The sequence below is a fragment of the Paenibacillus sp. CB74 genome, assembly GCF_055687625.1.
Map to the genome: position 1 here is coordinate 6,688,631 of NZ_CM146009.1, position 57,671 is coordinate 6,746,301.

Genomic DNA, 57,671 nt, shown 5'->3' on the forward strand with positions numbered 1-57,671 from the left:
GAGCATATTGCTGAACAGGTGGTCACATCACATCACTTGGCACCTGGATCTGTCGTAACAGACCATCTGGCCCCTTTATCCATTACAGCGGCTCATCTTCAGCCAGGTTTGATCAGTGGTTTGCATCTCCAGGCAGAGTCGACAAGTGCTCTTCATCTGCAGCAAGGAGCTGTACATTCCCGTCATATTCAGGATGGTGAAATTCTTCCTCATCATATCCATGAACGCAGCATCGGAACGTCTCATCTGGAAGAAGAAGCGGTAAGTACGATTATTTTGCAGGATGAATCCGTAACACGCTCCAAACTAGCAAGCGGTAGTGTTGATGGCAGCAAATTAGCTGCAGGGGCAGTATCAGCTACTCACATTGCCAACGAAAGTGTGCAAACGCGTCATATCCAGGAAGGAGCAATCCTGGCTGATCATATTCAAGAATGCAGTATTGGCTCAATTCATCTGGATGAGGAGTCTGTGAGTGAGTTTCATCTGCAAAATGGATCTGTCACGAGTGCCAAACTGGCGGACGGCAGTATAAATGGCAGCAAGTTACTCGAAGGTACGGTATCGGGGATGCATATTGCATCCGAAAGCGTGCAATCCGAGCATATTCAGGCAGACGCCATTCATGCTGGACACATTCAGGAACGAAGCATCGGTACAATCCATCTGGAAGAAGAAGCAGTAAGTGCCGTTCATCTGCAAAATGGGTCCGTCGTCAGTGCCAAACTGGCCGACAGCAGTGTAACCGGCAGCAAATTGCTCGAAGATGCGGTGTCGGGAATCCATATCGCATCCGAAAGTGTGCAATCCCGCCATATCCAGGAAGGAGCAATCCTGGCTGACCATATTCAGGAGCACAGCATCGGCATGTATCACTTGGAAGAGGAAGCGGTAAGTGCTATTCATCTGCAAAATGGGTCTGTCACAAGTACCAAGTTGGCCGACGGCAGTGTAACGGGCAGCAAGCTGCTTGAAGGATCAGTATCGGATATCCACATGGCAGATGATAGTGTGCAATCCCGTCAGATTCAAGCAGGAGCCATTCATGCTGATCATATTCAAGAGCGGAGCATCGGCACGGCACATTTGGAAGAGGAAGCGGTAAGTGCTATTCATTTGCAAAATGGATCTGTCACAAGTGCCAAACTGGCGGATAACAGTATAACGGGCAGCAAGTTACTCGAAGGCACGGTATCGGGGATTCATATCGCATCGGACAGTGTACAATCCGGGCATATTCAGGCAGGAGCCATTCATGCTGATCATATTCAGGAGCGAAGCATCGGCACAACCCATCTGGAAGAGGAAGCGGTAAGTGCCGTTCATCTGCAAAATGGATCGGTCACAAGTGCCAAATTGGCTGACGGTAGCATAAACGGCAGCAAATTGCTCGATGATGCTGTATGCGGGAGCCATATCGCATCCGAAAGTGTGCAAACTCGCCATATCCAGGCAGGAGCAATCCTTGCCGATCATATTCAGGAGCATAGCATCGGTACGTCCCATATAGAGGAAGAGGCAATAAGTGCGGTTCATCTGCAAGATGGGTCAATAACGGGTGCCAAACTGACCGATGGCAGTGTAACGGGCAGCAAATTGCTTGAAGATGCGGTGTCGGATGTCCACATTGCAAATGGAAGTATACAATCCCGTCATATCCAGGAGAGAGCCATACATGCTGACCATATTCAGGAGCGCAGCATTGGGATCTCTCACCTCAAAGCGGAATCGGTAAGTGCGATTCACCTGCACAATGGTTCCATAACAAGTGCCAAAATGGCGGACGGCAGTGTTAACGGTAATAAATTGCTTGAAGGTGCGGTATCGGCTATCCACTTGGCAGACAACAGTGTGCAATCTAGGCATATTCAGGATGGATCGATCCTTGCTGAACATATTCAAGAACACAGTATTCGCACAACCCATCTGGAAGAAGAAGCGGTAAGCGGTGTTCATCTGCAAAATGGGTCCGTCACTAGTGCCAAATTGGCCGATGGCAGCGTGAACGGCAGCAAACTGAGTGATCAGAGTATTACTTCCAATCACTTAAATGCAGGGATTGTAGGTCCGGCGCATTTGAGCGAAGAGATATGGAATGCGATTCGTCAGTTCAGTGGAGAAACGCTGGAGCAACTGGCAGCGATCCGAAGACAAGAGGGATTAATTCAAACGGAGAGCGAAGCAGCAGAGCCTTTACAGCAGACCCTGGTCGAAGGAATACCCGGTCCTGTTCTGGAAGTAACACAAATTCACGAGACATCGAATCAGGAGCCGGAGCAACAACAAGAGTTGCTATCTCCAAGTGATCAGCTTGGCGAACCAGAGGCGGCCTTGTTCACCACAGAACAGGCAGATCAGGCTCAGCAACCGCAGCTTGAACAGTCACAGGAGAACGCTGGAACGACGGAGTTTGTGTTAAGTGAACAATCGGTTACACAGGAGCATCTGTGTAATGGTGCCGTAGGCAGCAGCCAGTTGCAATCGGGGGCAGTTCAGGCCAAACATCTGGCCTTCCAACCCGTTCGCAGCGTAAGCAAGCAACCGGTTGTACAACAATTCGGAATGGAAGCTTTTGTCCTGCCAGAGAGTGAAGGAAGCACAGAGGTAACCGTTGTTTTTGAAGAGTCATTTGCTTCAGAACATTATGTGATTGTGGGTATGAGCAATGATCGGGGATTCCAGATTTCCCTGCTCTCGCAAAGTGAGGATGAAGCAGTGCTTGAGGTGTCGCGTACGGCAGATTGCAAGCATACGTACGGGTTATTGTCATGGATTGCTGCGGGACCTTCGCAAGGATAGTGCAGGTTGTTGTATCCTTATTACACGAATGACAAAAGCGGTGTCCAGAGTTGTCCGGGACACCGCTTTTGGTTTGAACTAAGCTTAATCCGTTCGGACGGTGGGGGGTGTCTGAACGTTTGGATACCATTAGGATGAGTACATTATAAGTTCAATCACGATAAAGTAAGATTTTACAGGCCCACAGCTTGATACGCTTTGGTAATGGCAGTAGCTTCAGCAGAATTCGCTCCGTACAGATCTTTGGCTGCTTGAATGGTAGCTGTCTTGGCAGCGGCAAATTTGGACGTTGGTGTCAGGTAGTTCACCAGTGTGCTGTAGAAAATCTGGATCGCTTTATCCCGGCCGATTCCGGTAACAGTCACACCATTATGTGTTCCGCCCTGAGCAGCAAGGTAATAGGCTTTGTTGATGATACCACTGTTGATATGGACACCGCCGTTGTCCTGTGTGCCTGTGTAGCGATCGCTGTATTTGTCAGGTTGACCATATAATGTAGGATTGGAGAGGGAGCGCAGTGCATCTCCTGGAATGTTAGGTGTGTAGATATCATCACCGAGCAACCAGTTTTTGCTTTGAATCGTATTACCGAAAATATCGGCAAAGGCTTCGTTGAGTGCACCTGGTTCATTACGATACTCCAGATTGGCCGTATATTCAATGACACCATGCGTCAATTCATGACCTACAACATCGAGATCACCAGACAGGGATCGGAACGTCGTTCCATCTCCGTCACCAAAGACAATCTGTGCTCCGTTCCAGAAGGCATTATTGTAGTTGGAGCCGTAGTGTACGGTGGATCTAATCAGCAATCCGTTACCATTAATCCCGTTACGGTTGAATTTGCTTTTGTAGAAATCATACGTGGCAGCTGCATGGGCGTGAGCATCCACACCTGCACGGTCGGTCCATACATTATCCGAATCCGTGAGCAAGGTACCAGGAAGCGATGAGCCATTGTTCGCTGTGTACGTTTGGATGCCATTGCCCCGAGTGGTGTCTTTCAGTTGGTAGGTGCTGCCGGATTGGGTGGTTGTCAGTGTTTTGGTATCACCGAGTACGCCTGTACCTGTTCCAGTGGCAAAGTTAATGAGGTCAAACTGGGATACGATACTGCCATCTACTGCATTGATGAAATATTTGGTCCGTAAAGGGGCAGGTTCCAGTACGTTTACTTCCGTAATGTAAACCAGATACGTCTGTCCATCTTCTTCATGATGATAGATGTTCAATTCAGCCTGAGGTGTGATCTCCGGGGCACCAAGCTCTCCAATCCGAGAGGTTGCTTCTTCGGTTGCAATCTGGATTGCGTCTTCCCCGCTGATCTCGGCTACACCATCGTTCGGAATGGCCTGCTCTTCAATCGGTGGAAGATCGCCAAGTGCAGAGCTCACGGCTCCGGTCTTGTCCAGGTGAACCGTCTGTTCTGCACCATATACCGGGATACCTTTAATATACTGTTTCAGGCGGAAGTGCCTCACACCAGATGTATCTGTGTTTCTTTTGATAATTTTGAGCTGGGATTTCACATCGGAATTCAGGAATTGTTCCTGCTGTCCAAGGTAATTGTAGATGGTGTCATCTGTTCCACTGTTCAATGGAATACCCTCCTCGGAGGCATAAGGGGCCTGAAGTGGAATGGATTGATCAGACAATGGAGCTGCAGTAGCAGAGGATACGGAAGCGAGCAAAAGAGCTCCTCCAAGAATTGTTGGCATAACTTTGGCGAATTTCATAGTAAACTCTCCCATTCTTTAGCTTATTTTTTGGTTGGAAAATGATCATGCCAATCTCGGTTGGAATTCCGTCTGCAACTTAGGCAGCGCGGAGTGTGGGGCTGAACCTGAAGCGTGGAATCAGACAAGAAACGATTGGAACAAAATTGGCTTGGGCCTTAGCTCGGGAGGTGTTAAGTACGACACCAAACGAAAGGGTGACCGTTTTATTCAGTTCAGTCCGAAGGTCTAATCGTCTATTGTGCTCCACTTTCAGAAAGCCGGGGGTTGTCCAATTGCGCGGGCAGAAGATTCGTTTACGAAAAACTGGGGTGTTCAATCCGGGTTTGCATAAATGACGAAGGCAGTGTGTTCTGAACGGCATCACTCCTCTCAAGAGTAGAATGAATCGGTTTAACAGGTTCTGAGAATGAGATCATCATCTAATCAACCTAAGGTCAATAAATAGATTCAGAAAGACAAATGGGAACTTATGTTCACCATAAGGTTATTTTTGTAAATAAAACTGCTTGGAACGTATATTATCACAGTGTAAAACTTTGGAAAAGATGCAAATTTAGATTTTTTTTAAAATTGTGTCTGAAGTAGGGGAGAGGTAGCGTTTTTCACATATTTTGACGTATTTTGTCTAAAATCAAGGCCTGTACCCTCGTGTTCACAGAGAGAACCTGCTTCGTGCAAGGACATACGCCGTTTCCACTGCTCCACGAATACATAGAATAACGTGTACTCCCTTGGCATGCCGATGATTGAATGCGGGAGGTGAAACTGTTGCGCAAAACCCGTACCACAGCACGTTATGCAGCCCGCTCAAATGAGACACGCAGAAAAACAGTGCTGAAGAAACGAAGAGGGAAGTCTGGACACAAAAAGGGTACAAAGGCCTATACGTTCGTTATTCCATCCAGACAGCTGATGTCAAAGGCTAGGGATGGAGTAGAGAATGGAGCGGAAAATGGCATGAGTGATGCACCTGCCCATGGGGATGGTTCTCAGCGTCCGCTGCTGTCGGTGATTATCCCTGCTATGAATGAGGAGAAAACGATTGGTGCAGTTGTACGTGAAGCGCTGCGGATATGCCGTGATGCTGAGGTGCTTGTCATTGTGAATGGCTCAACAGACGGCACGGCTAACGCAGCCAAACGAGCTGGAGCACGAGTGCTTACGTATGCAGAAGCACTGGGGCATGATGGAGGACGAAAAGTAGGCGCAGAGGCGGCCTGTGGTCAGGTTTTGCTTTTTACTGATGCAGATATCGCCATTCCCGCAGAGCACCTTGCACCTTATGTGAAAGCTGTGCTGAAGGGAACGGATGTGGCACTTAACGACTACCATGGGCCAGTTACTCGTCATCCTGTTCATCCGGTCGTGGAGGCCAAACACATGTTGAACAGCATACTCGCAAGATCCGATCTCCGGGGGGCATCCATGACAGCTATCCCACATGCAATAAGCCGAAAAGCACTTGAGGTCATGGGAATATCCTCACTGGAAGTTCCGCCACTCGCACAAGCCAAGGCTGTGATCGGTGGACTTCGGGTACGCGCTGTTCACCACGTACCTGTGGGTAGAATGAATGCAGTACGAATCAAAAAGCGAAGCGGACCTGATCCGCTAAGTCAAGTGGTGCTGAATGATCATATGGCAGCGATCAAGTGGATTACGGATACGCTCGGCCCCCGCGGAGGGTATACCGATCTGAAACGTGTTCGCAACCTGGCGAGGTAAGCATGTCGCATCGGATGATGCAACATGCTGGAGGTGAGGAAATGAAGGGACGATCAGGGATTGCCCGCCGCAGGCGGACAACAAATAGACGAACGAGAGCAGCAAGAATAGGAATTAACAGGCGTCGTGGGAACAAGAAGCATGTGGAGCTTCAAAAAACAAGAAAAAGCCGATCAACGTCTGGCCAAGTGGATCTGCACTTGATGTGGGAAGCGGGGCAAGTTGCAGGAAACGAGGCGAAGGCGAACAATACAGCATCAGACAAACACGCACGTCTCGTATGGAATGCACACGCGGCGAACGTTACGGAACTAAGCAACTTCGATCCAGCCCTGAAGGCAGGTAAGGCATTTATGCAGGGTTATGCTCATGCCTCGGGACATTCATTGCAGATCGTGCCAGTTCCCCTTCGTCATTCTGCTGCTGCCGTTGTCTGTGCCTGTAATGAGGAACACACACTGGGGCAGGTGTTATTGCAATTAAAGCGATTGCCTCTGACGGATATCATTGTCGTACTGAATGGAACGACAGATGACAGTTTGAAACAGGTACTAAATCAGCCTGGACTTACAGTAGTCTATGAACCGGATCGGGCAGGACATGATGTCGGGCGGGCTCTTGGAGCCAAGATGACGGATGCGGAGTCGGTACTCTTTGTGGATGGAGATATGGTCGTCCCGGCTGAACAGCTTGCACCCTTTCTGTTCGCCGTTGATCGGGGACAGGATGTGGCGTTGAATAATCTGACGTCTTTGCTTCCTGCGTTTGCCGGGCAGGATGAGGTAAGCAGGATCAAAGCATATCTGAACCGAATATTAGGCCGGGCAGATCTCGGTTCCAACTCCATGACAGCCGTGCCTCATGCATTATCTCGTCGTATGATTCAGACGGTGAAGCCAGCATCACTGGCCGTTCCACCTAAAGCACAAAGTCTAGCTATTCAGCATGGAATGAACGTCTCCGCACCAAGTCAGGTGGATGTTATTCGTTCCAATCGGTTGCGTCCTGGTAACACGGGAAGTGGGAATGATGTCGCCAGATTGATCATCGGAGATCATCTGGAGGCACTGGCTACATTACTGGGTACAGGTTGGAATTCAGCTCAGGCTCACACACTCTCCCGTGCAGAAGTGGCTTACAGGAGGAACGCCAGATGACACTGACGAGTATCATTATCCCAACGTACAACGGTCTGGATCTGATCAGGCCCTGCATCGATGCCATACGTCAATACTCAGGCGATCCTGCGTCGTATGAAATTATCGTTGTTGATAACGGCTCGACGGATGGAACGGCTGAATATTGCGCGCTGGAGCGAATTCGATTTGTAAGGTTTCCGGACAATCGGGGATTTCCGGCCGCGTGTAACGCTGGACTTCGAGCAGCTTGCGGTGATGAGCTGCTGCTGTTGAACAATGATGTTACGGTTACGCCCCGTTGGCTGGAGAATCTGCGAATGGCTCTGTACAGTGACGCAAGTATTGGGATCACGGGTCCTGTTACGAACTATGCAAGCGGCATCCAGCAGATTGAACTGACGTTCCGTGACATGGAACATTTTCAGGAGTTGGCTAATTCCAATAATATTGCGGATTCTTCAAGGTGGAGGGAAGTTCGCCGAATCGTCGGTCTGTGCATGCTGATGAAACGAAATGTCGTGGAATCGGTTGGACTGCTTGACGAGGCCTATTCTCCGGGACACTATGAAGATGATGATTATTGTTATAGAGCAAGATTGCAGGGTTATCGCTTGCTGGTATGTGGAGATGTTCTCGTGCATCATCAGGGAAGTGCCAGCTTCCAGAAGACAGATCCGATAGCATGGAAACAACTGCTTGAGCGTAATCGTTCGATTTTTATGAACAAATGGCATGTCGATCCGCTTGAATATATGGACATATCCGATGAAGGAGGGAACGTGGAATGAAAGGTGTAATTCTTGCCGGCGGAACAGGAACTAGACTGTATCCGCTGACCCGGCTCATTAACAAACATCTGCTTCCAGTCGGAAAACATCCGATGATTATGTACGGCATTGACAGGCTCCGCCAGGCAGGTGTTGATGAAATATTGATTGTGATTAACAAACATTCCGCCGGGCTATATACAGAGTATCTTGGTGGCGGAGCGGATCATGGGGTCAAGTTGACTTATCGTATTCAGGAAAAGGCAGGCGGGATCGCGGAAGCATTGGATCTGGCGACATCCTTTATTCTTCCTGGCGAAAAATTCGTTGTGCTTCTCGGCGATAATCTCTTCAGTGATGATCTGAAGCCTTATGTGGACCGCTACATGCAGCAACCTGTGGGTACAGCACGAGTCCTGCTCAAAGAGGTGGATGATGCACGACGTTACGGGGTGCCTGTCTTTGATCCACAGCATCCGCAGCGAATCTCGTATATTGAGGAGAAGCCAAGCCAGCCGAAAACCTCTTATTGTGTGACAGGAATATACATGTATGATGATCATGTTTTTAACCTGATTCGTAATATCTCGCCGTCTGCGCGCGGAGAACTCGAAATTACGGATGTGAATAATCACTACGCGTCTGCTGGCGGACTGGAATACGACATTTTGCAGAAATACTGGAGTGATGCAGGTACATTTGATTCGCTCCAGGAAGCAGCCGTTCGCATGAAAGGACAATTGCCCTAAAATGAATGCGCCTGATGCTGCCGCTGTGCGGTGCCCCATGGGAGCAGAACACCCTGCGCCGGAGCTGGAAGGATGCTCCGGCGCTTTGCGCAGCGACCATCCTCGTGCATGCCAAAGGAGGGAATGGCGTGAGAGTAGTAACACGCACCGGGTCTGCTGAGGTCACTGTGTCAGGTAAGCCCCGGGGCATCCACCCGGCTGTATTAATGGGCAGTGGCACTCCGATAGCAGCAGGTACCGGGCCTGCTGGAGTCAAAGGTGTGAAGTCAGGGAAACGCAGTACCCTGACGAAAGCGGGGACATCTGCCGGCGCAGCGCATAAGGTTCGTGCAGGCAAAGCGAGCAGCCCAGGCACTGTTGTTGGCAGAGCAGGCAAAGCTGGCCCTGCGAGCGCGAGCAAAGCGGCGAGAGCCAGCCGCACCCGCAAAGGCAAAGCCGGCCCGCGCCAGGCCACTGCTGGGCGCAAGCCTGCACCCGCGCGGGGCGGGCGTGCCGCTGCCCGCGCCAAGCAGCGCACGGCGATGCGCCGTGCGCCCATGCCAGCACCGCAAGCCAGCACGCCACAGGCGATGCCTGCCAGCGGTGCTGGCCCCGCCCCGCGCCAAGCGACACACCCGAAGGGTGTCGCTCCCGCGGGGCGGGATGGCGCTGCCGCCGCGCATGCGGGCAGCGCCAAGGGCTTGCCTGCGCCTGCACAGCTCGCGGAGCACGCAGTGCAGGCGCAGGCCGTGCCCGGCGGCTATGCCGAGGGCTACCGCGACGGCGTATTCGCCGGCGGGGAGGCGCTGGTGGCGCAGCATATCCCGCCGGATCACATTCTGCCTGTCGCGGCGGCGGCAGATTTGATCGCGGCGGGATTTCGCCAATACGCGCCCAGCCTGACCCGGCTGTCCAGCCCGCATGAGATGGCTGGATACATCGTGGCGGCGCTGGATGCGCAGCGCCCCTTGTCTGTCGTTCGCCTCGGAGATGGCGAACTGCTGACGCTGGCAGCCGATACGGTGCTGCCCGGCCAGGAAGTGCAGGAGCTGGCACCGTTTCTGCCCTATGCAGGGGTGCCATGCTCAACCCCCGACATCCGCGCGATGCTTGCGGAAGCCATTCAGGCCGCCGACTGGGTTGGCGTCCCGATCTCGCGGGCGCCCACATTCCAGGGGCTGCTCTTCCCCGTATTGCGTCACTTCGGAATCGACTGGTCCCGGCTAAAGTTGACCAGCTCTACCATCAATTACAGTCTGCACCAGTCCGGCTTGCTGCTGCCATTGCTGCAAGGGCGGCGGGTTTTGCTTATAGGCAGCCAGGCCGCAGAGCTTGGAGCACTGCTGCATAACCGGGGGATTCATGTCACAGGCATCATTGGTTCTGTGACGGGAGTGATGGACATTCCGAGGGTGATGCAGCTAACCGCAGAACATGCCTTCGATATTGCATTGGTGGCAGCGGGTATTCCGGCGGTCATTCTGTGTCGGCGAATCGCGGGTGAACTCGGCAAAGTCGCTTTTGATTTTGGACATTTGGCTGACAAACTGGTAAAAGGAGAGCTTCAACTCTAGTGGACCGTCCGGAGGCTGGTCATATGCGCATTGGCCTCACGGACGAGTGGAAATGGAGGGAGCAATATGAGCACACCCGATCAACAGCGCGGGGAAGAACGTCATGGCCGCAGCAACAAGGTTAATGTTCGAAACGACATCCGTCGAAAGGGTCACAGTCATCACAACATCACGTCAAATAACAGCACTCGCAGTGAAAACAGCCGGAATGGGAGTATAAGCAGCGGCAAAAAAACGGCCCGCCCTGCCTCACAGCGCGATGTCTCGCGACCTGCCAGGGTCGTCCTGCATGCAGCAGTTCGTCGCTCAACGCGGAAATCCAGACGCAACGGTAAAAGCAGCCGTGCAACCAGAGCCAGGCTCTACAAACAGGGTTATCATAGAGGATACGACGAAGGTGTCCGCCAGGGACAGAGTTCCTTTGGTCTGGTTTTTGAAGGAGTTAGCATCATTATTCCCACGTACAATCAGCGGGAGTATGTGCTGCAATGTGTGTCCAGTATTGAAAAGCATACACCTGCCCCCTACGAAATCATTGTCGTGGATAATGCCTCCAAGGATGGAACTGCCAAGGCTATGCTCCGCAAAGGCGGCATGGTGAGGGTAGCAGCACTGGATCAAAACCGGGGGTTTGCCGGAGGTGTTAATCACGGGCTGATGATGGCGAGAGGACGACATATCATTGTACTGAACAACGATACGCTGGTTACTCCGGGTTGGCTGGATAATATGATGACATGTCTTGCCAGTGATCCGAAGATTGGTGTGGTGGGTCCGGTGACCAACTATATTGGCGGGGATCAGCAGATCGAGGTTCCATATCGTGAGGTCGATGAGATGTGGTCCTTTGCCGCCACACAGAATCGTCCCGATGCAGACAAACATCGAATCACGGATCGTCTGGTCGGATTCTGCTGGCTATTCTCGCGGGAACTGCTGGAACGGGTAGGTTATCTGGACGAAGGGTACGCGGTGGGCAATTATGAAGATGACGACTGGATCATTCGGGTGAAGCTGGCAGGATACCAGCTTGCGGTAGCCGGGGATGCCTTTATCCATCACTTTGGAAGTGTCAGCATGAAAGCATTGGGTGAGCAGGATTTTGCAGTAGTGAACAAGGATAACGAGCAGTTTTATAACCAAAAGTGGGGAGATCCTCATGGCCTGGTTGCCGAGACGTCCCGGTTGGCCAGCCAACACACCTCTGGTACCTCATCCGGCCAACAGGAGGATAGAGACATGAGCACAATCGATTCGCGTCAGCGAATCTCAACACAGGGTAGCCAAGATCCAGCATTACAGTTTAGACGCAGTTGTGAGTTCTACCCGGAAGGTGCGTTCCTGTCGGATGCGAAAGGTGATGTCTATACGTTAACTGGCGGTCGGCGGCGTAAGCTGAACATTCCTGTACCTCGTGGAATATCCCCTGTTCAGGTGGCCAAACCGGATCTGCTCGCCATTCCTGCCGGAGATGCACTGATATCAGCAGGTGACGTGCAAGGTTGGACGATGGAGTCACATCAGGTGCAGAATAAAGCGGTCCAGGATTCTCCACATCTCTGGGCAGAAGGAAGTATTGTTGCCGCAGTGGATGCACCCGAGATTCGATATCAGATCAGCGGAGGCAAGCGGAGACGATTTGTATCGGTCTATGCCGCAGAACGTTGGGGTATACATTCCGGGCATATTATCAGCGTGTCTGCGGAACAGCTGAATTCGTTGGAAGAAGGATGGCCGATTATCGCCCCACCTCAGCTCTTGAACCCGGATCTGTAATGTCAGGCAATCTGTATATCCGGATCAGCAGCATGATGCGGAATGGAAGATGCAGCGATATCCTGTGTAATCGCTGTGATTCATTCCGCATCCGAATATTACATATGAGATGGTAACTATATAATTTGAACTGAAGATTATTTATACTGACACTACGTTGACAGAATAACCTTCCAATCGCTGTTATCCCCAGATGCTTTCGATTCCCTTTCTCAAGGGGAAATCCAGGGATAGCGTATGCTTCCGATGCAGCTTTCTTTCAGAAAGCTTTTAGGCGAAGTGTATGCTTTCGAAGTAGCTTTCTTGCAGAAAGCTTGTAGCTTCGCTTTTTCAGGTTTTTTCTTTCCTCTCCGTTATCGTATAAATGATTAGTTCAACTTATATAGACCACTTAAAGTAAAGCGATTGAGGGAGGATACGGGATGAAGAATTCTGTAGTCAGACAAGCTGAACAGATTGCCAGTGATTTTCTGCTTGAAAAAGTAAAATGCTCACATCATATCATCGGCAAAGGTTTTGTTAATCAGGTCTGCCTGGTGGAGACGGCAAGTCGTAAAGTGGTTGTACGCATGAACGATCCAGATACATATTCCACCTTTGTGAAAGAAAAATGGTGTATCGAACGGGCAGCAAGTGCCGGTATTCCTGGGCCAAAGACATTGTCCGTTGGAGTCAACGCCGAACATGCCTATATGATTCAAACGGTTGTGGAAGGGGATAACGGTTTAGACACGACAGTGTCTCCAACCGTGATTTGGAGAAAACTCGGAGAGTACACAAAACAGTTTCAATCCATCTCAGTGAATGGCTTTGGAAGGGAAATGCACGATGAGGTACAAAATCAATTTTATTCTCCCCCGCATCCAGGATCAGATGGCAGTTGGCAAGGTTATGTTCAGTACAATATCAATAGTCTGACGGAGCAGGACCCGCTGATTGAGCTTGGTGTCATTACGATGAAGGAATCACAGGTCGTAAGGCAATGGTTTGAACAATTAAAAATGCAAAAGTTCCGCTTTGGTTTGTGCCATGGCGACCTCTCCTTGAAGAATACAATTGTGAGTTCTACGGGTGAGATAACCCTTTTGGATTGGGGAAATGCAGAGGTTACTGTCGTGCCGTATGGGGATATCATTCAACTCATGCAATGCCAGCTACAAGGGAATGGGCCTGATAACGAACAATTGAGAGCGTTTTTAGAAGGCTATGGGACAAGTATACAAGAGCAGGAACATGAACTGAATCAAGCGAGACATGTGTTGCTGTTGAAAGCTTTCGATACATTAAGGTGGGCTATAGATCGAAGTCCGGATCAGATCAAGTTTTACACTGTATTAGCGAAACAAGCTTTTGAACAGGTTTGGCGAAATAATAGGCAATCTTTCCTGTAAAATCGTTCATCTTTCAAATATAAAATTTAATCTTTCTATTTAACTATAGGATTATTCTATTAGCAGATCCATTGACGCATGAAGGGCGCAGGAGTACATTTATAGCCATAATTCTTATTTAACAGATGGGAATTGAAGGTCTAGAGCATTCGGAGGAATTCCCCGGACCTTAATTTTAAAACCTAGCAGGAGGTATGTCGATGTCATCATCAACCAAAAAAGTCGTGCTGTGGAGCAAAACAGGCTGTCATTTCTGCGGGGAAGTGAAAGCATTTCTGACAGAGCGAAACCAGCCTTTCGAGAACATTGAAGTACAGGGTAATGACGTACTGCGTGATGTGCTTGAAGCTAAATATGGCATTCGGCATGTACCCGTTATTGAAGTGGGAGGGGACGGCAAGTTCGAAGCCTTGCTGGAACCTGATCTGGAAAAGCTGGCTGAACTTCTGGCACGAGCGGACGAAGCAGCAGCAGTCTGACGAGGATCCATGTACACTTTGAATCTGGCAGTTCCAGCTGTTGCATGATGCAATAGGCATGATGCAATAGGCATGATGCAGCAGTTGGAATGTTTATGAACCGGAGGCCTTTAGGAGATGTAAATGCTCTGCATCTAACTCCATGATACGTGCATTCACATCTTCAATACACATATAGAAAAAATCTATTAGTCGCGCTGTTGACCCTTTTACGGGGCAGTGATAAGATTTGTGAAATTAAAACAAACCAAACTCATAGGAATAGTTAACTTTTAGTTGATTCGCATATGTTAACCCTTCAGAACGACCCTTGAACATTCTTTTGAAGATTTTAATCCAAGGAAGGCGGAATGCACATGACAGCGAAACGCAGTTTGAAATTCGGAGCAATTGTACACGGCGTCGGAGGCAGCAATACGACATGGAGACACCCGGAAGTTCAGGCAGATGCCAGCGTTAACTTTGAGTTCTACAAACGTCAGACGCTGAAAGCGGAAGAAGGCAAGTTCGATCTTGTATTTATCGCAGACGGTCTGTATATTACCGAGAAATCCATTCCCCATTTCCTGAATCGTTTCGAACCGATCAGTATCCTGTCCGCTTTGGCTGCCGTTACTTCACGGATTGGACTGGTGGGTACCCTATCGACATCCTATAGTGATCCGTTCACCGTAGCCAGACAGTTCGGTTCCCTGGATCAGATCAGTGATGGCCGTGCAGGCTGGAACGTTGTGACCTCCCCGCTAGAAGGGACAGCGAAGAACTATAGCAAGAGTAATCATCCAACGCATCCGGAACGGTACCGCATCGCTACGGAATATCTGCAGGTAACCAAAGGATTGTGGGACTCGTGGGAAGATGATGCCTTTGTAAGAGACAAAGAGAGCGGTGTATTCTTCGACCCATCCAAGCTGCACACCCTTAATCATGAAGGAGAATTCTTCTCCGTACAGGGTCCGCTCAACATTGCCCGTTCACGGCAAGGGCAGCCGGTAATTTTCCAGGCAGGTTCTTCGGAAGATGGCAAAAACCTGGCTGCGCAAGAAGCGGATGCTGTCTTTACCGGACACGATACGATTGAAGATGCTCAGGCATTCTATAAGGATGTCAAAACACGGGCCGCTTCCTATGGACGTTCTTCACAGGATATTGTCATTCTTCCAGGTATCAATCCTATTGTTGGACGGACAGAAGAGGAAGCTGAACAGAAATATCAGGAAATCGCAAGCTTGGTCACGATTGACAAAGCGCTGGATTACCTGGGACGTTTCTTCGAACATCATGATTTCTCCCAATATCCATTGGATGAGCCTTTCCCGGAGTTGAACGGAATTGGAAGCAACAGTTTCCGCAGTGGCACGGACAAGATCAAGAAGGATGCCAAGGAGCAAGGATTGACGTTGCGTGAAGTGGCTCTGCGGGCAGCAACACCACGCAGCAAATTCCTGGGCACACCAGAGCAGGTCGCTGACAAAATTGAGGAATGGTTTGAGACGGAAGCTGCAGATGGCTTCATTATTGCTTCCGAATTGCCAAGTGGATTGTCTGATTTCGTAGAACTGGTTGTTCCAATTCTACAAGAGCGCGGCCTGTATCGTACGGAGTATGAGCACGATACATTGCGGGGTAACCTTGGGGTGAAAATTCCGGTTAACCGTTATACAGCTGCCAGAAAGCAGGTAGTATCTGATTTGGCATAACGGAGTTAAACCTATTGAATTAGCGCAGAACGCATTACGAAGACAGTACCATTTCCGATCCTGAGAACGTGTTGCTTCTTCAGCAAACATTAAAAACAATTAACACTATTTTAAAACCGACTTAACTCATAGGATATATCAAGTATTAGGTATACGCATCATTATAATGACACCTGTATACACAGAGGGGGAAGCGATATGAACAGGTCTATCTCATGGATGAAATATATGGCATTGGCAGCAGTATTGGTGATGGTATTATCGGGTTGCGGAGCAGCGGTGGGGGGCAGTGCGAACGGTGCTGCTCAGTCTTCGGGCGGAGAACAGGGCGAGCAAGCCGAAGGAGGCAACCTGACTTTTGCACTCGCGACTTCACCGGATACGTTGGACCCTCATCGCAGTGGGCTTGCCGTAACGGTACGCGCCATCCGGACGATCTACGACAATCTGGTTGTGCAGCTGCCTGATGGCTCCATCAAACCTTGGCTTGCCACAGAATGGAGCGTATCCGAGGACGGCAAGAGTTATACGTTCAAGCTGCGTGAAGGCGTGAAGTTCCATGATGGTACGCCGTTTAATGCGGAAGCCGTGAAATACAATCTGGACCGAGTGATTGATCCGGCCACCAAAGCTGCCAATTCTCTAGCCCTGATTAGACCCTATAGCTCCTCCGAGGTCATTGATGAATATACCATCAAGGTAAATCTGGATTCACCATCGCAAGCTTTTCTCGGCAATTTGAGTCAGGCACTGCTGGGAATCGTATCTCCTGCGGCTGCCCAAAAATATGGCGACCAGTTAGGTAAAAATCCGGTGGGCACAGGTCCGTATACCTTTGTGAAATGGGATGAAAATGCGGATATCGTCGTTGCCAAAAACAAGGATTATAACTGGGGACCTGAGACGGTTGAAAATAAAGCCGCACCTCATGTGGATACGATCACATTCAAGATCGTACCGGAAGAAGCGACACGCATTGGAAGTGTACAAAGTGGTCAGGTACTCGCTGCCGAGACCGTTCCGCCGCAAAATATCGCTGCATTAAAGAACGATCCGAACCAACAATTGTTGCAGGCTAATACAGTTGGATTGCCGTACACACTCTTTTTCAATCTGCGCAAAGCGCCTTGGGATGATGTGAAAGTAAGGCAGGCAGTGCAATCCGCTGTAGATGTGGAATCGATTGTCAAAACATTGTATCTCGGCAACTACGAACGAGCGTGGTCTGCACTGTCTCCTGGAATCCTGGGATATGATGCATCGCTGGAAGGAAGCATCAACCCGGACATCAACAAAGCCAATCAGCTACTGGACGAACAAGGCTGGGTGAAAGGTGCAGACGGTATTCGTGCCAAAGACGGCCAGAAGCTGATCCTTCGTTATGTCGATGGTTCACCCAATCGGGAGAAACGCAATGACATTGCTGCGATTATCCAGCAACAGCTGAAACAGGTAGGCATTGCCGTTGAAGTGGAGATTACGAAAGACGTAGCAACGGTCATCTATCAAAACTGGGATTATGATCTCTATGGCAATAGCCAGGTCAACTCCGACCCAAATGCCTTGTACGCCTTCTATCATACGAGTGCAGAGGGGCAGCGTCCAACCTTATCCGGTTTGTCTGATCCAAAGATCGATGAACTGCTGGAGCAGGGAGCTGTTGAGAGTGACGCGGATAAACGTGTCGAGATCTACAATCAGATTCAACAATACCTGATTGAGCAAGCGGTGATTCTGCCGATCTATGTATTCCCGTATACCGTTGCAGCATCCAAAAAGGTGGAAGGTATCAAGTTTGATTCCCTGGGTTATCCGCTCTTCAATGATGTTCGTATTCAGCCCTAGCATGAAGGGTCAATCCAGATACAGGAAGGAGATATCCCGGTATGGTTCAAACGATACTGTCACGACTCGCAACATCGCTTCTGGTTATATTTGGAGCTTCGGTGCTGGTGTACTGCATCATGTATCTTCTGCCGGGTGATCCGGTTCTGCTCATGCTGGACCCATCCTCGGCTACACCGGAGATGATCGAGAATCTGCGGGTGCAGCTTGGATTGGATCAGCCGTTTTACATCCAGTTTGCGAACTATTTCGGTGATATGTTGCGTGGGGATTTTGGCAAATCCATGATCAATTCTGATCCGGTTTTGCCAAAAATACTGGAACATTTTCCAGCCACCCTGGCTTTGACCGCACTCAGCTCAATCATTGCGATCACAATCGGAATTACACTTGGTGTATTGTCTGCCATTCATCGCAATGGCGTAATTGATTTTGTCGCCCGGCTCGTTGGGCTGTTCGGCATCTCCATGCCAACCTTCTGGACGGGAATCCTGCTCATCCTGTTATTCTCGGTACAGCTTGGATGGTTCCCGGCGATGGGGTCGGATGGATTTAGCTCACTGGTTCTTCCCGCGGCCACACTGGGTCTCGTGGGTGCAGGGTTTATCGTACGGATGGTGCGGAACAGCATGCTGGAAGTGATCAATGAACCATTTATTGTGGCGTTACGGGCCAAAGGGCTTTCCGAGCGCGCCATCATGTATGGCCATGCGCTGCGTAATGCGCTGATCCCTGCCGTAACAGTAATCGGCATGTTGATCGGTGATCTGCTTGCGGGAACCGTTGTGGTGGAAACCGTATTCTCCAGACAAGGAATCGGCCGTATTATTGCAGATGCGCTAATGGCCAAGGATCTGCCAGTGGTGCAAGGTGTTGTTTTCTTTACATCCATTATCTATGTGGTCCTGAACCTGCTGGTGGATATCTCGTATTCGTATATTGATCCCCGGGTTCGGCGTGCAGTCCGAACATGATATTGGATGGGAATAGTCAGCAGTGTCTTGACAAGGAGTATGGAAGGAGGCGTTGTTGCTCATGAGCATGAAACCTTTGGTTAGTGACAAAAAAGCATGGGCAGGCGGTGCAGGACGTATCCGTCTATGGAATCGCCGCCCTTGGCGTTATCGCGTCTCATTCGCGGTATCCCGATTATTCTTTTATGCAGCATTGCTGGTGGTGGTCTTTACCGTGGCATGTGCGATTGTGCCAGGCTGGATTGCGCCCTATGATCCAACGCAGATGATGACGGATGCCATTCTGCAGGCTCCCTCTGCTGCGCACCTGTTCGGGACGGACTATTTTGGCAGGGATATCTTCAGTGTGATTGTGCATGGAAGCAGGGATTCGTTGCTCATTGGATTCGCTTCGGTTCTTGTGGGTGGTATTGTCGGTAGTGCGCTTGGTATTATCTCCGGCTATGCCGGAGGCATTGTCGACACGATCACCATGCGGACTGTTGATATTCTGATGGCGGTACCCGGCGTGCTTCTTGCATTGTCTGTTGCAGCTGCCCTCGGCCCAGGACTGATGAATATTGCACTGGCTGTTGCCGTTTCCTCCATTCCGGGGTACGCACGGGTCATGCGCGGGCAGGTCATATCGGTTAAAGGTCTGCCTTTCATTACAGCGACACGTTCACTGGGCGGTTCCAATGCCCGTATTTTCTGGAAACATGTACTGCCGCATTCGTTGTCACCGTTGCTGGTCATGGCCACGCTGGGCGTAGGAACATCGATCCTGACGGGCTCCGGACTGAGTTTTCTTGGACTTGGGGTGTTGAAAGAAATTCCGGATTGGGGTGCATTGCTCTCCCAAGGGAGAGGTTATCTGACGGTTGCCTGGTGGATCTGTACGTTCCCGGGGCTTGCGATCACGTTGTTTGTACTGGCGGTTAATCTGATTGGAGACGATATTCGCGATCGGTTGGACCCCAAAGTAAAAGGAGCGGCCTGACCGCTATACCAAAATATAAGAAGTTATAATTTTCACCCTATCCATTTTTATATTTCACTGCGAAACGGTAGCTGTGCCACCAGAGGACGGCGACAGCCGTTTACGCTTGAGGAGGAATACGTTATGCCACATGTCGTCATTATTGCCGGATCACCTTCCAAACGTTCGCGTTTGATAGGTCTGACGGATTACAGCAGCCAAAAATTAACGGAGGCAGGCATCACCGTTGAAGTCATTCATGTTGCGGATCTACCCGCTGAGGATCTGGTGCAAGCCCGGTTCGACAGCTCATTCATTCGGGATGCACTGGCTGTCGTTGAAGCTGCGGATGCAGTCATTGTAGCTACACCGGTATACAAGGCATCGTACTCGGGAGTGCTTAAACTGTTCCTGGATCTGATTCCGCAAGAAGGTCTACGGGGCAAGTTGACACTTCCACTCGTTATCGGTGGCTCTATTGCTCATCTGCTCGCCATTGATTATGCATTGAAGCCTGTACTGGCGGCCCTTGGTGGAAGACATATCCTGGGTGGTGTGTATGCTGTGGATCAGGGAATTGAACGACTGGATGATGGACAATTCGTACTCTCGGCAGATATTACTACACGTCTGGATCGCTCGCTGGATGAATTGAGATTGACACTGGAAAAGGATGGGATTACGATATCATAAAACCAAGTAAGTGTATTGGATAAATCAATATAAGATCAAACGTCTGCGGACGTGGATACGGAGGCACTCATGAATATCGAGAATATTGAAGCATTTGTATATATCAATCATTATGGAAGCTTCAATAAGGCTGCCGAAGTACTCTTCTTATCCCAACCTTCGGTCACAGCTCGCATTCAGTCACTGGAAAGGGAGCTGGGCTGCAAGTTGTTTGATCGGCTTGGCAAGCAAATTGTCCTGACAGAAGAAGGTCGGAAATTCCTGCCGTATGCGCAGCAAGTGCTGCAAGTCATTCAGAAGGGCAAGCAGAAGATTCAACAACGCAAGACAACACCGGATGCACTTCGACTGGGGAGTACAGTATCGGTCTCGAATTATGTCATTCCCGATTTTCTACCTAAGATCAAGGAAGCTTACCCCGAAATTAATATCAAACTGACGACGGCAACGACGGATCAGCTGATTGCCAAATTGCTTGGTCAGGAGATCGATCTTGCTTTTGTACGCAAGGTTATGCATCCTGCGATCCGTACGGTTGCTTTTTATGAAGATCCAATTCAGCTCTATGTGTACAAAGGACATCCATTCATGGAGAGCGGGCATGTCAGCATGGAAGCGATCCGGCATGAGCAACTGGTCTTTTTCGAATGTGGTTCACTGGACTGGCTTCGCATTCACCGGGCTTTCGACTCGCTGGAACATCCGCCGAATATTACATATCATGTCGACAATTCGGAGACAGCGAAGAAACTGGTTATGCAAGGGGCAGGCATTGCTTTTCTCCCGGGACTCACGGTGAAGAAGGAAGTGCAGAATCAGGAGTTGTTCCCCATTCAGGTACATGAGGTGGCAGGTGTATCATTACAGATCAGCGTTGTCACGTTAAAGGAAGAATATTCGCCATTGGCAGAGCCTTTCGGGGAACTGCTGCGACAGTTATAGAGCGTCTATGTTGAATCCGACTTTTACACCAAAACGGAGAGTGCAGAACCAATCTGAAGAAGCGAAGCGTGCGCATTTATCAACGGATTTTTCCCTTGCACCAAGGGAGTACAGAAAATCTGGGGATAAGAGCGATCGGAAGCTGGTACTGCAATCGGAGTGATAACGTGTAACATCTCTAGTTCAACTTAATAGTGATTCAATATCAGCGGTTTAGCACAATCAAGGAGGAGAAGGATATGGGTATTCGTGTGGGCATTTTGGATCAGACTCCCATCTATGAAGGGGAAACGGCGGTGGATGCTTTTCGGCATACGATTGAGCTGGCACAGCGGGCAGAGCAGCTTGGATTCCATCGGTTCTGGGTATCGGAGCACCATGATTCAGGGCATGTTGCAGGTTCCTCCCCGGAGGTACTCATCTCCCACTTGCTTGCGCATACGAAGCGGATTCGGCTGGGGTCTGGCGGAGTGATGCTCCAGCATTACAGTCCATACAAAGTCGCCGAAAATTTCAATATCCTCGCAGCGCTCGGACCAGGAAGAGTTGACCTGGGAATTGGTCGTGCACCAGGTGGATTACCGCGTTCAACACAGGCGTTACAGGAAGGGATTCAGGGTGCGGCATCACTTCAAGAGAAAATTGTTCAGGTGAAACGATACATCCACAATGAGCCGTTTGAAGATCCATCCCATCCACTTGCAGGTCTCAGCGCTTCGCCTGTGTCCGACATTCCAGCGGAACTGTACGTACTTGGAGCCAGTGTTGATAGTGCAGGCATGGCTGCGGAACTGGGACTCCCATATGTTTTTTCACTGTTCATTAACAGTAATATTGAGGTAGCGCTTGAGGCCATCCGTGTATATCGCGAGCAATTCGATCGTTCTCAGGGAAGGGTGCCTTACGCTGCACTGGCTTTATCCCTGATTGTGGCGGAGAGTGAGGAAGAAGCGGAAGGACTTGCGAGCGAGCATATGCTGGTGAAGATCCATCTGGAGAGTGGAAAGGTGCTGACGGTGGGTTCTGTGGAACAGGCGGAAGAATTCGGACGTCAATCAAACGAGAGCTATCGGATCGAGATTCTGGAGCCAAGTGTGACCCGGGGTACGAAGGAAATCGTAGGTCAGGCACTGCTGAAGTTTCAGCAGGATTTTGCGGTGGAAGAGTTCATTGTGACTACAGCTACACGGGACTTTACCAAGCGAATTCGTTCATTTGAATTGTTGCGTGAAATTCTGGCAGAGCAGGGACTAAGCGAATTTGCACTGGAATCCAAGACACAGGAAGCCGCAATCGGATAGAAGTAGGCAGTTAATATAGCAGAGAATATATACGAATGGGAGGCCATGTGATGAAAAGTGATCTGGAACAGCCCAAGCAGCAGGCTGTAGAGCAAATACAGGGCCCCGAGCATGAGCTTCACGGTGAACGGGAGGAAGCATTCGCGGAACATTTAATCACCATTCGGCGACACCTGCATCGCAACCCGGAATTGTCTGGCGAGGAAAAGGAAACGACGGCAGCCATTCGCAGCTGGCTGGAAGAGGAAGGTGTCCGTATTGCAGACGAATATGTGCTGCGGACAGGGCTTGTCGCTGAAGTAGGCCAAGGAGACGGCCCGGTGATCGCCCTAAGAGCGGATATTGATGCGCTGCCCATTCAGGAAGAGACGAAGCTGGAATTTGCCTCGCAGGTGGCTGGAAAGATGCATGCCTGCGGACATGACGCACACACGGCGATTCTGATTGGTGCTGCACGATTACTGAAACAGCGCGAGTCCACGCTCCCGGGGAAAGTACGCTTGTTGTTCCAGCCATCGGAGGAAAAAGCAACGGGTGCACGGCAAGTGATCCAGAGCGGCGCATTATCCGATGTTCGGGCCGTATTCGGGTTGCATAACAAACCTGATCTTCAGGTGGGTACGGTAGGCATTCGGGAAGGCGCATTGATGGCGGCCGCAGACGGTTTTGTTGTCAAAGTGGAAGGTGTAGGCACCCATGCAGCCGTGCCTGAAGCAGGCATTGATCCGATCGTGGTTGCCGCACATATCGTTACGGCTCTACAGGCGATTGTGAGTCGTAATGTAGGAGCACAGGAGAGCGCCGTCATCAGCGTTACCAAGCTCCACAGCGGTACAGCCTGGAACGTCATTCCAGATGAAGCGATACTCGATGGCACAGTGCGCACCTTTGATGAGAAAGTGCGTGCACGGATTCGCGAGCGTTTCAATCAGGTGGTGACCGGTGTGGCGGCAGCTTATGGCACACGGGCTACGGTTCGCTGGATTCAAGGACCACCTGCCGTGGTCAACGATGAAGCTCTCGCGTTTGCAGCGGAACAAATTGCAAGTGAGATTGGATTAAATCGCGTTAGACCGCTGCCTTCTCCAGCAGGGGAGGACTTCTCTTTTTATCAAAAAGAAGTTCCGGGCCTGTTCCTCTTCTTGGGCACCTCTGGCCCGCATGAGTGGCATCACCCTGGCTTTGATGTGGATGAACGGGCATTGCCGCTGGGAGCACATCTTCTGGCTGCATTAGCTGAGCAAGCACTGCACAATGTGCAAGCACATCAAGAGTGATAGGGACAATGAATCTCTGGATCCTATCCAGATCGAAACGGTTCCGTTCTGCGGCAACCGTTTTTTGTATTTCTTTTTATAGCAAGAGCGAGGTGGAACATCAATGCGTTTAATCTTATCAGACGGTGTATTTATGCAGGGGTGGCGCAGAAGTGTCAGCTCTGTTCGGTTTTTGCAGGAGGGGAAATGAAGGAACGAATGAGTTGCAGTCTTTTTAAAATGGAAATATTTGTTGACGCTTTCCGAAAGGATGTGCTATATTTTTCTCGACCTTTTAATCGTAATAATTACTATTAGACAAAAAAAAGAACAGGAGTAGTCGCTGCGATGAAACAGGAGATCGATTTTATCAAGTTCAGTCCCACCCAGAACATGACGATTCTAGTTAAAACGGATCATGCAGCCGAGCAATACAGTCATATTGCTACCCGTCTAATGTCGTATGATAACGTTTACGCCGAGCAAGTGGGATTCATTGAACCAACAAGGAGACCGGAAGCTGTGGCCCGTCTGGAAATGTCCGGCGGCGAGTTCTGTGGCAATGCTTGCATGGCACTTGCAGCACACCACGCATCTGAAGCAGGGCTGGCACAAGAGAAATCTATGGACATCGTGCTGGAAGTTTCCGGAATCGATCAATTGATCATGTGCCATGTGAAGAAGCAGCAGAATGAATATGACTGCCGGGTAACCATGCCGGTTCCAAAGCAGATTGAACAGCGAACCATCCGGTACGAAGGCATCGAGCTGGATATGGTAATCATCCGGTACGCCGAGTTCATCCATATCGTGATTGAAGTGGATGACTTCGACGATCCGATGAAGAAGAGGGTACAGACCCTTGCAAGGTTACTGGGAGTAACCCTGGGAGATAAGCTGATCGGTATCTTGTTATATCGATCGTACTCGGAAGAAATGGCTCCTCTCATCTATGTTCCAGAGCTGGATAGTCTGATCTGGGAGAGAGGGTGTGGTTCGGGTACGGCCTCCGTGGGTGCCTATCTCGCATGGAGCCAGCAGAGGCAGATTACGCAGTACATCAAGCAGCCTGGTGGTGAGATCAAAGTGATGGCCCAGTGGAATGGCGCTGAACTTGAGAGTATTACGATTGAGGGATCGGTTGGCATTGTCGCACAAGGCAAAGCCTTCATAGATGCTCCAGCAGAATGGAGCGTTGTAAACGCATGAGGTACATGATAGATGATCGAGACAACATATAGGGGGAAAAGAAATGATCACATTGGTCCATTTTCAGACATGTTTGAGTGAGTTTGCAGAGAAATTCGATAAGCTCGCGAGCAAGTACGATCATACGATTCAGCATAGTGCAGAGCTGGAGGCTGTGATCAATGACTACTCCCTCTTTGTGACCGATTCGGAGCATAAGGCAGCTTGGGAACAGTTGGGGCATTCGGAGTTGGAAGAACTGGATTCGCTTATATGGCAGTTAAGAAATAAATCCGCCCAGTGTGTGGCGATCATGGAGAAATATCGTGCATTGAAGTTAGAGAAGGGGGATGTACAGATTGCCGATTATTTCAGAAACATCGAAGAGTGTATCGATAAAGAATTCGGCAGCTTCCAGGTTACCTCCGATTCCAAAGTATTGCTGGTAGGCTCCGGTTCCTTCCCCATGACACCATTACTCATCGCCAAGCGAACAGGTGCACAGGTTGTCGGGATCGATATTGATGAAGAATCCATTACACTCGGGCAGAAGGTGGTAAAGACGCTCGGCGCAGGTTTGAAGATTCATCTGGAGTCAACCTTGCTGGAAAATCTGGAGTATACCAAGGAAGCAACACATATCATTTTCAGCTCTACCGTGGCCCCTAAATATGATCTGCTTGATCAACTGCATGCCCTGACAAATGCACAGGTGGTTGTAGCCATGAGATATGGTGACCAGTTAAAGTCCTTATTTAATTATCCGATGAGAGCGACGGACAGTACCAAGTGGAAGCTGGTAGACCAGATCCTGCGCCCGGATGATGTGTTCGATATTGCGTTGTACCAGAAAGCATAGGATGCAAGTGCGTCTCAAGTACGTCTCAAGCACGTCTCAAGCACGTCTCAAGCACGTCCAAATGTATTCCAGGTTGAACTTTGAATATAGGAGGTTATTATGAGCAATCTTCAGCGAATTCTGATACTTGGAACCGGCCCTGCATCCATTCAGCTTGCGGTAACATTCAAAAATTATCTCAACTGCTGCATTGGTATTGCGGGGAGACCATCGGTTCGTTCAGCGTCCGTATTCGCAGCCCTTGAACAGAGCAATGGGCGTGTTGAGGTCAGCATTCAAAATGAGAAACATCAACCGCTTGCAGGTGAATGTTTCGTTGATCATGTGTTCAAGGGATATGACACCATTCAGGGTGAGTGGGACACACTCATTTTGGCTGTAACTACGGATGCTTATATTGATGTATTGGAACAAATGAGTGAACAATTCATCAAACAACTGAAATGTATCGTTTTGGTCTCTCCGACGTTTGGGTCGAATCGATTGGTGACCCATTATATGAGAGAGCGTAATAGAGCGCCTGAAGTAATCAGTTTTTCGACCTACCTCGGAGATACCCGTTGGATGCATGAACATCCGTCTAATCATGTCATGACAACGGGGGTCAAGAAAAAGGTCTATATCGGTTCCAATCAATACCCGTCTGAACAGGTTAACAAGCTATGCCAAGCTTATAAGCGTTTGGGTGTTTCGTTGGAAGTCATGCCCTCCCCACTGGAGGCCGAAACGAGAAATATATCGTTGTATGTACATCCGCCCTTGTTCATGAACGACTTCTCATTAAAGGCTATCTTTGAAGCATCGGATATTCAGAAATATGTATACAAGATGTATCCCGAAGGTCCTATAACACAAGTGTTGATACGGCAAATGCGGGCACAGTGGCAGGAGATTATGAATATTACGGACCGACTCCATATCCAGGGAGTGAACCTGCTTCAATTCATGACGGATGACAACTATCCGGTTCGATTAGAGAGTATATCACGCCAGGATATCGAGAATTTCAATCAGCTGCAAGTCATTCATCAAGAGTATTTATTATACATACGGTACACCTCGCTGTTGATTGATCCATTCTCGGAACCCGATTCGGCAGGGAAATATTTCGACTTTTCAGCAGTGCCATTTCGAAAAATATTCATGAACCGCGAAGGAGAACTGGACATCCCGCGGATGCCCAAGGAAGATTACTACCGCATCAAAATCATTCAGGGCATTGCCAGACACCTAGATGTGAGCTGTCCAACCATGGATCATTTTATCGCCAGATATGAAGCGAAACTTCAGGAAGTGGCTGACGTACACCCGAATCAACGCTTGTCCGATGCCTTTGTGATCCAATCCTTTGAAGAGGATATCCGCATGATCTGCACCGGACTTGTAAGTAGTAGGGTCTAATTATATTAATTTAAGTAAGTTGGATTTAGTTTTACACAATAACGAAGAGGACAGAAAAAACCTGAAGAAGCGAAGCGCTCGCCTTTATCCCCGAAATTCTACCTTTAGGAGATAGATTGAAGAATTTCGGGGATAACAGCGATCGTAAGGTTGTTCTGTCATCGAAGTGGCAAGTGTAAATGTTTAATTATGCTTACTAATCAGGAGGAAATGTTGTGAAAAAGGGTCTTACTTTTACATCTATATTATTGCTGGTATCTGCCATTACGGTGCTGGCAGGATGCGCTCAGAGCACAAAAGAGAAAGAGAGCGCCCAAACGGAGCCTGCCCATAGCCAGGTACAAACGGAACTTATCTATGCTTCTGCCAAAGATATTAATGATATGAATCCCCATCTATACACAGGTTCCATGCCTGCCCAAGGGATGGTATACGAGTCACTGGTGGAAAACACGCCTGACGGAATCAAGCCATTGCTGGCAAAATCATGGGATATCTCCGAGGATGGCAAGATCTATACCTTTCATCTGCGACAAGATGTGAAATTCCATGATGGAGAACCATTCAACGCAGAGGCGGTTAAACAAAATATCGATGCAGTACAAGCGAATGCCGAAAAACACGCTTGGATCAAGCTGTCTACCAAAATCACGAATGTGAAGGTTATCGATGAGCATACGGTGGAGCTGACGCTGTCGGAAGCCTATTATCCAGCACTGGTGGAATTGTCCATGACAAGACCTTACGTCTTCTTATCCCCCAAGGATTTCAAGGATGGCGGAACCAAAGACGGAGTAAGTGGTTTCCATGGTACAGGACCTTACAAGCTTACTGCTCATAAAGTCGAAGAGAACGCCACGTTTGAAGCCAATGAAGACTATTGGGGTGGTGCACCTGCAATTAAGAAGATCACATCCAAAGTTCTTCCGGCAGGGGAAACAACATTTCTGGCATTGCAAAAAGGAGAGATTAACTTTGTGTTCACCGATGACCGGGGAGCAGATAGTATCGATGTCGAGGCCATGGACCAATTAGCTGAATCTGGTGATTATCAAGTGGTTCGAAGTGAAGCGATGAACACCAATATGATCGTAGCCAACAGCAGTCGCCAGAATAGTCCGGTTCAGGAAACGGCAGTGCGGGAAGCGCTATGGGTTGCCATTGATCGGGAAACGATCAGTAAAGATATTTTCAACGGAACGCAGACTGTAGCGGATACGCTATTTTCGGCCAATGTCAATTACGCCAAGGTAGACCTTAAGAAACGGGAGTATGATCCGGAATTGGCTAAAAAGCTTCTGGACCAAGCTGGCTGGACATTGGCAGATGGTGAAGGGGTGAGAACGAAGAACGGTCAGCTTTTAGCCATGAAATTATATTATGACAGCAACTCGTCTTCACAGAAAATACAGGCCGAATTGATCCAGTATTCGATGAAAGAATTGGGAATTCAGCTTGAAATCTTGGGCGAAGAGTCCACTTCCATTGCGAATCGGAGAGCAACCGGGGAATATGATCTGCTCTTTAATCAAACCTGGGGACTGGCCTATGATCCTCAGAGTACCATCGCTGCATTTACGTCAGATTCGGCATACAAACATACGACAAGCGGAATTGCTGAAGCAGATGAATTGTACCGGAAAATCGATGCGGTCATGATCTCCACGGATGAGGCTTCCCGCCAATCCCTGTATGCCGATATTATGAAGATCGTCCATGATGAAGCGGTGTTCATTCCGATTACCAACGGGCGTGTCACCGTTGTCGCTCCCGAGAATCTTGATGGAATCTCATTCAAGCAGACTCAATATGAACTACCTTTTGAACAAATGAATTTTAAATAGAGCGGAGATGGATATGGGAAGTTATATCGTCAAAAGGATTCTGTTAACCATCCCTTTACTGATTATCATTTCATTTATAACGTTTGTTCTGATTAATCTATCTCCCTTGGACCCGGCGGTTGTTGTGTTACAGGCACAGGAAGTTCCGCAGATTACGGAGGAATTAATTGCCCAGACCAACCAGGCATTGGGGTTCGATCAGTCATTCATGATCCAGTATGTGAACTGGATCATGGCTGTTGTGCAGTTGGACTTTGGCAACTCTTATGTATCTGGTGAACCCGTGTGGTCATTGATGGGGCCTGCTTTTATGAACACATTGAAGTTAACACTTGTCTCATCGGTATTCATTATTGCGCTGTCCATTCTGCTGGGTGTGATCTGTGCGATGAGAGAAGGCAAGCTGCTGGATCGATCGGTCAGAGGTGTATCATTTTTCCTTACCGCCATGCCATCCTACTGGCTTGCAGCCATGATGATCTGGTATTTTTCCGTCAAGCTGGACCTGTTACCTACCAGTGGCATGGATTCGTATCGAGGCTACATTCTACCGGTGATCGTAATCACAGTGAGTTATACGGGCATTTACTTCCGAACGGTTCGAAGTTCCATGTTGAGCAATATGAATGAGGACTATGTGTTATATGCACGGGCAAGTGGTCTGAGCGAGAAGAAAGTCACCCTGCATATTCTGAGAAATTCATTACAGGTGGCCGTGTCCATCTTTTGTATGGCGATCCCGATCGTGCTGGGCAGTACGGTGGTTATCGAAAATGTATTTGCCTGGCCCGGACTCGGAAGACTCAGCGTGAAATCCATTTTAAGCAGGGATTTTCCGATTATTCAGGCGTATGTTCTGATGTTGGCTGTCACCTTTGTCTTGTTTAACACGTTATCCGACATCTTGAATGCTGCGATGAATCCCCGTTTGAGAAAGGAATTCTGATGCGAATACTGATAAATCTGAGTAAAGACAAGCTGGCCATGACCTCTTTGGTGGTGATTATCGTCATGATTATGGCGGGCATACTGGCCCCTTTAATTGCACCACATGATCCTGGACAAGTGAATATGAAGCTTCGTTATGCCTCCTCGTCCTGGGAGTATCTACTAGGCAATGATCATCTGGGCAGATGTGTATTATCCCGGCTTATCTATGGCATCCGCCCAAGTGTGTTATGGGTTCTGGTTGCACTTAGTCTGTCTGTTCTGATCGGGGCCATTGTTGGATTCGTCGCGGGTTACTTCAAGGGAAAAGTGGATGCATGGATCATGCGAGTCTGTGATATTATGCTGTCTTTTCCCGGATACGTGATGACACTGGCGGTGGTTGGCATTTTGGGTGCAGGACTGGAGAACATTTTGATTGCCTTTGTGTGCATGAAATGGGCCTGGTTTGCCCGCGTTATTCGCACATCTGTGATGCAATTCTCCGATATGGATTATGTGAAATTCGCCAAAGCCTCCGGCACACCTAATCTGAGAATTATAACCAAACATATTGTTCCGGTTACCTTTGCCGATATTGCCGTCATTGCCAGTGGTTCCATGTGTTCAATGATGTTGCAGATCTCCGGCCTTTCCTTTCTGGGGCTTGGCATTCAAGCTCCGCATGCGGAGTGGGGGATGATGCTCAATGAGGCGAGGGAAGTCATGTTCTCCAGACCTGAATTGATGTTGGCACCGGGACTGGCTATTGTGGTAGTCGTGTCTGCATTTAATTTTCTATCGGATGCCCTTCAAGTGGCTCTGGACCCCAAATTGATGACCTCTCAAGGGAAGTCTGACAAGTCTTACGAAAGTGAGGTGAGAAAGGCCGCTTATGAATATAGTCGAGGTTGAACATTTGAAAGTATGGGACACCAATACAGACAAAGTGATCATTCATAACAGTTCATTTCAAGTCAAACAGGGAAGCTGTATGGCTATTGTGGGGGAAAGTGGAAGCGGGAAGTCTGTCACGTGCAGGGCCATCATGCGACTGAACAAGCCGTGGATTCGCCAATCGGGCAAGATGTTATTCAAGGGCGAAGATCTGAATCAGCTTTCAGAACCGGAGATGCGGCGTAAGCGGGGCAAGCATCTGTGTATGATTTTGCAGAATGGCATGAGTGCATTTGATCCCTCCTGTGTCATTGGTGTGCATATCCGGGAGACACTTCAGCAGCATTTTGGCTGGAACACCCGCGAGATTGAGCGGAAAATCATCCATGCCATGGAAAGCGTCATGCTCAGACATCCGCGCGAGATTCTGAATCAATATCCACATCAGCTGTCCGGTGGGATGCTGCAGCGAATCATGATTGCACTGGCATTGGTGCTTGAGCCCGATCTGATTATTGCGGATGAGCCGACAACAGCACTGGATACGATCTCCCAATATGAAGTGGTGGAGCAATTGATTCAATTACGCGAACGCGTGGGCTGTTCCATGATGTTCATCTCCCATGATCTCGGCGTCGTGCAGAAGATTGCAGATGACGTGATGGTCATGAAAGACGGCAAGATCGTCGAGCGTGGCAGCATGCATTCTGTTTTGACACAGCCTAAGCATGCCTATACGCAGTATCTGGTCTCTACCCGGCTTGAGCTGAGCAATCATTTTAAGGCGTTGATGCAGGGGGACTCATAGATGCTAAAGGTGGAAGGTATCGAAAAATCATATAACCAGGGCGGACTGTTCTCCAAGCACCAACAACAAGTGTTGAAACAGGTTACCTTTGAATGCCAGCATGGCGAATGTCTGGGCATCATCGGTGAAAGCGGAAGCGGCAAATCTACATTGGGCCGTCTGATTCTCGGCATTGAACGGCCGGATCGTGGAATGATCTCGCTGGATGGTAAAGACGTACAGGATCGACGTGCACGGATGGGTAACATCAGCGCCGTTTTTCAAAATTATACGTCTTCCATCAATCCATTTCTTACCGTGGAAGCTGCCATTATGGAACCCATGCAAGCGCAGCAAAAGCTGCGGAAGGATCAGGGCAACTCGGCGAAGGTCGATCTGCTGCTGAACCAAGTTGGATTGGACTCCGCCTATAGATCCAAATATCCGCATGAACTGTCCGGCGGGGAGGCACAGAGAGTGTGTATAGCCAGGGCCATCTCCACCGCCCCCAAATGCATTGTGTTCGATGAAGCGATCAGCTCACTGGACGTGTCTGTCCAGATTCAGGTGCTGCAATTGTTGAAAGAGCTTAAGGAAATCTACAAGCTAAGCTATGTCTTTATCACGCATGATATACAGGCGGCAGCCTATATCTGTGACAGGGTGATCATTTTCAGAGAGGGACAGGTTGTAGAGATCGTTCCAATCAAGCAACTCAAAGACGTACAGTCCGACTATGCGAAGAGATTATTGAATCATTTAATACCATTTTAGGGGGAATACCCATTGTGAGTGGAGCGATGTCTTGGCCTTTTTTGCGCTTGTACATATTGGTTCTTCTTTATTTCAGTGCCAATGCCATTCTTAACGTGATCATCCCATTGCAAGGGGAGTTCTTGGGCGCGAGCGGTACAATGATCGGACTGATCATGGGCGCTTATATGTTCACAACCATGTTTTTCAGACCATGGGCAGGTCGGATGATTCAAAAGTACGGACCAATCAAAATATTGCGTCTGATTCTGATTATCAATGGATTTGCGCTGATTTTATATCCCTTTACGGGACTCGGCGGTTATTTGGTTGCTCGTATTTTGCAAGGAGTTTCCACAGCGTTCTTCTCCATGGCTTTACAGATTGGCATTATTGATGCCCTTCCGGAGAAAGATCGCTCTCAGGGGATTTCATATTATTCACTCTTCAGTTATATTCCGGGAATCGTGGGGCCTGTTATCGCGTTAGGAATCTGGCAGGCGGGAGGCATGGATTATTTTACAGTGGTTCTGATCGGCATTGCCGTCTGTACCGGCGTCTTCGGGTACACCGCCAAAATGGAACCAAACAAGGAGCAACCTGCTGAGAATCTTTCGGAGCAGAACGTCAGTATGTGGGAATCCTTTGGTCAGTTGGTGAAGAATCCGTTTCTGTTTCGATGCAGTGTGTTAATGCTCGCCGCTTCCGTTGTGTTTGGTGCGATTACCACCTTTATCCCGCTGTATGCGAGTCAAGTACCAAATGGGAATGCGGGTGTGTATCTGATGCTTCAGGCCGGGACGGTGGTGCTGGCTCGAATCATGCTTAGGAAAAGGATTCCGTCTGATGGCAGTTGGCATTCTCCTTTCATGATGGGCACCATGTGTTTGCTCGTCGTAGCTGCGCAATGTGTCAGTTATGCCGTGACAGGAGGCGTAGTCTTTTTCTATGTGGGGGCTGTATTCATGGGAATTGCTCAGGCGATCCTGTATCCAACACTTACGACCTATTTGTCTTTTGTGTTGCCTAAGCTGAATCGGAACGTCCTGATCGGGTTATTTATCGCGATGGCGGATCTGGGTATTTCTCTGGGTGGTGTGATTATGGGACCCGTTGCTGACTTCTCTTCCTATTCATTTATGTACAGGATGTGTGCTATCCTAGGAGCGGTAATGATCGTTTTTGCCTATGAACGGCGTAGACCCGTGACAGGTACATCTGTGAGTTGACTGCCAGAAGAGAAAGTGGTGACGAACGTTTGAAGTCTTCGATGACTGCAACATCCAATGGAAAATTAAATCCGGTATCCTTTTCATTTATCCGGTTTTATATGCTGGCCTTTTTGTTTTTTGCGGCGAATTCGGCTTTGACGATTATTCTGCCTTTGCGAAGTGAAGCCGCCGGATTGAATCAGGCTGAGATCGGTCTGATGATGGGGGCGTATATGTTCACCTGTATGCTCTTGAGACCTTTCGCAGCACAGCTGCTGGGTAAGCATGGCCCATTTCGTGTGATGCAATGGCTATTGCTTTTACATGCCGGAACGCTGCTGTTATTTGTTGTTTTTGGTGTGGAGACGTATCTGTGGCTGCGGGCCTTGCAAGGGGTGGCTACGGCCTTTTTCTCTATGACCATGCAGGCAGGCATTGTGGAAAAGCTGGAGGACAAAGACCGGGCACAAGGGCTGTCCATGTACACCCTGTTTACGATGGTTCCTTCTCTGGTCATTCCGATCCTTGCCATACAAATCTGGGAAAATGCCAGTGATCTGGCGTTTACGCTGCTAATGATCGGACTGGCGGCTCTGCCACTTCTGATTGGATATAATGTGGATCTGCCACGGAGTACCGTGCAGAACAAATCGTATACCTTGGGTGACATGTTTCGTTCATTCGGCGGCATTTGGCGCAGTACACCACTGCTGATCAGCAGTGTAGTGATGTTATTTACGTCCTGCGTTTTTGGGGCAACAGCGACCTTCCTTCCCTTGTATATGGTATCCAGCGGAATGGCAAGTGCAGGCGTGTTTCTGACGATTCAGGGATTGGTTGTCATTCTGTGCAGGTTTGTTTTGCGTAAAAAAATTCCGTCTGACGGCAGCTGGAATACCTGGCTTATGGCAGGGCTGATGCTGTGTGCAGCAATGGGAACCCAGCTGCTCAGTCTCATGGAGATTATCGGGCCACTGGTGTATCTTTCTGCGGTGTTTAGCGGTTTTGCTCTGGCATTGTTGTACCCGACATTAACCACATACTTGTCTTTTGTGCTGCCTGCGGATTCCAGATATGTACTCATGGGCATCTTCATGTCCTCGTATGACCTCGGATTCTCTCTGGGTGGACTGGCAATGGGGCTTATTGTGCAGGTGAGTTCATATTCGACCATGTTCATGATCTGTACATTGCTGTCTATTGCAGCGATGGTTCTGGTGCTGGTGTTCAGGCAACGGATGGAAGCGGGCAATAAGGCTAGATCTGTGGCAGCAAGCTGAATAGTAAAGTAAAGGCTCATGAACTGAATTTTCCGGCACGTATCATTAGGATACAAGCGGCAGGAGACAGATCATGGGTCTTTTTTATATCTTAAAATTTATAAGTTTTCAAAGGATCTGAACAGTTCAATTATCTTAAGAAAAACTTTAACTGAACACGGTCTACCTTCTCTGAAAGTACGTCGATAGATGTTTTTCTTATCCATTTTTCTGGAGTATTTCGTAAAAATAGTTTGACAACGACTGTGCAACAGGATTATAGTCAATGTTGTTAATCGTAATAATTACTATTAAAGTCTGGGTTACGCAGACTGCACATATAAGGAGTAGATTTCTATGACACAAAAGCAAATTCCGGTAACCGTACTAAGTGGTTACCTCGGTTCAGGGAAAACAACCGTTTTAAATCACGTGTTGAACAACAGACAAGGGCTTAAGGTTGCCGTAATCGTCAACGACATGAGTGAGGTGAATATCGATGCTGCGCTGGTTAAGGGGGAGGCAACCTTGTCTCGAACCGAAGAGAAGCTGGTGGAGTTATCGAACGGCTGTATCTGCTGCACCTTGCGGGATGATCTGATGCAGGAGATTGAGAAGCTGGTGAATGAAGGCAAGTATGATTATATTTTGATCGAATCCACTGGTATCAGTGAACCTGTTCCTGTCGCACAGACCTTTACATATGCGGATGAGGAGTCGGGCATTGACCTGACTAGCCTGGCCAGACTGGACTGTCTGGTAACTGTGGTGGATGCCAATCGATTCTGGCATGATTTTGGATCAGGACAGAGTCTTCTGGATCGTAATCAGGCGACCGGAGATGAGGACACCCGTGACGTCGTAGACTTGTTGATTGATCAGATCGAAACCTGTGATGTACTGCTGCTGAACAAATGTGATCTGGTCGATGACACCGAGCTGAATAAACTGGAAGGCATCATCCGCAAGCTACAGCCTAATGCCAAAATCATTCGCACTGAGAATGGACAGGTGAATCCGTCTGAGATTCTGAATACAGGCCGTTTTGATTTTGAAAAGGTGAGCATGTCCGCTGGATGGATTCAGGAGCTGGAGAAGGAGTCGCATACACCGGAAACGGAGGAATATGGCATTGCTTCCTTCGTTTATCGCCGCAGAAAGCCATTCCACCCTTCCCGTCTGGCTGAATTCATGAGTTACTGGCCGGAAGAAGTGGTACGTGCCAAAGGCTTGGTATGGCTTGCCGCCCAAGGAGATGTTGCTGCAAGCCTGAGTCAGGCAGGACCATCCATTCAATTTGGTCCTGCGGGACATTGGATCGCGGCTTTGCCGGGAGCAGACAAAGAAGAAATTTTGCGTAACGAGCCGGATGTTCATGAGAAATGGGATGCCCAGTGGGGAGATCGCCAGACGGAGCTTGTCATGATTGGAATCGACATGGAACGTGCCAGTATTGAAGATGAGCTGGACCAGTGCTTGCTCAGTGATGAAGAAATGCTGGCCGACTGGGGCCATTTTGATAATCCCCTACCATGGCCTGTGGAAGCTGTATAAGTCGGAAGATGATGTTCTGTATTTGGAGTAGAGCAGTATCACCACGTAAACTAAATTCAAGGGATAAAGGAGCTGGATTTTCATGGCTAAAAAATCAAAAGTGGTACGTGAGAAGCAACGCCAAGCGATCGTGGCGAAATATGCGGATCTGCGCCGGGAATTGAAGGAAAATGGGGATTACGAAGCCTTGCAGAAATTGCCGCGTAATGCATCTCCGACCAGACTGAAGAACCGTTGCGAAGTGACGGGCCGCCCGCGGGGTTATCTACGCAAGTTCAAGGTGTCTCGAATCAAGTTCAGAGAACTGGCCCATCAAGGACAGATTCCAGGTGTAACTAAATCCAGCTGGTAAAATGATCAAGGGATGTGGCTGACCATCTTTGCATGAAGGCAGATTGTTGTGTGTTTGGCTACATGCGGTGTGTAGAGCAGGGTGTTATTTTGCTGAAAGGGTGTGCATCTTCATGTTGGACTTGTTTACGTTACGAAGAATTCAGTCCGTAATGAACGGATATATTCATGAGAAGGTACCTGCGCCACTGCGTACGATGGTGAAGTTGACATATGAGATGAATGACAATGAACTGATCCTGACCGAAGAAAGACCCGCCGAGGAACGGTATCAATGGGATAAGATGCACATTGCCCGATTCTACTGGGAAGAAAATCAGTGGAAAGTGTATGCCAGAGATGAACAAAGCAGCTGGAACCCGGTAGATATTATTACACCTTGTTCTGATTTTGAGGATATGCTTGAACAGGTGGAACGGGATGAGGCTGGACTGTTCTGGCGTGAGTAAGGGCAACGATGACGAGGATACGAATGAGCACTTATGAAAAATGAGCGAAGAAGACTCTGTATGTTGTATGCAGTGTCTTCTTTTGCGTCAGCTTGATTAAGAAATATGTGCCGTGCCTATAACGAATGATTGTGCATCATTCGAAATTGCATGGGTGTTACGTTTTCCTGGGTTTTAAAACATCGGATGAAATAGCTCGACTGTGAAAATCCTGTTTCCAGCGTAATTTGTTTAATGGAAAGGTTGGTTGTCGCAAGCAGCCGCTTTGCATGGAGTAATCTGGATTCCATGAGGAATTCCGGGAAGGAGATGCCAAACGTCTGACTGAACTTACGGCTAAAGTACGTTGTGCTGTATCCGGCAATTCCCGCTACATGTTCAAGCGTGATGTGCTCGTTACTATGGGAACGAATATAATTCCCAGCTTCACGAATTCGCTCTGAAGTGTGATTAAGCGAAACATTGATTCGGCTCGCCGCGGATTGCAATCGGGTCAGAAGCTCATACAGCGTAGCTGCCATGCTGTGTTCGTCCTCCACTTGATAACCTCTTCCGAGCCCCATTAATCGATCCATGAGCGCGGTAACCACCGGGAAGTTGGAACATTGAAACAGCCATGGCTCGTCAACGCCTTTTCCATTTAACAATTCTTCGAGACGAACGCCGTAGAAGTGAATCCAACGAATACTCCAAGGATCATCCGAATCGGAGTAGTAGGTTTGTCTGAGACCGGGGCCATAGAGGAATCCCTGCCCTTGCATTAACTCATACCGTGTGGTTCCGGTGTCAAGGAATCCTTTGCCGCTGAGTACAAGGTGCAGGTTGTAACATTGATCCAAGTTAATTTCAGTAGTGCCATATTCTCGATGCACACGATGCTTCGGAAAGTCACTGTACCCTCCAATAAAATCGGGAAAGCATACATGTCTTGGGAAAATCGGCTTGGGGAGAAAGATGTGTTCTTTCACGTGCATCCTCCATTTGAACGCAATATTTTTATGTAATCAATGCAAATAGATTCAGCCAACTGTGATTTGAATCTATAGTAATGACAATATTTTATTATAAGTCGCATAATCTTGTCATTTATTATAAGTGAAGGTTCCAATAGAATGGAGGCAATATGGCAGGTTAAGGGGGCAAATGAAGATGGCAAAGTCTATACATATGGATGAATTGAAAATGGGGGTCTGTTATTACCCTGAGCATTGGTCGGAAGCGTTGTGGGAGGACGATTTCCGCAGAATGCGAGAGATGAATATTACTGTTATTCGGATGGCTGAATTCGCATGGTCTATCTTTGAACCGGAAGAAGACCAGTTTGATTTTAGTTTTTTCCAGAAGGCAATGGATCTGGCACATCAATATGGTTTGAGCGTTATTTTGGGAACACCAACTGCAACTCCACCAGCGTGGTTAACCTCAAAATACCCTGAAGTATTAAATGCGAATAAAGACGGCGTATTGTATCAACACGGCATGCGACGCCATACCAACTACAGCAGCCCCATCTACAGACAGCAATGTGAAAAAATCGTGCGTAATATGGTGATTGCCTATAAAGATCATCCGGCTCTCATTGGCTGGCAGATCGATAACGAATTCAATTGCCATATGGATGTGTTTTACGCTGAGGCAGATCATGTCGCTTTCCGTGAATGGCTTAAGGATCGTTATGAATCATTAGAGAATCTGAACCAGGCTTGGGGAACCGTTTTCTGGAGTCAGACCTATACCGACTGGGAGCAAGTCCACCTTACCCGAAATATGGTCAGTCCATCGCCAAATCCTCATTTGGCATTGGATGAAAAGAGATTCATCTCAGCCAATACTATTTCATTTGCCAAGGTTCAGGTGGACATTATTCGGGAACTGGACCCGAAACATTGGATCACAACAAACGGTACGTTTGGGCACTTGGATAATCATGAAATGACAGAGGACTTATTGGATTTCTTCTCCTATGATTCGTATCCACAGTTTGCCACGATCTTCCCGGGGACAGACGACAATTCGTTACAGGACCGGGCCTGGAGCATGAAACTGTCCAATGTACGCAATATGTCACCGAACTTTTGCGTCATGGAACAGCAGTCTGGGCCAGGAGGCTGGGTAGATAGTATAGGCATGGGCACACCAAGACCGGGGCAGATCCGATTATGGTCATATCAATCTGTTCTCCACGGAACAGATCTGCTTGTCTACTTCCGCTGGCGGACGGCAACATTCGGTACCGAGATGTACTGGCATGGCATCAATGATTACCACAATCAACCCAACAGAAGGGTACGCGAGGTTGCGCAAGTAGGCGAAGAGTTTGCCAAGATCGGGCGCGTTATTGCGGGCACTACTTATCAAGCCAATGTTGCGATCCTGCAGGATTACGATAACATCTGGGACGGAGAATTGGATGAGTGGCACGGTCCGCTTCAGCAACAGAGTGTACGCTCCTGGTATAAGCAGCTCCAGTATCGTCATATTCCGACGGATCTGGTGACCCTGCAATCCACGACAACATTGGAGACGTTATCCGAATATAAGGTGATCATCTATGCTCACCCGGCCATCATGACAGACGAGACAGCAGAACTGCTGCAAGCCTATGTCAGTCAAGGGGGCACCCTGTTTTTCGGTGCACGCACCGGTTATAAGGATCTCAAGGGACATTGTTATATGAGACCGTTCCCAGGGGCTGTCGCTGAGTTGTGTGGTGTAACCGTAGAGGACTTCACCTTAATCAAAGGAACTGTTTCTGCAGCTGATTTGCAATGGACTGGGGAGAGTAAGCGACTTCAGGAAGGAACACCCACCGCCGGATTTAACGAAGTTCTTCATGTGGAGCATCCCGACGTACAGGTCGTGGCCGAGTATGCATCCGAATATTATGCAGGTAGTCCTGCATTGACCAAACGTACGGTGGGTCAGGGGCAGGTATGGTATTATGGTGCGGCTTACAATGAACCGGTCGTCGATGCTCTTCTGGATGAAATCGGGCTAGTCTCGCCTGTGGATGATCTAGTGGAGGTGCCGTCCGAAGTTGAGCTTGGGATCCGTTCCGGTAAGGATAAAGCTTATGTATTTTTACTCAACTACTCGGATCACCAAGTGGCAATCCAGCTTAAAAAGCAAGCCAAAGAGTTGCTGTCGGGTACAACGCTTCAGGATGAGATCAGCATGCCTACGTATGGTGTGTTCATTTTTGAGATTGATCTACCATATTAATCCATCCATTCATCCATATCATGACTTATATATATACAAAGAAATACCAAAAACGCCTTGCATCCATTGCAAGGCGTTTGATATATGCATGATGTGATGTGTAACACACGTTGAGCATGAACTGTTATGGACTGCATTTGGTATAACTATGCTTCATACAAAATTTCACCTGTTCGCGATACATCATAGCCCTCGAATGATTGCAGTTCCTGTCTGAACTCAGGCGATTGGAGAATTCGCAGCACCGATTCTGTCCAGGCTTCATTACCCTGCTTCCTCAGCATGACCAGATCATAGCGTTCCTGAACGAGAGGGATAAAATCAACTTGGCCCACAAGTCGTGCAGCTTTCTCAATGCCAACTCCGACATCGGCTTCGCCAGAACTCACTTTGGCAGCCACGCCCATGTGACTGGTTTCTTCCATTTCATATCCGATCAGGCCTGCGGCAGAAATACCATGCAACCGAAGTTGCTCATCCAGCAATACCCGCGCACCAGAACCCTTCTCCCGATTAGCTAGTCTTAGTTCAGGCTTGCTCAGATCGGTCCAATGCTGCAAGTTCTGCGGGTTGCCACGCTGTACATATAGCCCGGCGGGACGTGACAGCAGGTTTACCACAACATAGGATCGTCCTGTCAGAATTTTGCGAATATACGGCAGATTATACTCAACGGTATCTCCGTCGAGCAGATGGGTGCTGACCAGATCGGATTCACCACGATACATTGAGATAAGTCCGTCCAGACTGCCCATGAACGAGCGCAGCGGACGAATGTCCCGGGTTTGTTTTTCCATATGGCGCATTAGGATATCCAGACTGACATCCTGACCTGTTATGACCAGATGCCGTGGTGCAGAAGTCATTGTATGGGTAGAACTCGCTTGTAAGGAGTTTTCCTGAGCATCAACATGACCTGGCTGAGTCCCTGATACCGAGGTCTGAACCGTATTGGGGATACGCTGACCTGAGGACTGGAGTTGCTTGGATCGGCGTTTATATGCCTCCAGATCCGTTGCATCAATTCGCATTTGTTTACCCACACGGTAGGCGACAAGGTCTCCCTTTTTGATCAGGTCATAGACTGTCAGTTTCGATATTTTGAGCAGCTTGGATATTTCTTCGGTTGTGTAGGATTGCTCCTCCGTCATAAGTGAAGATCCTCCTTCAAAGATATAGATCCGATCATTCATCGTAATGGAATGTTTCTTGTACTATATCATTAATTGAGGTGTGCCATAAACCTGAGAACACGCAAGAAACGCAGAAGACAGGTAACAAAAATCAATTGTGATTGAAATCACCTTCCCATTTTTTTGGTCTTGTGTATAATTAGATATAATTAATTATAACTAGTTATAACCAAAGATAACGTTGGGGGAGAACTGAATGAGAAAGAGAATCGGATATATTTTGGGAAGTATGTCACTGGGACTGGCTCTAGTATTGGCTGGTTGTGGCGCAAGCACGATCACTACGGATACATCCACGGGTGCAGAAGGAACGACTTCAACGCCAGCGGCATCAGGTGAAGGTTCATCAGCGGGCAACAGTGATCCTCAGGAAACGGTAGATCTGACGATCTCGGCGGCTGCCAGTCTGACCGATGCGATGAAAGAGATTGAAGCCAATTATGAGCTAGCTAATCCTTATATAGAACTTAATTTCAACTTTGGCGCCTCGGGTGCCTTGCAACAGCAGATTGAACAGGGCGCCCCGGCTGATATCTTTGTATCGGCGGCAACGAAAAATATGAATGCGCTAGTGGATGAGAACCTGATTGCATCAGGCGATCAGAAGAATCTGCTACAGAATTCACTGGTGGCGATTTTGCCAGCAGATGGGACCAATACCGTAACCGGCGAAACGGATCTTACCAATGACTCCATCAAGACGGTAGCGATTGGCATTCCGGAAAGTGTGCCTGCGGGAACCTATGCCAAGGAAGCTCTGACCAATGCCAAGCTGTGGGATGAACTGGAAAGCAAGCTAGTGCAGGGGAAAGACGTTAGACAGGTCCTTCAATATGTAGAGACAGGTAATGCAGATGCCGGATTTGTATATAAAACGGATGCTCTTACTTCAGATCAGGTGAAAATTGCGTTTGAGGTGGACAAGAACAGCTACACACCCGCCAATTATCCGATAGGCATTATTGAAGGAACGAAACACCGCACAGAGGCCGAACAATTCTATGCGTATTTGCAAACCCCTGAAGTACTGGATATCTTCGTGAAATATGGATTCACAATTCCGGAATGAATATGAACGCCATAGACTGGTCCGTATTCTGGTCGCCGGTGCGCCTGTCGCTTCAGGTTGCGCTGTTATCCAGCGTGGTGGCCACTGTGTTCGGAATTGCGGTAGCCTGGAAGATGTCACGTACTTCATTTCGGGGAAAGATTCTGCTGGAAACGGCATTTATGCTGCCACTAGTCCTTCCACCAACGGTGGTCGGATTTCTGTTACTTGTCATACTGGGGCGTAAAAGTCTGCTTGGACAATGGATTGAAGCCATATTCTCTGCACCGGTTATTTTCACCTGGTGGGCTGCGGTGATTGCTGCGGTGGTGGTTGCTTTTCCACTCGTGTATCAGACCATGAAATCGGGATTCAGTGGTGTCGATCGGGATCTGGAAGATGCGGGTCGTTCGATTGGGGCGAATGAGTGGCAGGTCTTTCGTTACGTTTCCTTGCCGCTCGCAGCCAGAGCGCTGATGACCGCCTTCATCCTGGGCTTTGCCCGGGCACTCGGGGAATTCGGAGCGACACTGATGATTGCAGGCAATATTCCGGGCAAAACACAAACGGTACCCACGGCAATCTATGTCGCTGTGGATTCAGGCAATCAGACCATGGCTTGGGCATGGACTGTTTCCATTATCATCATCTCGTTTATCATGTTATTGATGACCAGACAGCAGCGAGATGGTAAAAACGACTGAAATTTAAATAGATATACGATATATTTCATCACGTAAAACCCGTTTTAAGGAAAAAACTTCTTCCTTAACGCGGGTTTTTATCATATATTTCATATGCATTAATATCAAATGTTAACTGAATTGGAACGAATGGAAATGTAAAGCTGTTTTAACATAAAAAAATAAAAAAAATTCCAAAATTTAATCATTCAGTACTCGCTTTCAGTGGGCTTGTTCCTGTAAGATAGAAGTAATTGATTCCAGCCAAGTACTGAAATAAGGAGAGACGACGATGAACACTAGACCTGATTGCGGCGTTTCGTTGCAAATCGATGACTATCTGGATCTTTTGCATTTTGCCATCCAAATTCAAGATCAGGAATGGCAGCAATCCTTAATCCACCAACTTAAAATATTTCAGACGGCGACGGACCAGCAGCGCACACCTGAAGAGGAATTATGGACAAGGTTCGATTATATTAACAGTAAACTTACTGGTCTGTGCCATCAGATTCATGCCGCTCATTCCATGGATGAACGCAAGAAGTTCGAGGAACGGATCGGCCTCTTGCAATTACAGCGAGTGGAAGTTGCACGTAAAATTAAATGGGCAAGTCGCAGATAGATGAGAGAGTAAAGCAAGATATGGTGTAACGCCAAAAAAATATAATTGAACGAGAGTCATACATCAAGAAGCCATCCACCAATGATATTGGGGATGGCTTCTTCGTGTACGATAGAGAAGTTCTATAACCTTATCAGAATGTCCTATTAGTTTAGTTATTGCCCAAAGATAAGTTGTAATGATATTCTTTGTTCAACCTAATTCCGACTATACAAGTAAGAATGGTTTGTTAATGAGATATCGGAATGGGAGCACACATCATATTTGCTGTGATAACAGCCTGTGGAGGAGATTGGGAATGGTTAAAAAACGGGGGATTCAACAATTCCGGACAGCACTGCTGTTCATTACAATGCTGGCGGTTCTGGCTGGATGCAGCACAGGTACTGCAAGCAATGAGTCAGAATCTGCTTCGGCAGCAGGCGATACCAAAGTGAAAAAAATCATTGTAGGAACAGGTACACAGTTCCCGAATGTCTGCTTCATTGATGAAAATGGCAAGTTAACAGGTTATGATGTGGAATTGATCCGGGAGATCGACAAACGTTTGCCTGACTACGAATTCGAATTCAGCACTATGGATTTCAAAAACCTGCTGCTGAGTCTGGAAACGAAAAAAATTGACTTGATCGCTCACCAGATGGAAGTAAATGAAGAGAGACAGGCCAAGTTCCTGTTTAATGATGAAGCCTATAATATTTTCCCAAATAAAATTGTCGTCAGTCAGAAAAATGAGGAAGTCAAATCGATTGAGGATCTGAAGGGGAAAAAACTGATTGTCGGCGCTACGAGTAATGCGGCTGTACTTGCTGAGAAATGGAATGCAGCGAACGGTAACGGCATTGATATCGTCTATTCCGGAGCAGGTGAGGATACCATTACCCAGATCAAAACAGGCCGGGTGGATGCAACGATCAGCACTCAGTTTGCCATTGATTATCAGAATAAAGCGGTGGATGCCCAGTTGAAAACGGTGGGAGATGCCCTCTCCAACTCCAAAGTGTATTTCATTCTGAACAAGGATGAGCAGGAGCTCAAAACCAAAGTGGACGAAGCGCTCAAATCGATCAAAGAAGATGGGACATTAGGCAAGCTGAGTACAGAGTGGCTTGGGGCTGACTATACGGTTGAAGAGTAGTCTGAGAGAGGTGTGCAGCGGTCATGGGAAAATCATTTGATCTGTCATTGGTTCTGGATTTCATCCCGGAACTGCTACGATATTTGCATATAACACTGATTGTATTGGGTGGCTCCATCGTGCTCGGACTGGTGGGCGGCGTGCTTCTGGCCGTTCCCCGTCTGTATCGGATTCCGGTACTAAGCCAGCTGGCTACCCTGTACGTCTCATTCATGCGGGGCACACCGATCCTGATCAAATTGTTCCTGGTGTATTACGGACTTCCCGAGTTGCTCAAACCGATTGGCATCGACCTGTCGAGAACCGACCCGTTGTTATTTGTCATTGTGACCTATGCGCTTAGTGATGCGGCATCCTTTGCCGAGATCTTTCGCGGAGCAGTGCGCAGTGTGGACAAAGGTCAGACGGAGGCAGCCTATGCTGCGGGTATGACGACATTCCAGTCTTTTCGGCGGATTGTCGTTCCGCAGGCACTGATTGTTGCTTTTCCGAACATGGCCAATACGTTAATCGGTTCTCTAAAGGATACGTCACTGGCGTTCTCCATCGGTGTTATGGATATGGTGGGCAGAGGGCAGACGTTAATCTCCGCCACATCCCACGCACTTGAGGTATATATCAGTCTGTCTGTGGTCTATTATGTCATTGTCATTGTACTGGAAAAAGGATTTGCCGTTGCAGAACGCAGACTACAGCGTCATGAACGCAAGAGGGTTGTACACAAATCGACCGTTCGCGCCAAACGCCTGAAACGAATAGAGGGGTGAGCATATGTCGATTGATCTCCAGTTTATCTATACCTCTTTTTTTCAAATTCTGAAGGCATTGCCACTGACACTCGTCATTACGATTGTTCCGTTGATTGCAGGCTTCGGAATTGGTCTGGCTACGGCTCTGATCCGTATTTATCGTGTGCGGTGGATTCATCGCATTGCTGACTTCTACGTTTCTTTCCTGCGTGGAACACCGATGCTGATGCATCTATTCCTCATCTATTATGGTATTCCGATGATTATTGATAAGCTGTCGGAACGTTACGGTTGGGCTTTCCAATCTTCATCGATCCCGATTCTCGTATTTGTACTCATTGCCTTCTCGCTTACTGCGGGCGCCTATATGTCCGAGATTATCCGTTCAGGCATTCTTGCCGTTGATATCGGTCAGATGGAAGCTGCACACGCTGTGGGTATGAGCACATTCCAGGCTTTAAGGCGCATCATCATTCCTCAAGCGATCGGGGCGGTATTGCCTAATCTGTGCAGCATGTTTGTCGGGTTCCTGCATGGATCAACACTCGCCTTTACCGTGTCACAGATGGACATTCTCGGTAAAGCGGATGTGGTGGCATCCGTCAGTCTGAAATTTCTGGAGGCCTTTATCGCCGCCGCGTTCATCTACTGGGGGCTGACCCTCATTGCCGAGCGGATCACTGCTTTGCTTGAGCGTCGGGTTGCCGTGTACAGCAAAGGAGGCGTGTCATGATTACACTAACGAACATACACAAAACATTTGGCAAGCAGGATGTATTGAAGGGGATTGATCTGACGGTGGAGCAGGGTGATGTCGTTGCGATCCTTGGACCGAGTGGATCAGGTAAAACAACGCTGCTGCGCTGCGTCAATTTTCTGGAACGTGCCGATGAGGGTGAGGTCCAGATCAGTGGATTGACCGTATATTGCAAGCATGCACGCAAACATGACATTGTGCAATTGAGACGGAAAACGGCGATGGTCTTCCAGCATTATAATCTGTTCAAACATAAGACGGTGCTTGATAACGTCACGGAGGGTTTGATTATTGCCCAGAAAATATCCAAAGCTGATGCCCGTACACGTGCCTTACGTGTGCTTGAACAAGTCGGACTCTCTGCCAAAATCAATGAATATCCAAGTATGTTGTCCGGTGGACAACAGCAGCGGGTAGGAATCGCCAGAGCACTGGCACTGAATCCCGAGGTGATTTTGTTTGATGAACCGACCTCGGCGCTGGACCCCGAGCTTGTAGGGGAAGTGTTGTCTGTCATCCGCTCCATTGCTCAAGAGGGGATTACCATGATTGTGGTCACCCATGAAATGGGGTTTGCTCGTGAGGTGGCAAATCGGGTTGTTTTCATGGACGGGGGTTCCATTGTAGAGGAAGGAACCCCGGAAGAGGTATTTGTGCGTCCCAAGCAGGAACGGACTCGCCAATTCCTCAGTCGGTATTCTTCTGACTGGAGTTATGTCATCTGACGATATAGGCGCAAGCTGTAGTAACTGACGATCCCGGCCCGGCATATGCTGTAACAGGCAAATGCTGATAGGCCGGGTTTTTCTATGGGTGAAGCAGGCCGTGACGGTAAGGAGGAGGACCATGCAGAGCAAAATCGATGAAATCATCACACATATTGCACACTCTCACCAGCAGATCGCACGTGTGCTGGATGCCAAACGCCAAGTCGCTGTGCGCATGTCTGAAATCATCAATCATTTGCCAGATATCGAACCGGAGTTGGATGGCGTTGACGGTCTGCTGGATAGCTCTGGGCAAATCAACAAAAGCATTATCTCTTACTTGGGAGGCCTTGCAGATCTGGAAGAGGCTGTAGCCGAAACGCTGACCCAAGTCATGCGGGAGATCGCGGTTCAAGAGGAAGAATAAGCCCGGAAGGCGGGTGAAGGAACATGAGTAGAGAACAGAGCCTCATTCTGATGCTGGACGCAGCAGCCAAGATGCAGTGGAATATTGCCCTGATTCTGGAGGCAAAAGCGATTGAGGCCGAGAAGGTACGGAACTGGACGCTGAATCATTTGAATGGGGATACTTTTCTGACGCATGGGGATCAGGTCGGCGAGCCACTCAAAATGCATGATCAGCTGGTGGAATTGCTGGAAGGTTTAACCCGGATGGAGACCGGACTGTGCAACAATCTCAAAGCGGTGATGGTACAGAACGACAGCGAAGATGGCGGCGGTATGGATGGTGGCATGTTTGGCGGCATGGATCTGGGAGACATGGGAAAATGAGTCTGATGCGGCGTGAGCAGGAAGCTAAACTGGCCCTCATTGAATCCATTGCACACAGTCAGCAGGCGCTGGCACGCATTCTGGACAGTGTAGCCAGTGTAACTGCTCATTCGGAAGTATCCGCCCGCAGTCTGGCCGAAAACATTCGTCTGCTGAGTCGCTATCAGGAAGAGATGTCTCGCATGGTAACGGGAATCAGGCTGGCTCGAATCCAGCATGGGGAGCCAGGCTTGCCGTGGCTCAAAGACCCCGAGTGTGCAATTCGTATCGTTCGGGATATACAGGAGGAATGATGACATGTTAAAGAAGAAGAAAATACGACTGAGAACCAAAAGAGCTTTGGTAACTCGTGGAGCCCGTCTGCGCAAAATTCGCAAGCTGCGTGCGCTCAGAGCCAAACGTGTTCTTCACAAACGCCCACTTAAAGGACGCAGTGCGTGGCTCAAAAAAAAGAAACGGACGGTACGGCGGTACCGGAGTCCGAAGCCTGTACAACCCATCGTCCCGGCTACCCCTACCGATCCGAATCCGGACGGTGCGTACAGCCAGGGATACAACGAGGCGTACAACGAGGGATTCAACGCGGGTTTCGCCAAGGGATTCGAGGACGGACATCAGCTGGCGTACAAAGCACAGTAACTGAGAAGATGGAATGAAGCTAGAAATGGAGCAGCGGAGCGTAGGGAAGACTACGTGAGCAACTGCACTGTTTCCGAAGCAACCTTCGTAAGCATCGGCTTATTTCGGCTGTATTCCATATTCGATGCTGGTGATGCCAAACAAATGATGATAGCCCGGGGGGACAGATCCCCCCGGGTTATTTGCATCGCCGCAAAAGCGGACATGCCCGTACAGGCGGATGTGGAGGGCAAGCGCCAATTTTGCGCCTTGCAGGACACCCGTCCATGATGCATCTGACCCCGAGGCATATCCTTTAGAGGGAAGACCAATCTCGGGGAGAGTCTGGAAGTGAGATCTCCTGAAGGAAGACAGGGTGAAGAATGTGGCAAAACGAAGACACCGTCCGCTAACTGAAGCGGAGACAGCTTACCGCGGCGGATATGCAGAAGGCCGCAGATTTGGCGGCTGTCAAGCCATGATGGAGCGGGTGCAGATGTTTGAACCGACCCTGCGGGACATGAAGGTGCTGTATATTCCGCAAGGGTTCGATGCCATCGATGAAGGTGTCACCCTGGCCCTGCAACAGTCTGTACGTGAATGCGTTGTTGGATCGCCAGCAACGATGTTGCAGGAAGCCAGTCAGCATCGGCCAGATGTTGTGCTCGTTATGAATGGTCTGCATGTGTTTCCCCCGGATCATCTGGAGCAGGTGAAGGGCATACGTGCACTCGGTATTCGAACAGCTGTGTGGTTTGTGGATGATCCGTATTTTACCGAGGATACTGTGTCCCTGTGTCAACACTATGATGTCGTGTTCACACATGAAGAGGCCGCTGTACCATTCTATCAAGGACATGGAGCGAACCGGGTCATCTATATGCCACTCGCAGTGAATCCGGGGATGTTTCAACCGCGTCGCGCGGCACCGCAGCATCAGCATGATATTTGTTTTATCGGTACCGGATTTTGGAACCGGATTGCCTTGTTTGATGAGCTGGCTCCATTTCTTGCGGACAAAAAGGTATTCATTGCAGGTAGTCAGTGGAACCGGCTGGCACGTTTTGATGTACTAGGCCGCTTCATCCACGAAGGATGGATTGCTCCGGGAGAGACAGTCGATTATTACAATGGCGCCAAGATTGTCATTAACATTCACCGGACTTGCGAGAATGGGGAAGACAATCGCAACACACATCATCTTGAAGGTCATTCCATTAACCCGCGCACGTATGAGATTAGTGCCTGCGGCACCATGCAGATTACGGATGCACGTGCGGATTTGCCCCGTTATTATAAGCCGGGATATGACATCGAGACCTTCACCAACGCAGCAGAACTTCAGCGCAAGATCCACTATTATCTGAAGCATGAAGAAGAACGACAGGCGATGGCATGGCGGGGACTTCTCACCACGATGAACCAGCACACGTTCACTCGCCGTATTGGTCAGTTGCTGGAACATCTGTAACCCCCGTCTGAAGTAACAGCACAACGAGTAACCTATCCCAAAAAATAAAGGAGTGGCGGTATGTCTCTCAAACACCGTAAAACCAAAAAGGTTCATGCACCGGTACTGAGCCTGGCTGATCAAGCGCGCAAAAATGGGCAACATGCCGGATATGACGCAGGTAAAGAAGAAGGATATCTGCGCGGTCGCGCCAACTATATTGTAAATTGTGCACAGGAACCGTTGCCTTTCCGACAAGTTCACGTGCTGTATGTATCTTCGGGTAAAGGTTTCCCATACTCCCCGTTGGATGAGGCCATCATGGCCACGCTACAGGGAATGGTAGCTCAGGTAACCCTCACGGATCCGCGTCAACCGGTTTCTGAGATTGCGCTGCAGACGCGTCCTGATCTGGTGCTTGTGTTGGATGGAATGGATATACCCATCGAGCATATCGATGCGATCCGCCAAGCCGGCATTCAGACGGCCATCTGGCTGACTGATGATCCGTACTATACAGACATGACGCTTGATATCGTCAAACATTTTGATCATATCTTCACGTTGGAACTGAACTGCATCGATTTATATCGACAAAACGGCTGCGCGTCAGTCCATTATCTCCCTTTTGCCGCGTTCACCAATCATTATTTTCCGATTACAACCCCTTCCCCGTTAAAACGGGATGTCAGCTTTATCGGCTCGGCTTATTGGAACCGGGTATACTTCTTTAATCCAATCATGCCTCAGTTGATGTCACACAATACAGTATTTAACGGAATCTGGTGGGACCGTCTGCCTGACTATACTGCCTATGGCGAGAAGATTGAACTTGGCCGCTGGATGAGTCCACAGGAGACCAATGATGTGTACAATGGCACCAAAATTGTCATTAACCTGCATCGATCCCACGAAGATGATTCCGTCAATAATAATCACCTCAAAATCCCGCCAGCCTCACCGAACCCAAGAACGTTTGAAATTGCCGCTTCCACAACACTACAGTTGACCGACGCAAGGGATGACATTACGCGTTTCTACAAACCGGGTGTGGAGATTGAGACGTATTCCTCGCCGCAGGAGTTACTCGAAAAGGTGGAATATTATCTTACGCATGAAAAGGAACGCCGTGAGATTGCCCTTCGTGGACTCGAGCGTACCCTGAAAGACCACACGTATGGCAAAAGAATTAATGAAATGTTAACCATCATATTCCCTTAATCCTGGCCGGGAGGAGGTGTGCACAGTACCCTGTATCGGATATCCGCATACAGGGTCCGTGCGGCCATGGCAACGAAACCAAAGATGATGTTATTTTCACATGTGTGCAATACTCGCAGCATTACAGGTGCAGAGAAGCTGCTGCTTCATTTTATGAGAGAGATCGGTACGATCTTTGAGTGTGTGCTCATTGTACCCCAGGATGGGAAGCTGGCAGGGCTTGCACGAAGATTCGGCATTCAGGTCAAAATATGCAATCTGCCGATGCTTCACGGTGTGTACACACCTTACCTGGGCATTGCAAATGATGCAGAGCAACTTCGCCATACACCAGCATATCAGGAAGTGGTCTCCCTCATACGGGAGACTGCTCCCGATCTCGTGTTAACGAATACCTGTGTCAATGTGATGCCGGCTGTAGCGGCGAAGTCGCTTCAGATTCCGATTATCTGGAAGATTACCGAGATCATTCATACGAATGAACATACAACCGAGGCGATTCAGATGATTGGTCGCTATGCAGACTGGATTATCGGTATATCCGAGACAGCGGTCGCTCCATTCCATCAAGCTGGCATGAGTGACAAACTAACCGTCATTTCGCCGACATGGGAACCGGCTCTGCCCGCACCGGACCGCTGGGTTCATCTGCGTGAGCGCAAGCGCAAGGAACTTGGTCTTAAGGCATCACAGACTTGTATCGGTTATATTTCTTCCTTTATATATGATGCCAAAGGGTTGAAACCTTTTGTGGATATGGCCTTGAGGATCTGTGAAACGCATTCGCGCTGTCGCTTCTGGATCATCGGGGCACCATCGGATAAAAAGTATTACGACGAGTGTGTATCACGGGTGAAAAAATCCGGGTATTCACGCCGATTTACCTTCACTACGTTTGAAGAGAACGTATCTCTGGCGTATAGCGCCATGGATATCGTGGTCATCCCAAGTATGGTCAAAGAAGGATTTGGCATGACCGCACTGGAGGGTCTCTATTTTGCCAAACCGGTCATCGCTTTCGCTCAGGGTGGACTGAAGGAATTAATGGAATCCGTAGGCAGTGGTGCATTTTTGGCCCCGCCCGGGGATACCGAAGCGCTTGTCACCTTGGCGACAACCTTGCTGAATGATTCGGAGCTGGCCTCGAATACGGGATGGCGCAATCGGGCAGAAGCGGAAAGGCTCTACGGGGTTGAAACCTACCGAACGAAATTGCATACGATGGTGACACAGTGGTTATTGCGTTTTCCCGGATGGTTTGCTTATATCCAACCTCCGAATGGACCTGTGTATACCCATGGGGAGGGAGGACTACGCACGGTACTGGTTCTGGAGCCGGTTACGGTTCGGGCCCTGTTATTCCCGCTGACGGTCATACAGGCGTTGCCACATTCCTCATTACCTCCGATTGCATTGGGTCAAGATGCCCCTGTAGCCTCAAGTACTGGCCCAGCTGCAAAGCTGATTCAACAGAGGGGCAAAACGCGGAAACGCCGTCGTAAGTCACTTGCATCTCATTCTCGCCGAGACCGTGAGGGGCTGAAACGTACTTCCGGAACTGGCCGACGTAAAGGGAGATCCCGTACAACGAAGGGACCACGTCCGCATATGGGCAAATCAGCCACCCGCAGACGCAAATCTGCCAAGGCGGGACGCAGCCGAGCAGGGCGCAAGGGTTCCAATACAAGATGAAGGCAGGGATTACGATGAAGATCATGACGGTGCTGGGTACGAGACCTGAGATCATACGGCTCAGCCTGATCATCTCCAAGCTGGACCAGTATGCGTCCAAACATATTCTGGTGCACACGGGACAGAACTTCACGGAAAGTCTCAGTGGTCTCTTTTTCAAGGAAATGGGCCTGCGCGCACCGGATTACGTTCTTCAGGATGAAGCGGCCTCTCTGGGACGACAGCTGTCCTCGATGTTTACGCAAATGGAAGATCTGATATTGCAGGAGAAGCCCGATAAACTGCTGCTGCTCGGGGATACCAATAGTGCATTATGTGCAGTATTGGCTGAGCGCATGGGTGTTCCTGTTATTCATATGGAAGCAGGCAATCGTTGCTTTGATCTGGATGTGCCTGAGGAGAAGAATCGCAAGGTTATTGATGCCATCTCCACCATTAATATGCCTTACACGGAACAGAGCAAGAAACATTTGGTCAGCGAAGGTGTACCAAGCAGGCGCATTGTGCTCACGGGCAATCCCATCTATGAAGTGATGCAGCACTATGACGCACAGGTGAACTCCAGCAAAATCCTCAAAAAGCTGAAGCTGAAGTCCGGGCAATATTTTTTGGTTACTGCCCATCGAGCCGAGAATGTGGATCATGCCCCTCATCTGCTGGAGATTATGAAAGGACTTAATCAGGTCGCAGAGGAACACGGGCTGCGTGTAATCTGCAGCATTCATCCGCGTACAGCAATTCGGATTGCGGAGCATCTGCAACTGGAGATGAACCCGCTGGTAGAGTTTCACGAGCCGTTTGGATTCTTCGATTTTGTGATGCTCGAACGTCATGCACGTTGTGCGCTCACGGACAGTGGTACGGTGCAGGAAGAGTGCTGCATTATGGGCGTGCCGACCGTAACCATGCGCCGAACTACCGAGCGTCCGGAAACGGTGGATTGCGGCAGCAATGTGGTCTCCGGTCTGGATGCGGCACGCATCGCTGATTGCGTGAAAGTCATGACGCAGATGTCCACTGATTGGGATTGCCCGCAAGGTTACAAAGCAACAGATGTATCCGGTAAAGTAGTTAAATTTCTGCTTGGAGGGAAAATGCATGTTTGAAAATAAGCGTATACTCGTGACTGGCGGTACGGGATCATGGGGTTATGAACTTGTGGCTCAACTGCTGCCCCAGCAGCCCAAAGAAATTATTGTATATTCCCGGAACGAGTCCAGCCAAGTGGCTATGAGTCGTGAATTTGAGGACCCACGTCTTCATTTCCGGATTGGAGATATTCGTGACAAGGATGCATTGACGGCGGCTTGCCAGCATGTGGACTATGTATTTCATCTGGCGGCACTCAAGCATGTTCCAGTGTGTGAAGACCAACCGTATGAAGCGCTCAAAACCAATGTGATTGGTACACAAAACGTGATTGAGGCTGCCATTGAAAACAAGGTGGAAAAAGTAATCTATATCTCGACTGACAAAGCTGCCAATCCGTCCAACTTCTACGGCATGACCAAAGCAATCGGCGAGAAATTAATTGTATATGCCAATTTGTTACACAGTGAAACCAAGTTTGTTACGGTACGGGGCGGAAATGTTCTGGGAACGAACGGCAGTGTGGTACATCTGTTCAAGAATCAGATTCGTCAGAAAGGCCAGGTCTCCATCACGGATATGAGCATGACTCGGTTCTTTCTCACGCTAAAGGATGCAATTACCCTGTTGTTCAAAGCCTCGGTGGAAAGTGTCGGCGGAGAGATCTTTGTCATGACGATGCCAACCTGCAAAATCGTGGATCTCGCGGAAGTGTTAATTGAAGATTCCGGTGTGGAGAATGTGGCCATTGTGGAACAGGGCATTCGTCCAGGTGAGAAAATTCATGAAATATTGATGAGTGAATTCGAGAGCATGACTACCGTTGTCTACGATGAGCAGTATCTGGTAATTCTTCCTACCCTGGGCATACCAGGTCTGCGTGAACATTATACCAATTGTCCACCGGTCTCCTTTAACAGCTTCAGTTCTGAACACCAACTGATGACCAAAGAGGAGATTCGTGAAATTCTCAAGCGCGGAGGATTTTTGTCATGAAACTGCTGATACTTGGTGGAAACGGAATGGCCGGCCATATTCTGGTCGACTATTTCCGCCGTCAAGGTGTACACAGCGTCTTCTACACAACTCGTGATGTAACGGACCCCAATGGTCTGCTCCTGGATGTGAACGACAGCTTCATGGTTGATCGATTGGTAGAAGCGGTGCACCCGGATGTGATTATTAATGCAGTAGGTGTGTTGAACAGCTTTGCAGATGAGGACAAAATTACGGCCTATCATATCAATGGGTTTCTGCCGCATCGTCTGCGGCGGGTTGCGGATACGATTGGTGCACGTCTGATTCATATCAGCACAGACTGTGTGTTCAGCGGAGATCGGGGAGCATACCGGGAAGATGATGTTACGGATGGGACTTCAGCTTATGCCATTACCAAAGCACTTGGTGAAGTCCAGGATGAAGGTCATCTGACGATTCGTACGTCCATCATTGGACCCGAAATTCGGCAGGGCGGCATTGGTCTGATGCAATGGTTTATGTCCCGCACAGGTGAAGTCGGCGGGTATACCCGCGTATTCTGGAATGGTGTGACCACACTTGAACTGGCCAAATGGGTTGACCATTACCTGGCCTCATCCATTAGTGGTCTGATCCATCTAGCTCATCCAACACCTGTCAGCAAGCATGATCTGCTTGTGTTGTTCAAGCAGACCTGGAACAAGCAGGATGTGACGATTGTGCGTGATGACAGTGTAGTACAGGACCGTACGCTGGTGTCCACTCGCGAGGATGTGAAGACAGACCTGCCGGATTATTCTACAATGCTGAAGGAGTTGGCATTATGGATGGAGCAGAGCTGACGGGCAAGACAGTACTAATTACAGGCGCTTCCGGTTTTACCGGGCGACATGCTGTATCTTATTTTCGAGAAGTTGGTGCAGTGGTTGTAGCGGTAGTCCGGAGACCGGATGTACATTCGTTTGGAATAGGTACCCAAGTCCATGTCTGTGATCTGAATGATAAACAGCAAGTGCGTCATCTGATCGGCAAGGTGCAGCCCGACTATGTGCTGCATCTCGCTGGCAAAAATTCAGTGCCTGATTCATGGTCTGATCCGTTACTGGTCCTGGAGACCAATGTGATGGCCGTGCTGTATTTGCTGGATGCGCTTCGCAGTTGTCCGGCAGCACGAACCGTTATTGTAGGATCGAGGTTAAAATATACGCAGGAACCTGGCCGGATTCCCCAGCCTCCACATCCATATAGTCTCAGCAAAGCGCTGGAAGAGATGGTGTCCTTGTCGTGGATGTCACTCTTCGGACAACAGATCATGCTGGCGGAGCCGGGCAATCTGATTGGGGCGGGTCCTTCCACAGGCATCTGTTCCCTGCTTGCACGCCATGTTGTTGCCTGTGAGCAGGCGGGCAAAACGGAGGCGTTCCGCCTGTCGGGACGGGACAATACCCGTGACTTTCTGGATGTGCGGGATGCAGTCAGAGCGTATGCAACCCTCCTGATACAGGGGGCCAGCGGTACAGTATATCCGGTGGTGTCTGGCACCGAGCGGAGTCTTGGTGAAGTTGCAGATCTGCTGTTGTCCATGACAGAAGCGGAAGTTCCTGTTCGCTGGGATGGGGCATCTTCTGGTCCGGACGGTTCGGGGAAACAGGAGGAATTATCACTGCTGTGCAAGCTTGGCTGGCAGCCGATGATTCCATTTGCCACATCACTTCAGGATATCCTGAGTGATGTTCGTGCCCAGCAAGGGAGGACGACAGGTTGAGTCCAAGAGTATCCATTGTCATTCCATTCTACAACTGCCCTTATGTGCCTCAGGCGATTCAAAGTGCGCTGAACCAGACATATTCGGATGTGGAGATCGTTGTTGTGAATGACGGTTCCACCCGGCATGCAGAGCTGCTTCAGCCTTATCTTCCTTATATTAATGTGCTTGGCAAAAGCAATGGCGGGACGGCCTCGGCACTTAATCATGGGATTCGTCATGCCTCTGGTGATTATGTAGCCTGGCTTAGTTCGGACGATTTTCTGTATCCAGATAAAATCCGGTATCAGCTCGAGTTTATGCAGCGCGAGAATGTGCTCGTCTCGTACACGAATTTTCACTATATCAACGAGCATTCAGCCGTTACCAAAATGCATGGTGGGCCTGAACCGATGTCCGATCTGGACTTACTGCGGCGGTTCGTCAACGGCAATCCGGTCAATGGCTGCACGGTCATGATTCGTAAGGATCTGTTCAGCGGAGTAGGGCTATTCGATGAGCTTCTGCCTTACACGCATGATCTGGATCTCTGGATGCGGATTGTACTGAACGGTCATCGGTTCCCATACCTGAACGAACCGCTTACGGCCTATCGGTGGCATGGGGGAATGGGGTCAGTTCGTCATGCCGATGTCATCGGCAGAGAAGCATCCATGGTATGGTCGAGATATCGCG

General features: G+C 49.0%; 53 protein-coding genes (2 of these 53 running past the window's edge). 50 read left to right on the plus strand and 3 right to left on the minus strand.

Translation table 11 applies throughout. The annotated features are described in order from the left end of the window. Positions 1-2,799, plus strand: partial view of a WIAG-tail domain gene (locus tag ACX9NY_RS29480; RefSeq protein WP_472476533.1) — the 3' portion only. The gene continues 2,451 nt to the left of window position 1, outside the view; only the last 2,799 of its 5,250 coding nucleotides appear in the window; the start codon falls outside the window, past its left edge; it ends in the stop codon at positions 2,797-2,799. Positions 2,800-2,972: 173 nt separating this feature from the next. Here ACX9NY_RS29480 and ACX9NY_RS29485 read toward each other — a convergent pair whose 3' ends face one another. Beyond that, positions 2,973-4,538, minus strand: coding sequence for a M4 family metallopeptidase (locus tag ACX9NY_RS29485; protein ID WP_339237393.1), 1,566 nt, complete (start codon positions 4,536-4,538; stop codon positions 2,973-2,975). 762 nt (positions 4,539-5,300) lie between these two features. Between ACX9NY_RS29485 and ACX9NY_RS29490 the strand changes: the two genes are divergently transcribed. From ACX9NY_RS29490 to ACX9NY_RS29630, 29 genes are all read left to right on the plus strand, one after another. Next, the gene (locus ACX9NY_RS29490; protein ID WP_472479447.1) at positions 5,301-6,266 is read left to right on the plus strand and encodes a glycosyltransferase family 2 protein; all 966 of its coding nucleotides are present in this window, start codon (positions 5,301-5,303) and stop codon (positions 6,264-6,266) included. 41 nt (positions 6,267-6,307) lie between these two features. Then, the gene (locus ACX9NY_RS29495) at positions 6,308-7,423 is read left to right on the plus strand and encodes a glycosyltransferase family A protein (protein WP_472476535.1); all 1,116 of its coding nucleotides are present in this window, start codon (positions 6,308-6,310) and stop codon (positions 7,421-7,423) included. Then, positions 7,420-8,193, plus strand: a complete 774-nt coding sequence (locus tag ACX9NY_RS29500) for a glycosyltransferase family 2 protein (RefSeq protein WP_339257177.1) — start codon at positions 7,420-7,422, stop codon at positions 8,191-8,193. Before ACX9NY_RS29495 ends, ACX9NY_RS29500 begins: the two co-directional genes overlap by 4 nt. Next, complete coding sequence (locus ACX9NY_RS29505; protein ID WP_339237384.1) at positions 8,190-8,921, plus strand: sugar phosphate nucleotidyltransferase; 732 nt, start codon at positions 8,190-8,192, stop codon at positions 8,919-8,921. Before ACX9NY_RS29500 ends, ACX9NY_RS29505 begins: the two co-directional genes overlap by 4 nt. Before the next feature lie 536 nt (positions 8,922-9,457). Further along, complete coding sequence (locus ACX9NY_RS29510) at positions 9,458-10,474, plus strand: GT-D fold domain-containing protein (protein ID WP_472476537.1); 1,017 nt, start codon at positions 9,458-9,460, stop codon at positions 10,472-10,474. A gap of 66 nt (positions 10,475-10,540) precedes the next feature. Continuing rightward, entirely contained in the window at positions 10,541-12,250 is a 1,710-nt protein-coding gene (locus tag ACX9NY_RS29515) for a glycosyltransferase family 2 protein (protein ID WP_472476539.1), read from the plus strand. Positions 12,251-12,672: 422 nt separating this feature from the next. After that, positions 12,673-13,641 (plus strand): aminoglycoside phosphotransferase family protein, encoded by a 969-nt coding sequence (locus ACX9NY_RS29520; RefSeq protein ID WP_472476541.1) that lies wholly within the window; start codon positions 12,673-12,675, stop codon positions 13,639-13,641. Positions 13,642-13,841: 200 nt separating this feature from the next. After that, positions 13,842-14,120 carry a glutaredoxin family protein gene (locus ACX9NY_RS29525; protein WP_036605813.1) on the plus strand — a complete coding sequence of 93 codons (279 nt, stop codon included), beginning with the start codon at positions 13,842-13,844 and terminating at the stop codon, positions 14,118-14,120. A gap of 356 nt (positions 14,121-14,476) precedes the next feature. Continuing rightward, entirely contained in the window at positions 14,477-15,820 is a 1,344-nt protein-coding gene (locus ACX9NY_RS29530; RefSeq protein WP_472476543.1) for an LLM class flavin-dependent oxidoreductase, read from the plus strand. A gap of 198 nt (positions 15,821-16,018) precedes the next feature. Next, positions 16,019-17,665 carry an ABC transporter substrate-binding protein gene (locus ACX9NY_RS29535; protein ID WP_472476545.1) on the plus strand — a complete coding sequence of 549 codons (1,647 nt, stop codon included), beginning with the start codon at positions 16,019-16,021 and terminating at the stop codon, positions 17,663-17,665. 41 nt (positions 17,666-17,706) lie between these two features. After that, the gene (locus ACX9NY_RS29540) at positions 17,707-18,639 is read left to right on the plus strand and encodes an ABC transporter permease (RefSeq protein ID WP_036605816.1); all 933 of its coding nucleotides are present in this window, start codon (positions 17,707-17,709) and stop codon (positions 18,637-18,639) included. Between the two features lie 61 nt (positions 18,640-18,700). Beyond that, on the plus strand, positions 18,701-19,618 hold the full coding sequence (locus ACX9NY_RS29545; RefSeq protein ID WP_472476547.1) for an ABC transporter permease: 918 nt from the start codon (positions 18,701-18,703) through the stop codon (positions 19,616-19,618). A 123-nt stretch (positions 19,619-19,741) separates the two neighbouring features. Next, positions 19,742-20,290, plus strand: coding sequence for an NADPH-dependent FMN reductase (gene ssuE / locus ACX9NY_RS29550; RefSeq protein ID WP_472476549.1), 549 nt, complete (start codon positions 19,742-19,744; stop codon positions 20,288-20,290). 69 nt (positions 20,291-20,359) lie between these two features. After that, on the plus strand, positions 20,360-21,232 hold the full coding sequence (locus tag ACX9NY_RS29555) for a LysR family transcriptional regulator (RefSeq protein WP_339237357.1): 873 nt from the start codon (positions 20,360-20,362) through the stop codon (positions 21,230-21,232). Between the two features lie 239 nt (positions 21,233-21,471). Continuing rightward, positions 21,472-22,533 (plus strand): LLM class flavin-dependent oxidoreductase, encoded by a 1,062-nt coding sequence (locus tag ACX9NY_RS29560; RefSeq protein WP_472476552.1) that lies wholly within the window; start codon positions 21,472-21,474, stop codon positions 22,531-22,533. Between the two features lie 50 nt (positions 22,534-22,583). After that, on the plus strand, positions 22,584-23,810 hold the full coding sequence (locus ACX9NY_RS29565) for an amidohydrolase (protein ID WP_339237353.1): 1,227 nt from the start codon (positions 22,584-22,586) through the stop codon (positions 23,808-23,810). A 327-nt stretch (positions 23,811-24,137) separates the two neighbouring features. After that, a complete protein-coding gene (locus tag ACX9NY_RS29570; RefSeq protein WP_472476554.1) occupies positions 24,138-24,998 on the plus strand; it encodes a histidine racemase CntK family protein in 861 nt (286 codons plus the stop codon). A 43-nt stretch (positions 24,999-25,041) separates the two neighbouring features. After that, on the plus strand, positions 25,042-25,836 hold the full coding sequence (locus tag ACX9NY_RS29575) for an SAM-dependent methyltransferase (RefSeq protein WP_472476556.1): 795 nt from the start codon (positions 25,042-25,044) through the stop codon (positions 25,834-25,836). A 99-nt stretch (positions 25,837-25,935) separates the two neighbouring features. Further along, positions 25,936-27,237, plus strand: a complete 1,302-nt coding sequence (locus ACX9NY_RS29580; protein ID WP_472476558.1) for an opine metallophore biosynthesis dehydrogenase — start codon at positions 25,936-25,938, stop codon at positions 27,235-27,237. 215 nt (positions 27,238-27,452) lie between these two features. Continuing rightward, positions 27,453-29,081 (plus strand): staphylopine-dependent metal ABC transporter substrate-binding lipoprotein, encoded by a 1,629-nt coding sequence (cntA, locus tag ACX9NY_RS29585; RefSeq protein ID WP_472476560.1) that lies wholly within the window; start codon positions 27,453-27,455, stop codon positions 29,079-29,081. Between the two features lie 13 nt (positions 29,082-29,094). Next, positions 29,095-30,027: a nickel/cobalt ABC transporter permease gene (opp1B, locus tag ACX9NY_RS29590; RefSeq protein WP_339257148.1), complete on the plus strand. Its 933-nt coding sequence runs from the start codon at positions 29,095-29,097 to the stop codon at positions 30,025-30,027. After that, positions 30,027-30,923 (plus strand): staphylopine uptake ABC transporter permease subunit CntC, encoded by an 897-nt coding sequence (gene cntC, locus ACX9NY_RS29595; protein ID WP_472476562.1) that lies wholly within the window; start codon positions 30,027-30,029, stop codon positions 30,921-30,923. The genes opp1B and cntC overlap by 1 nt, the downstream gene beginning before the upstream one ends. Further along, positions 30,904-31,713, plus strand: coding sequence for a staphylopine uptake ABC transporter ATP-binding protein CntD (cntD, locus tag ACX9NY_RS29600; RefSeq protein ID WP_472476564.1), 810 nt, complete (start codon positions 30,904-30,906; stop codon positions 31,711-31,713). The genes cntC and cntD overlap by 20 nt, the downstream gene beginning before the upstream one ends. Further along, positions 31,714-32,466, plus strand: coding sequence for an ABC transporter ATP-binding protein (locus tag ACX9NY_RS29605; RefSeq protein ID WP_472476566.1), 753 nt, complete (start codon positions 31,714-31,716; stop codon positions 32,464-32,466). It abuts the gene before it with no gap. Between the two features lie 14 nt (positions 32,467-32,480). Further along, positions 32,481-33,674: a staphylopine family metallophore export MFS transporter CntE gene (cntE, locus tag ACX9NY_RS29610; protein ID WP_339237332.1), complete on the plus strand. Its 1,194-nt coding sequence runs from the start codon at positions 32,481-32,483 to the stop codon at positions 33,672-33,674. Further along, positions 33,671-34,936, plus strand: a complete 1,266-nt coding sequence (gene cntE / locus ACX9NY_RS29615) for a staphylopine family metallophore export MFS transporter CntE (protein ID WP_472476568.1) — start codon at positions 33,671-33,673, stop codon at positions 34,934-34,936. Before cntE (ACX9NY_RS29610) ends, cntE (ACX9NY_RS29615) begins: the two co-directional genes overlap by 4 nt. 336 nt (positions 34,937-35,272) lie before the next feature. Further along, the gene (locus ACX9NY_RS29620; RefSeq protein ID WP_472476570.1) at positions 35,273-36,469 is read left to right on the plus strand and encodes a GTP-binding protein; all 1,197 of its coding nucleotides are present in this window, start codon (positions 35,273-35,275) and stop codon (positions 36,467-36,469) included. An 82-nt stretch (positions 36,470-36,551) separates the two neighbouring features. Then, on the plus strand, positions 36,552-36,821 hold the full coding sequence (gene rpsN, locus ACX9NY_RS29625) for a 30S ribosomal protein S14 (RefSeq protein WP_472476572.1): 270 nt from the start codon (positions 36,552-36,554) through the stop codon (positions 36,819-36,821). A gap of 112 nt (positions 36,822-36,933) precedes the next feature. Beyond that, the gene (locus tag ACX9NY_RS29630; RefSeq protein ID WP_339237327.1) at positions 36,934-37,269 is read left to right on the plus strand and encodes a DUF3024 domain-containing protein; all 336 of its coding nucleotides are present in this window, start codon (positions 36,934-36,936) and stop codon (positions 37,267-37,269) included. Between the two features lie 116 nt (positions 37,270-37,385). Here ACX9NY_RS29630 and ACX9NY_RS29635 read toward each other — a convergent pair whose 3' ends face one another. Then, a complete protein-coding gene (locus ACX9NY_RS29635; protein ID WP_472476575.1) occupies positions 37,386-38,237 on the minus strand; it encodes a helix-turn-helix transcriptional regulator in 852 nt (283 codons plus the stop codon). 181 nt (positions 38,238-38,418) lie between these two features. On the opposite strand from ACX9NY_RS29635, the gene ACX9NY_RS29640 reads away from it, so the two are divergent. Continuing rightward, on the plus strand, positions 38,419-40,491 hold the full coding sequence (locus tag ACX9NY_RS29640; protein WP_472476577.1) for a beta-galactosidase: 2,073 nt from the start codon (positions 38,419-38,421) through the stop codon (positions 40,489-40,491). 146 nt (positions 40,492-40,637) lie between these two features. Here the strand turns inward: ACX9NY_RS29640 and ACX9NY_RS29645 are convergent, their stop codons facing one another. Beyond that, positions 40,638-41,642 (minus strand): substrate-binding domain-containing protein, encoded by a 1,005-nt coding sequence (locus tag ACX9NY_RS29645; RefSeq protein ID WP_472476579.1) that lies wholly within the window; start codon positions 41,640-41,642, stop codon positions 40,638-40,640. A 238-nt stretch (positions 41,643-41,880) separates the two neighbouring features. On the opposite strand from ACX9NY_RS29645, the gene modA reads away from it, so the two are divergent. The 19 genes from modA to ACX9NY_RS29740 form a co-directional block, all read left to right on the plus strand. Next, a complete protein-coding gene (modA, locus tag ACX9NY_RS29650) occupies positions 41,881-42,753 on the plus strand; it encodes a molybdate ABC transporter substrate-binding protein (RefSeq protein ID WP_472476581.1) in 873 nt (290 codons plus the stop codon). Further along, positions 42,750-43,436: a molybdate ABC transporter permease subunit gene (gene modB, locus ACX9NY_RS29655; RefSeq protein WP_472476583.1), complete on the plus strand. Its 687-nt coding sequence runs from the start codon at positions 42,750-42,752 to the stop codon at positions 43,434-43,436. Before modA ends, modB begins: the two co-directional genes overlap by 4 nt. Positions 43,437-43,707: 271 nt before the next feature. Beyond that, positions 43,708-44,040, plus strand: coding sequence for a hypothetical protein (locus ACX9NY_RS29660; protein ID WP_339257123.1), 333 nt, complete (start codon positions 43,708-43,710; stop codon positions 44,038-44,040). A gap of 298 nt (positions 44,041-44,338) precedes the next feature. Continuing rightward, complete coding sequence (locus ACX9NY_RS29665) at positions 44,339-45,178, plus strand: transporter substrate-binding domain-containing protein (protein WP_339237311.1); 840 nt, start codon at positions 44,339-44,341, stop codon at positions 45,176-45,178. A gap of 23 nt (positions 45,179-45,201) precedes the next feature. Beyond that, positions 45,202-45,945 (plus strand): amino acid ABC transporter permease, encoded by a 744-nt coding sequence (locus ACX9NY_RS29670; protein ID WP_472476586.1) that lies wholly within the window; start codon positions 45,202-45,204, stop codon positions 45,943-45,945. A 4-nt stretch (positions 45,946-45,949) separates the two neighbouring features. Continuing rightward, the gene (locus ACX9NY_RS29675) at positions 45,950-46,660 is read left to right on the plus strand and encodes an amino acid ABC transporter permease (protein WP_342570943.1); all 711 of its coding nucleotides are present in this window, start codon (positions 45,950-45,952) and stop codon (positions 46,658-46,660) included. Further along, complete coding sequence (locus ACX9NY_RS29680; protein WP_472476588.1) at positions 46,657-47,409, plus strand: amino acid ABC transporter ATP-binding protein; 753 nt, start codon at positions 46,657-46,659, stop codon at positions 47,407-47,409. Before ACX9NY_RS29675 ends, ACX9NY_RS29680 begins: the two co-directional genes overlap by 4 nt. 121 nt (positions 47,410-47,530) lie before the next feature. Beyond that, positions 47,531-47,818 (plus strand): hypothetical protein, encoded by a 288-nt coding sequence (locus ACX9NY_RS29685; protein WP_017692509.1) that lies wholly within the window; start codon positions 47,531-47,533, stop codon positions 47,816-47,818. Positions 47,819-47,841: 23 nt separating this feature from the next. Then, positions 47,842-48,183, plus strand: a complete 342-nt coding sequence (locus tag ACX9NY_RS29690) for an alpha-helical endospore appendage domain-containing protein (RefSeq protein ID WP_017692510.1) — start codon at positions 47,842-47,844, stop codon at positions 48,181-48,183. After that, on the plus strand, positions 48,180-48,476 hold the full coding sequence (locus ACX9NY_RS29695; protein ID WP_339237302.1) for a hypothetical protein: 297 nt from the start codon (positions 48,180-48,182) through the stop codon (positions 48,474-48,476). The genes ACX9NY_RS29690 and ACX9NY_RS29695 overlap by 4 nt, the downstream gene beginning before the upstream one ends. Positions 48,477-48,480: 4 nt before the next feature. After that, the gene (locus ACX9NY_RS29700) at positions 48,481-48,822 is read left to right on the plus strand and encodes a hypothetical protein (protein WP_339237300.1); all 342 of its coding nucleotides are present in this window, start codon (positions 48,481-48,483) and stop codon (positions 48,820-48,822) included. 355 nt (positions 48,823-49,177) lie between these two features. Next, complete coding sequence (locus ACX9NY_RS29705; protein WP_339237298.1) at positions 49,178-50,272, plus strand: CgeB family protein; 1,095 nt, start codon at positions 49,178-49,180, stop codon at positions 50,270-50,272. Positions 50,273-50,332: 60 nt separating this feature from the next. Beyond that, on the plus strand, positions 50,333-51,472 hold the full coding sequence (locus tag ACX9NY_RS29710) for a CgeB family protein (RefSeq protein ID WP_339237296.1): 1,140 nt from the start codon (positions 50,333-50,335) through the stop codon (positions 51,470-51,472). A 66-nt stretch (positions 51,473-51,538) separates the two neighbouring features. Next, positions 51,539-53,164 carry a glycosyltransferase family 4 protein gene (locus tag ACX9NY_RS29715; protein WP_472476592.1) on the plus strand — a complete coding sequence of 542 codons (1,626 nt, stop codon included), beginning with the start codon at positions 51,539-51,541 and terminating at the stop codon, positions 53,162-53,164. Between the two features lie 14 nt (positions 53,165-53,178). Beyond that, on the plus strand, positions 53,179-54,270 hold the full coding sequence (gene wecB, locus ACX9NY_RS29720; RefSeq protein WP_339237292.1) for a non-hydrolyzing UDP-N-acetylglucosamine 2-epimerase: 1,092 nt from the start codon (positions 53,179-53,181) through the stop codon (positions 54,268-54,270). Then, positions 54,263-55,249 carry a polysaccharide biosynthesis protein gene (locus ACX9NY_RS29725; RefSeq protein WP_339257113.1) on the plus strand — a complete coding sequence of 329 codons (987 nt, stop codon included), beginning with the start codon at positions 54,263-54,265 and terminating at the stop codon, positions 55,247-55,249. The genes wecB and ACX9NY_RS29725 overlap by 8 nt, the downstream gene beginning before the upstream one ends. After that, entirely contained in the window at positions 55,246-56,073 is an 828-nt protein-coding gene (locus ACX9NY_RS29730) for a dTDP-4-dehydrorhamnose reductase family protein (RefSeq protein ID WP_253440481.1), read from the plus strand. The genes ACX9NY_RS29725 and ACX9NY_RS29730 overlap by 4 nt, the downstream gene beginning before the upstream one ends. Further along, on the plus strand, positions 56,055-56,996 hold the full coding sequence (locus ACX9NY_RS29735; protein WP_472476595.1) for an NAD-dependent epimerase/dehydratase family protein: 942 nt from the start codon (positions 56,055-56,057) through the stop codon (positions 56,994-56,996). The genes ACX9NY_RS29730 and ACX9NY_RS29735 overlap by 19 nt, the downstream gene beginning before the upstream one ends. Beyond that, positions 56,993-57,671 carry the 5' portion of a glycosyltransferase gene (locus ACX9NY_RS29740; protein ID WP_472476597.1) on the plus strand. It continues 38 nt past the right edge of the window, so only the first 679 of its 717 coding nucleotides appear in the window; its start codon is at positions 56,993-56,995; its stop codon lies beyond the right edge, outside the window. Before ACX9NY_RS29735 ends, ACX9NY_RS29740 begins: the two co-directional genes overlap by 4 nt.

Bases quoted from the DNA above. Each gene is read 5' to 3' on its own strand.
- ACX9NY_RS29485 (WP_339237393.1), bottom strand. From the start codon at position 4,538: ATGAAATTCGCCAAAGTTATGCCAACAATTCTTGGAGGAGCTCTTTTG.
- ACX9NY_RS29495 (WP_472476535.1), top strand. From the start codon at position 6,308: ATGAAGGGACGATCAGGGATTGCCCGCCGCAGGCGGACAACAAATAGA.
- ACX9NY_RS29500 (WP_339257177.1), top strand. From the start codon at position 7,420: ATGACACTGACGAGTATCATTATCCCAACGTACAACGGTCTGGATCTG.
- ACX9NY_RS29505 (WP_339237384.1), top strand. From the start codon at position 8,190: ATGAAAGGTGTAATTCTTGCCGGCGGAACAGGAACTAGACTGTATCCG.
- ACX9NY_RS29510 (WP_472476537.1), top strand. From the start codon at position 9,458: ATGCCAGCACCGCAAGCCAGCACGCCACAGGCGATGCCTGCCAGCGGT.
- ACX9NY_RS29515 (WP_472476539.1), top strand. From the start codon at position 10,541: ATGAGCACACCCGATCAACAGCGCGGGGAAGAACGTCATGGCCGCAGC.
- ACX9NY_RS29520 (WP_472476541.1), top strand. From the start codon at position 12,673: ATGAAGAATTCTGTAGTCAGACAAGCTGAACAGATTGCCAGTGATTTT.
- ACX9NY_RS29525 (WP_036605813.1), top strand. From the start codon at position 13,842: ATGTCATCATCAACCAAAAAAGTCGTGCTGTGGAGCAAAACAGGCTGT.
- ACX9NY_RS29530 (WP_472476543.1), top strand. From the start codon at position 14,477: ATGACAGCGAAACGCAGTTTGAAATTCGGAGCAATTGTACACGGCGTC.
- ACX9NY_RS29535 (WP_472476545.1), top strand. From the start codon at position 16,019: ATGAACAGGTCTATCTCATGGATGAAATATATGGCATTGGCAGCAGTA.
- ACX9NY_RS29540 (WP_036605816.1), top strand. From the start codon at position 17,707: ATGGTTCAAACGATACTGTCACGACTCGCAACATCGCTTCTGGTTATA.
- ACX9NY_RS29545 (WP_472476547.1), top strand. From the start codon at position 18,701: ATGAGCATGAAACCTTTGGTTAGTGACAAAAAAGCATGGGCAGGCGGT.
- ssuE (WP_472476549.1), top strand. From the start codon at position 19,742: ATGCCACATGTCGTCATTATTGCCGGATCACCTTCCAAACGTTCGCGT.
- ACX9NY_RS29555 (WP_339237357.1), top strand. From the start codon at position 20,360: ATGAATATCGAGAATATTGAAGCATTTGTATATATCAATCATTATGGA.
- ACX9NY_RS29560 (WP_472476552.1), top strand. From the start codon at position 21,472: ATGGGTATTCGTGTGGGCATTTTGGATCAGACTCCCATCTATGAAGGG.
- ACX9NY_RS29565 (WP_339237353.1), top strand. From the start codon at position 22,584: ATGAAAAGTGATCTGGAACAGCCCAAGCAGCAGGCTGTAGAGCAAATA.
- ACX9NY_RS29570 (WP_472476554.1), top strand. From the start codon at position 24,138: ATGAAACAGGAGATCGATTTTATCAAGTTCAGTCCCACCCAGAACATG.
- ACX9NY_RS29575 (WP_472476556.1), top strand. From the start codon at position 25,042: ATGATCACATTGGTCCATTTTCAGACATGTTTGAGTGAGTTTGCAGAG.
- ACX9NY_RS29580 (WP_472476558.1), top strand. From the start codon at position 25,936: ATGAGCAATCTTCAGCGAATTCTGATACTTGGAACCGGCCCTGCATCC.
- opp1B (WP_339257148.1), top strand. From the start codon at position 29,095: ATGGGAAGTTATATCGTCAAAAGGATTCTGTTAACCATCCCTTTACTG.
- cntC (WP_472476562.1), top strand. From the start codon at position 30,027: ATGCGAATACTGATAAATCTGAGTAAAGACAAGCTGGCCATGACCTCT.
- cntD (WP_472476564.1), top strand. From the start codon at position 30,904: ATGAATATAGTCGAGGTTGAACATTTGAAAGTATGGGACACCAATACA.
- ACX9NY_RS29605 (WP_472476566.1), top strand. From the start codon at position 31,714: ATGCTAAAGGTGGAAGGTATCGAAAAATCATATAACCAGGGCGGACTG.
- ACX9NY_RS29620 (WP_472476570.1), top strand. From the start codon at position 35,273: ATGACACAAAAGCAAATTCCGGTAACCGTACTAAGTGGTTACCTCGGT.
- rpsN (WP_472476572.1), top strand. From the start codon at position 36,552: ATGGCTAAAAAATCAAAAGTGGTACGTGAGAAGCAACGCCAAGCGATC.
- ACX9NY_RS29630 (WP_339237327.1), top strand. From the start codon at position 36,934: ATGTTGGACTTGTTTACGTTACGAAGAATTCAGTCCGTAATGAACGGA.
- ACX9NY_RS29640 (WP_472476577.1), top strand. From the start codon at position 38,419: ATGGCAAAGTCTATACATATGGATGAATTGAAAATGGGGGTCTGTTAT.
- ACX9NY_RS29645 (WP_472476579.1), bottom strand. From the start codon at position 41,642: ATGACGGAGGAGCAATCCTACACAACCGAAGAAATATCCAAGCTGCTC.
- modA (WP_472476581.1), top strand. From the start codon at position 41,881: ATGAGAAAGAGAATCGGATATATTTTGGGAAGTATGTCACTGGGACTG.
- modB (WP_472476583.1), top strand. From the start codon at position 42,750: ATGAATATGAACGCCATAGACTGGTCCGTATTCTGGTCGCCGGTGCGC.
- ACX9NY_RS29660 (WP_339257123.1), top strand. From the start codon at position 43,708: ATGAACACTAGACCTGATTGCGGCGTTTCGTTGCAAATCGATGACTAT.
- ACX9NY_RS29665 (WP_339237311.1), top strand. From the start codon at position 44,339: ATGGTTAAAAAACGGGGGATTCAACAATTCCGGACAGCACTGCTGTTC.
- ACX9NY_RS29670 (WP_472476586.1), top strand. From the start codon at position 45,202: ATGGGAAAATCATTTGATCTGTCATTGGTTCTGGATTTCATCCCGGAA.
- ACX9NY_RS29675 (WP_342570943.1), top strand. From the start codon at position 45,950: ATGTCGATTGATCTCCAGTTTATCTATACCTCTTTTTTTCAAATTCTG.
- ACX9NY_RS29680 (WP_472476588.1), top strand. From the start codon at position 46,657: ATGATTACACTAACGAACATACACAAAACATTTGGCAAGCAGGATGTA.
- ACX9NY_RS29685 (WP_017692509.1), top strand. From the start codon at position 47,531: ATGCAGAGCAAAATCGATGAAATCATCACACATATTGCACACTCTCAC.
- ACX9NY_RS29690 (WP_017692510.1), top strand. From the start codon at position 47,842: ATGAGTAGAGAACAGAGCCTCATTCTGATGCTGGACGCAGCAGCCAAG.
- ACX9NY_RS29695 (WP_339237302.1), top strand. From the start codon at position 48,180: ATGAGTCTGATGCGGCGTGAGCAGGAAGCTAAACTGGCCCTCATTGAA.
- ACX9NY_RS29700 (WP_339237300.1), top strand. From the start codon at position 48,481: ATGTTAAAGAAGAAGAAAATACGACTGAGAACCAAAAGAGCTTTGGTA.
- ACX9NY_RS29710 (WP_339237296.1), top strand. From the start codon at position 50,333: ATGTCTCTCAAACACCGTAAAACCAAAAAGGTTCATGCACCGGTACTG.
- ACX9NY_RS29715 (WP_472476592.1), top strand. From the start codon at position 51,539: ATGGCAACGAAACCAAAGATGATGTTATTTTCACATGTGTGCAATACT.
- wecB (WP_339237292.1), top strand. From the start codon at position 53,179: ATGAAGATCATGACGGTGCTGGGTACGAGACCTGAGATCATACGGCTC.
- ACX9NY_RS29725 (WP_339257113.1), top strand. From the start codon at position 54,263: ATGTTTGAAAATAAGCGTATACTCGTGACTGGCGGTACGGGATCATGG.
- ACX9NY_RS29730 (WP_253440481.1), top strand. From the start codon at position 55,246: ATGAAACTGCTGATACTTGGTGGAAACGGAATGGCCGGCCATATTCTG.
- ACX9NY_RS29735 (WP_472476595.1), top strand. From the start codon at position 56,055: ATGGATGGAGCAGAGCTGACGGGCAAGACAGTACTAATTACAGGCGCT.